This is a genomic window from Polynucleobacter sp. KF022 (assembly GCF_027924105.1).
Classification (GTDB): Bacteria; Pseudomonadota; Gammaproteobacteria; order Burkholderiales; family Burkholderiaceae; genus Polynucleobacter.
The window spans coordinates 1,196,031-1,253,701 of sequence record NZ_AP026972.1 but is presented as its reverse complement, the minus strand read 5'-3'; the positions used below and the strand labels follow the sequence as shown (position 1 = coordinate 1,253,701).

Here is a 57,671-nt window from a genome sequence, read left to right as displayed (position 1 = left end):
GGCGAGTTTGATTTACCTGCAGCTAGTGTTCTCCATTCGTCCTCAATCATCGACTTTATATAGAGCTTGGCATTTGTAGAGAGCTCGCTATCTTTAAGGTATGGTACGGAGTTAGCTAGGCTGATAACAGTCAGAATGCTTTGACTCTCATTTTTAATCGCTCTAGTAGCAACGCTATAGTTGTCCCAGACAGACGTAGCAAGCAGGGCGGCGGTTAAAGAAAATAGGACTGCGGGAAGGCTAAAAAAAGGGGCAACAACGCCTTCATATCTCTCAAGCAGGGGTCTGGTTTTTGGGCTCACAAAGAGCCATGCAATGATGATTGAGAGACCTATGAACCCAATACAAAGGGCTAAGATTAAGCTAAGCTCAGTTTTAAAAAATAAGTTTTGCAATCTCTACCTTTCTAAATCATTCTGCTTAAATCAGTATTTACTTTCGCTAAATGCAGAACAGCATGGCTCACTAGGCCTTAAGGATTAAATCTCTAAGTTATCAATTAAGCGCGTTTTACCAAGCTTGGCTGCTGTCAAGATGACGAGCGGCTCACCAGCTTGTAACTGCTCATTGGTAGCAGGGGCTAAATCGCTTTGTTGGCGAATGGCGATGTAATCAGGTTGCCAGCCACGACCTGCCAAAGATGCAACTGCTATTTTTTCAATTTCAGAAAGAGATTTGGCATCGCGGACATTTAAATCGAGGACTCGTTGACGCACCTCTTTTAATGCCTTCATGAGCTCAGGCGCTTCAGCGCGCTCTTCGGTAGAAAGATAGCCGTTGCGAGAGGAGAGCGCCAGGCCGTCGTCTGCACGAATCGTTTCGCCGGGAATAATCTCCACTGGTAAGGCAAATTGCTTTGCCATCTGGCGAATAATCATCAGTTGCTGATAATCTTTTTTACCAAATACGGCAACCTTGGGTTGTACGCAAGAGAAGAGCTTAAGCACTACCGTGCAAACGCCTTTAAAGAAGCCTGGGCGGAACTCGCCTTCAAGAATGTCACCTAGTTGCTGTGGTGGATCAACTCGATATTCTTGAGGTTGTGGGTAGAGATCTCTCTCGGTAGGTGCAAACAGGATGTAGACACCTTCTTTTTCAAGCTTGTCGATGTCTGCCTGCATGGTGCGAGGGTAGCTATCAAAATCTTCATTAGGACCAAACTGCAGGCGGTTCACAAAGATGCTCGCCACTACAGGATCACCATGCTGTCTTGCTAAGCGCATGAGCGAAAGGTGACCCTCATGGAGGTTGCCCATAGTTGGTACAAATGCGGCGCGGTTTTGACCTCTTAAATGGTCACGTAATTCTTGTATGTCGCTGATGATTTTCATGCAACAGGGGTATAGGCAAGACGCACATAAATTGGCGCATATGGCTCAGCTTGAGTAATTTCTACCAAAGCTTCGCGTGAGAGCTCAAGCATCGCAATGAAGTTCACAATCACTACGGGAATGCCTTTGCCAGACTTAATAGCATCTTCAAAGAGCTCGCCGAACTCCACGAATTTAGTGCTTTGTAAGCGGCGCAAGATGCGTGTCATAAAGTCGCGAACTGATAACTCTTCGCGAGTAATGGTGTGGTGCTGCGTCAGTTTGGCGCGATGCAGAACATCACGCCACGCCATTTGCAAGTCTTCCACATTGACATCAGGCCAAGCAATGGCAATGGTGGTATCGACGTAGCCATGCGCCACTTGGAAGTCGCGGCCTTGTTGCGGAATTTGATCGAGTTCTTGGGCAGCAAGCTTCATACGCTCGTACTCTAAGAGGCGGCGAACTAATTCTGCGCGCGGATCTTCGACTTCTTCTTCGCTGTCTGCCTTCTTCATTGGTAAAAGCATGCGAGATTTAATTTCAATCAACATAGCAGCCATGAGTAAGTACTCGGCTGCTAGTTCAAGATTGTGATGGCGAATTTGATCGATATAGCTTAGGTATTGTTGAGTAACCTGCGCCATCGGAATATCCAGAACATTGAAATTCTGTTTACGAATCAGATATAGCAATAGATCTAAGGGGCCTTCAAATGCCTCTAGAAAAACTTCAAGCGCATCTGGTGGAATGTAGAGATCGGTAGGGAGCTTAAAAAGGGGTTCGCCGTAGAGCTTGGCGAACGCTTCCGACATGCCATCGGTAACCGATGGAGTGCTATCTAGTAAATCCGATATTGGCTGAGCCATAGGCTCATTGCCTGACGAACCACCTGAGTTAGTCATTCGAATACACGTAGGCGCGTTGCTTGAGCTTTGCAGCTTTTGCACGGCGTTGGTCTTCAACACTCAATGGCTCTTTGTCCCACAGGAGGGCGCGACCAGCTTGCTGTTCAGCCTCGAGGTTTGGATTCTCGGATTTCAGCTCATTTAAGAACTGGGTGAATTCAGATTGATACCTTGCCATGACATTTCCTAAAATACTCATTAAAATCAATAACTTATGAAATTAATACGAAAAGTTATCTGGGGACTACAACCGCCATTATAGGTGCTTTTTAGGGGGCTTTTTACAAGTTTGCAGCCAGCAAAGCCTCAATTTGAGGTGCTTCCACACGCGTTATCAGGTGCTTGTAAGCATTGATGGGGTTCTTGCTGGAAAGGGGGGTATGGATATCACTCCAACTTAAGGGCGCTAGCGATAAAAACTCTTCAACGCCAGAAGCTACCTGAGGGATAACCGGCTTCAGGTAAAGACTCAGCATTCTGAACGCCTCCAAAGTAATGCTGCAAACGCGCTGCAAATCGGCTTCACGCTCAGGATCTTTGGCGATTTCCCATGGCTTATTCTCATCGACAAAACCATTTACCTTGTCTGCAAGTTCCATCACGGTACGTAGTGCTTTTGCGTACTCGCGTCCCTCATAGAGTTCGGCAATTTTTTCGCTCGATGACGCGATGTCTTTCAGAAGGGGGTTATTCATTGCTTCGTCGGAAACGATGCCGCCAAAACGCTTCACCAAGAAGCCTGCACTTCGGCTGGCAATATTGATGTACTTACCTAATAAGTCGCTGTTAACGCGCGCAACGAAATCTTGAAGATTTAAATCTAAATCTTCCATGCTGTCATTCAGTTTGGTTGCAAAGTAATAACGGAACCATTCTGGATTAAATCCACACTCAATGACACTATTTGCCGAAATGAGTGTGCCACGTGATTTGCTCATCTTTTCACCATCAACCGTTAAGAAGCCGTGGGCAAATACATTGGTTGGTGTGCGATAACCTGCAAATTGCAAAGTGGCTGGCCAAAACAAGGTATGAAAATACAAGATGTCTTTGCCGATGAAGTGGTATTGCTCTGTAGTGGTATCCGGCTTAACCCACTCATCAAAATTGAGGCCTTTAGCCTGGCAATAGTTGAGGAAGCTGGCGTAATAACCAATTGGGGCATCAAGCCAAACATAGAAGTACTTGCCGGGGGCATCAGGGATTTCAAAGCCAAAATACGGGGCATCCCGGGAGATATCCCAATCACCAAGCTTGCTTTCTCCTGGCTGACCAACCCATTCTTTCATCTTATTGCGAGCCTCAGGCTGCAGCGGAGTTTTGACTTGAGTCCAATCGCGCAAAAATTCCTCGCAGCGTGGATCAGAGAGCTTAAAGAAGTAGTGATCAGAAATCTTTTTGATCGGTGTTGCGCCACTCACTACTGAGAATGGATTCTTTAAATCGGTGGGTGAATAGGTCGCACCACATTTTTCACAGTTATCACCATATTGATCTTTGGCGCCACACTTGGGACATTCGCCTTTGATAAAACGATCAGGCAAAAACATTTCTTTTACTGGATCGTAGGCTTGCTCGATGGCACGTTTTTCAATTAATCCTGCATCACGTAGTTTGAGATAAATACTTTGCGCCAGCTTTTCATTCTCAGGGCTATCAGTGGTGTAGTAGTTATCAAATGAAATCAGGAAGTTGTCAAAGTCGCGCTTATGTTCTTTCCAAACATTAGCGATGAGTTCTTTTGGTGTAAGACCTTCTTTTTCGGCGCGCAACATGATGGGCGTGCCGTGAGTATCATCTGCGCCGACATAGTGAACCTCATGACCACGCATTCTTTGAAAACGCACCCAAATGTCGGTTTGTACATACTCCACCAAATGGCCAATATGGATCTGACCATTGGCATACGGTAAGGCGGAGGTAACAAGAAGGCGGCGTTGGGAACTGCTCATGTAATACGGACTTAAATAAGAAGGTTAAAAAGTTAACTAGGGCGTAGCACTCAATTATGCTGGCTTATGCAGTGATTTTAGTCTGCGGTTAAAGTAAAGCACCGTGAAGTCTTGATAAATCCCGATAAACTTCCATTTAGCCCGACCCCGAGAGAGTATTTATGGCAGCAAAACCTAATATTCAGATGTCCTGCGCCTCCGTGCCCGTTGTGCACGAGGTTGAGGTTATGGATGAAATGGGGCGTCTTAAAAAGACCCACATTCCGGGTGAGCGCCCCTTAACCATCTACTTGGATAAACGTGAAGTCGTGACTCTCATGACCTTGGGTAGCGCTCCCGAAGCCCTGGTATTGGGCTATTTGCGTAATCAGCGCCTGGTTGAATCTCCCGATGACATTGAGAGCATTCAGGTTGATTGGGAAACTGACTCTGCTGCCGTTAAAACCCGTCGAAGCACGGTGGATATTGATGCTCTGACTAGTAAGCGGGTAGTCACCACCGGTTGTGGTCAAGGCACGATGTTTGGGGGTCTCATTGAGGAGATGGATGAGATTCAGTTGCCTGAAGGGCCGACATTGTCCCAAGAGGCAATTGTTGCCTTAATTGACTCCATCCGAATCCATGACACGATTTACAAGAAATCCGGTTCGGTCCATGCCTGTGCAGTTTTTGAGCGCGATGGTAGTGAGGGTGTCCGCCTTTTGCATTTCATTGAGGATGTTGGTCGCCATAACGCGGTTGACTCGATTTCTGGGTTGATGTGGCTGGCCAATAAGCCCGGTAGAGACCTCATTTTCTTTACCACTGGACGCCTGACCTCAGAGATGGTCATCAAGGGTGCTCAGATGGGCATTCCCTTCCTCTTGACCCGCTCAGGGGTAACTTTGATGGGCTTGGAGCTGGCCCGCAAAACCAATCTCACTATTCTCTCCCGTTGTTCGGGCAAACACTTCGAGATCTATAACGCCCCGGAGAGGGTCGTTTTTAGCCAAAAACCCCAATAAATTCGTGGGCAGGTAGGGGCGAAGGTTTTACAATTCGCCCATGACTATTAAATCTGACCACTGGATCCGCCGCATGGGCGAGCAAGGCATGATCAGCCCATTTGAACCTGGGCAAGTTCGCCAAGACGCCGCCGGCAACAAAATCGTAAGTTATGGCACTTCAAGCTATGGCTATGACATTCGTTGCGCAGACGAATTCAAAATCTTTACCAACATCAATAGCACCATCGTTGACCCGAAAAATTTTGATGAACAATCCTTCGTCGATTTCAAAGGCGATGTTTGCATCATTCCACCGAATTCATTTGCGCTAGCAAGAACGGTTGAGTACTTCAAGATTCCTCGTAGCGTATTAACTGTTTGCGTTGGTAAGAGTACATATGCGCGTTGCGGCATTATTGTGAACGTCACACCATTCGAGCCTGAGTGGGAAGGATATGTCACTTTAGAGTTTTCAAATACCACTCCATTGCCTGCCAAGATTTATGCGGGCGAAGGTTGCGCACAAGTACTCTTCTTTGAGAGTGATGAAGTATGTGGCACATCGTATAAAGATCGCGGTGGTAAGTATCAAGGTCAGCGGGGCGTTACCCTGCCTAAGACCTAAGCCATTACGGCAGTGCGTAAATTATTTCCGTTTAATCGCCGTCCTGCGCGGATTAACTTAGATGAATATCGCGCCACACTCTCGCGTACTGAAATTGCGCGTCCAGAAAATAATTTTTATCACTGGCTATTAGGTACCAGCTGGGGCAGCTTTATGCTGCTGGTTGTCTTCGTTTATCTTGGAGCCAATCTCTTATTTGCGTTTGCCTATTTAGCTTGTGGTGATGGCGCGATTACCCATGCTCAGCCTGGCTCTTTGCTGGATGTCTTTTTCTTTAGCGTGCAAACCATGGCCACCATTGGTTATGGTCGTATGACACCAATCGGTCATTGGGCAAATGCCATAGTGACATTTGAAGCCTTCTTTGGGATTGTGTATTCCGCATTAACCACTGGTTTGGCGTTTGCGCGTTTTACGAGGCCAACTGCTGGAGTACGCTTCTCTAAAGTGGCAGTGATAGGCAGCCATGATGGCGTACAAACGTTTAAGTTTCGCGTAGCCAATGATCGCAGTTCTCATATTGTTGAGGCGCAGTTAAGACTTTGGTTGATTGCGGAGAGTATGACGGCTGAAGGTGAGCGCTATCGTCGTTCAGTCGAGTTACCGTTACATCGTTCAGAGAGTCCTGTGTTCTCATTGACCTGGACAGCGATGCACAGTATTGATGAAACAAGCGCCCTAAAGGATTACTTGGGTAAGGCCGCCATTGAACGTCAGTGGCATCTTCTCATTACCTTTACCGGCTATCACGAGAGCTTAGCCAATCAAGTCTATGCTCGACATGTTTACTTGCCTAAAGATGTGCAGCAAAATGCGACATTCGTCGATATAGTCACAGCATTACCAGACGGCGATCGAGTCATTGATCTAACCAATTTTGATAAGTGGGTTCCGAATACATCGGACAAGTTAGCAGGGGAGTATTTATGAAATTTCGTTTCCCAATCATCATTATTGATGAGGACTTCCGCTCGGAGAATATTTCGGGTTCAGGAATTCGTGACCTCGCTGAGGCGATTGAGAATGAAGGTATGGAAGTTATTGGCTTAACCAGCTATGGCGACCTAACTTCTTTTGCCCAGCAGGCATCACGCGCCTCCACTTTCATTGTCTCGATTGATGATGAGGAGTTTGATTCCGATTCTGAAGACCATGATCTTCCTGCTTTAAATAACCTCCGTGCATTTATTACTGAGGTTCGTAAGCGTAATGAAGATATTCCAATCTTCTTATATGGCGAAACCCGTACGTCACGTCATATGCCGAATGACATCCTACGTGAGTTGCATGGTTTCATTCATATGAATGAAGACACCCCTGAATTTGTAGCGCGTCACATTATTCGTGAAGCTAAAGTGTATTTGGATTCTTTGGCGCCACCATTTTTCCGCGCACTCACTAATTACGCCTCTGAAGGCTCCTATTCATGGCATTGTCCAGGTCACTCAGGCGGTGTTGCCTTTTTAAAGAGTCCGGTAGGTCGCATGTTCCATCAATTCTTTGGTGAAAACATGCTGCGCGCAGACGTTTGTAATGCTGTTGAGGAATTGGGCCAACTCTTAGACCATACCGGTCCTGTATTGCAGAGCGAGCGCAATGCCGCCCGCATCTTTAATGCAGACCATTTATTCTTTGTCACCAACGGCACATCTACTTCCAACAAGATTGTTTGGCATTCCACCGTTGCTCCTGGCGACGTTGTTCTGGTAGACCGCAATTGCCATAAATCAGTTATTCATTCCATCACCATGATGGGCGCGATTCCTATCTTCTTAATGCCTACCCGTAATCACTTGGGTATCATTGGTCCGATTCCTAAAGAAGAGTTTGAGTGGAAAAACATCAAGAAGAAAATTGATGCCAATCCATTCATTAAGGACAAGAACGTCGTACCTCGTGTCATGACGTTGACGCAAAGTACCTATGACGGCATCGTCTATAACGTTGAGATGATTAAAGAGATGCTCGATGGCAAAGTCGACTCTTTGCATTTTGACGAAGCTTGGTTACCGCATGCTGCCTTCCACCCTTTTTATAAGGATATGCATGCCATTGGCTCAGACCGCAAGCGTACCAAGAAGAGTTTGATGTTTGCTACCCAATCAACTCACAAGTTGTTGGCCGGCTTATCCCAAGCATCACAAGTTTTGGTGCAAGATGCCGAGGACACCAAGCTAGATCGTGATTGCTTCAATGAGGCTTATCTGATGCACACGTCAACTAGCCCACAGTACGCGATTATTGCTTCATGCGACGTCTCTGCCGCCATGATGGAATCTCCTGGAGGCACAACTCTAGTTGAGGAATCTATTGCTGAAGCAATGGACTTCCGTCGTGCAATGCGTGAAGTGGACGATAAGTTTGGAGCCGATTGGTGGTTTAAGGTCTGGGGCCCAGATCATTTGGCTGAAGAGGGGATTGGCGAGCGTTCAGATTGGGTCTTGGAGCCCTCCGCAGCTTGGCATGACTTTGGTAAGTTAGCCAAAGACTTCAACATGCTCGATCCTATTAAAGCAACAGTGGTAACGCCTGGCTTAGATATTGAGGGTAACTTTGGCTCTATGGGCATCCCGGCTAGCATCGTTACTAAATACCTTGCTGAACACGGTGTGATCGTAGAGAAGTGCGGTTTGTATTCCTTCTTCATCATGTTCACGATCGGCATTACCAAGGGGCGTTGGAATACTCTCGTAACAGAGTTGCAACAGTTCAAAGACCATTTTGATAAAAATGCGCCTTTGTGGAAGGTATTGCCTGAGTTTGTAGCAAAGCACCCACGTTATGAACGTGTTGGCTTAAAGGATATCTGCCAACAAATTCATGAGTTCTATAAGAGTCGTGATGTAGCGCGCATGACTACGGAGATGTACACCTCTGACATGGTTCCTGCCATAATGCCTTCAGAAGCATGGGCAAAGATGGCGCACAAACAAGTCGATCGTGTTCCGCTAGATCAACTAGAGGGGCGCGTGACAGCCATGTTAGTAACGCCATATCCTCCCGGCATTCCATTGCTCATTCCAGGCGAGCGTTTTAATAAGCGCATTGTTGACTATCTCTACTTTGCTAGAGACTTCAACGAGCAGTTCCCTGGATTTGAAACGGATATCCACGGTTTAGTGAAAACTAGCGTTGATGGAAAGAGTGAGTACTACGTGGATTGCGTCAGACAAGAGCGCGACATTACTCTTTAATTCAGGCTTCAAGTTGCAATACGATGCCCCGCATTCGCGGGGCATTTTTTATTTGACTGGCTTATCTAGCTGAAAGGTCACAGGAGCGTCCTCATCCACTTTCGCTGATGGTGTGTCTGGTTTATTGTCTTCGCTCGTGAAGTTGAAGTCTTGGCTCTCTAAGACTGCAGCAGGCTTGTCCAAGAAGGTGGTCACCAAGGCTGGGAAAGCGATCACTACTGCCACCATCACAAGTTGTAAGCCTACCCAAGGTAGGGCACCCCAGTAGATGTCGCTACTCTTGACTTCTTTAGGGGTTACACCTCTTAGGTAGAAGAGGGCAAAGCCAAATGGAGGATGCATAAAGGAGGTTTGCATGTTGACGCAAAGCATGACTCCAAACCACACTAGCGCAGCACTAGCCGCGGCTTGTGGATTGCCATTCATGGATGCCAAAAGTACTGGGGCTAATAGTTTGACGGCTACTGGTGCCAGCATTGGTACAACGATGAATGCAATCTCAAAAAAATCTAAGAAGAAGGCTAAGAAGAAAACAAATAAATTCACAACAACCAAAAAACCAACCCATCCACCGGGAAGATTGGAAAATAATTCTTCAACCCAAAATCCGCCATCCACCCCCTGAAATACTACTGAGAAGCAGGTGGAGCCAATCAGAATGAAAACCACCATAGCGGTAATGCGCATCGTGTTTTGATACGCCTCTTGAATCAGCCCCTTTAGATTTGGAATCTTTGATCTTCGAATCCAAGCTAACAGTAGTGCGCCCATAGCGCCCATGGCCCCAGACTCAGTTGGCGTTGCAATGCCGGTCATGATGGTGCCTAGTACTAAGAAAATAAGAACAGCCGATGGAATGATTCCCATCAGACACTTTTTCCAAAGGGCCCAGCCTCTCAGGGTGAGTTCGCTTTCCGGAACTGGTGGCAAATAGTCAGGACGGATGCGACTTAAGAAGAAGGTGTAAAGCGCAAAGAGGGCGATCTGCAGAAGTGATGGCCCCCAAGCGCCCAAATACATACTGCCCACATCGGCGCTGCCGCTTTGTGTTTTGAGTTGATCTGCCAATACAATCAATACTAAAGATGGGGGTACTAGCTGGGTAATAGTTCCGGATGCCGCTAAAACACCCGTAGCGTAGCGCATGTTGTAACCATAGCGCATCATTACAGGCAACGAGATCATCGCCATAGCGATCACCTGAGCCGCTACTGTGCCGGTAATTGCCCCCAAAATAAATCCAACGATGATGACCGAGTAGCCTAGGCCGCCACGTACGCGCCCAAATAGCTGCCCCATAGAATCCAGCATTTCTTCTGCAAGGCCACAGCGCTCTAGGATGGCGCCCATGAAGGTAAAGAAGGGGATGGCTAGCAACAGATCATTAGCGAGCACGCTGCCAAAGATACGTTGAGGAATGGCCTGCAGAAACGCCATTCCAAAAAAGCCTTCACCAATAGCAATGAGGGAGAAGAATAAGCCTGCCGCCATTAAAGAAAATGCCACTGGAAAGCCGATCAACATAAAGACGATCAGTCCAGCAAACATCAAGGGCGGCATCCACTCCAATGGAATCATTGCATGGGCTTTTCGTAACGAAGATCTTCGGCGGGCAAAGTCATTTCACCTTTGAGGGCACCAATACGTTTGATGATTTCTGAAAGGCCTTGCAAGCTGAGCATGAAAAACCCAAATGGCACTACAAACTTAATGGGGTAGCGCGCTAATCCACCGGAGTTCAATGAATGCTCCATCACTAGCCAGGATGGATAGAAAAGAGTGGTCCATGAGAGCCAGGCAAACAAAATACAGGCGGGCATTAAAAAGAAGATCAAGCCAAAGAGATCAATCCATAAACGGCCACGATCAGAGAGCTGAGAGTAAATTAAATCTACTCGGACATGCTCATTGCGTTTAAGGGTGTAGGATGCGCCGAGCATGACGGCTGCGGCAAACAAATACCATTGAAGTTCAAGGGGCCAGTTATTACTAACATCTAGGCCATAGCGCAGCAGAGCATTTGTTGCCGATACTACGCAAGACAGCAAAATCATGATGCTGGCTGCCTTACCCAGAAGCTGGTTTATACGATCAATGCCTGCAGAAAGTTTGGACCAAAACCCCATGTACTTTAGAGGTCTGCACGACCCCGTTTAATAGCAGCGAGTACTTGTGCAGGAGCGGTGCCACCAGCATGTTGACGTGATTGAACGGAGCCATCTACTGTCAGCAAAGCAAATACATCATCACTCATTAACTCAGGGCGATTATCTAGGCCGCAAGCAAAGCGCAGTTCAGAGAGGCTAAGGTCGGTCAACATGCAGTTTCTGCCAACGCATGCCTTAACAGCATGTGCTACAGATTCATGTGCATCACGGAAAGCCAAACCTTTTTTCACCAAGTAGTCAGCCAGGTCGGTTGCTGTTGCAAAACCTTCTTCAGCAGCTTTCTTCATCACTTCGGCCTTGACTTCAATATGCGGAACCATGTCAGCAAAGATACGCAAAGTATCTTGCACGGTATCAACCGCATCAAATAAAGGCTCTTTATCTTCTTGGTTATCTTTGTTGTAGGCGAGGGGCTGACCTTTCATCAAGGTCAATAAAGAAATCAAATCGCCATAAACGCGACCAGTCTTGCCACGAGCTAGTTCTGGTACGTCAGGATTTTTCTTCTGCGGCATGATCGAGCTGCCAGTGCAAAAACGATCAGGCAAATCAATAAAGCCAAAGCGTGGGCTCAGCCACAGGATGAGCTCTTCGGATAGGCGTGATACGTGCATCATCAAGATCGAAGCAAAGGCGCAAAACTCAATCGCAAAATCACGATCGGATACGGCGTCTAAGGAGTTATTGCAAATGCCATCAAATCCAAGGGCCTTAGCAACTTGTTCGCGATCGATTGGATAAGTGGTTCCGGCCAAGGCGGCAGCGCCTAATGGCAAACGATTAAAGCGAGCACGCAAGTCAGCTAAGCGACTTGCATCACGGCTAAACATTTCAAAGTAGGCCATAAGGTGATGACCAAAAGTAATAGGCTGGGCTACTTGTAAATGCGTGTGACCAGGCATGATGGTCGAAGCATGTTTCTCTGCCAAATCTAAAAGCGCAACACGTAAAGATTTCAGAGTGAGGGAGATATCATCAACACTGCCACGCAACCACAGACGAAGATCGGTTGCGACTTGGTCATTTCGTGAGCGACCAGTATGCAAACGTTTGCCAGCATCGCCAACCAATGCGGTTAAGCGTGCTTCGATATTGAGGTGAACATCCTCAAGAGCAAGTTGCCAATTAAATTGGCCAGACTCGATCTCACTCTTAATTTGGGCCATTCCCTTTTGAATATCTGCCAAATCCTGGGCGCTAATGATTTTTTGGGCAGCCAGCATCTCAGCATGGGCTAGGGATCCAGCTATATCGACCATGGCAAAGCGTTGATCAAAGCCAATAGAAGCGGTATAACGCTGAACAAGTTCGTCAACGGGTTCGGCAAAACGGGCCGACCAAGCTTGGGCTTTGTTGTCTAAGGAATTATTTGATGAGCTCATAAACACAGTATATTGGTGTAGGTCTTTGATTATTTTAAATGTTATGTCCCAAACCCTGAATTCTTCCCCTATAGCCGCTCCAAAGAGCCTTGTTATCGCCTCCCGTGAAAGTCGCCTGGCCATGTGGCAGGCTGAGCATGTCCGGGATTGCCTTAAAAAGCTCTATCCGGAGTGTGATGTCCAGATTTTGGGCATGACAACCCGTGGTGACCAGATTTTGGACAAAGCCCTCTCTAAAGTGGGTGGTAAAGGTCTTTTTGTAAAAGAGCTGGAAACTGCCCTTGAGGATGGTCGGGCTGACTTAGCAGTGCATTCATTAAAAGATGTCCCCATGGTGATGCCTGAGGGTTTTGATCTTGCTTGCGTTATGGCTAGAGAAGATGCAAGAGATGCTTTTGTTTCCAATGATTACGCCAGTCTTGAAGATCTTCCTGTGGGCGCCATCGTTGGCACGTCAAGTCTGCGTCGCGAATCCGTGTTGCGTGCAAGGTTTCCTCATCTGGTGATTCAGCCATTACGCGGTAATTTAGATACGCGTATGGGTAAATTAGATCGCGGTGAATATCAGGCAATTATTTTGGCTGCTGCTGGTCTTAAGCGTTTAGGTTTAGAGTCGCGCATCCGTGCATTCTTGCCATACGATCCTTACACGCCTGCTGCAGGCCAGGGCGCTCTTGGTATTGAAACCTTAAGTAAGCACCCCAACATCAAACAATGGCTTGCTCCATTAAACGACACGCCTACCTTGTTTGCAGTTTCAGCTGAGCGTATGGTGTCTCGTCAATTGGGTGGATCATGCGAGGTGCCCTTAGCTGCGCACGCAGTCTGGGATCAAAATCAAATGCAAATTCGCTCCTTTGTGGCGAGTACGGATGGTAAAGCGATTTGCCTGGCAAATGGCAGTGCGCAAGTGAAGTCAGTGGCAGACGCAGAGGCTTTGGGGCTCGCAGTCGCACAAGACTTGCTCTCACAAGGCGCGGCAGATTTAATTCCAAAATTTTCTAAATAAACATAACCGTAGTGATGAGCACTAAAACTATCATCGTCACAAGACCAAGTGGGCAAGCTCGTCAGCTGATTGAAGTACTCACTCGCGCAATCGAAGCGAGCGGAGTAGGAAAACGTAGTCTCCCTGAAATATTGTCCTTACCATTACTCACCATTGTTCCAAAGTCTGATGAGCATTTGGCTGACCACATTGCTACTGTCTTGAGTGATGCCGACCTAGCCATCTTTGTGAGTCCCAATGCTATTGAGAGCGTGATGCGATTACTAGAGCGAGACTGGCAAGACTTCTCTAAAAAAGTTATTCCGATAGGTGTGATGGGGGGCAGTAGCAATCTAGCTTTAAAAAACCATGGCATTGGTTTAGAAGCAATACCGACGCCTATCATCATCCCTAAAAATAATGAAAACTGGGACTCTGAGGGTCTTTGGCAGGAACTTCAATCTCTGCAATCTAGTTGGCAGAACAAAAAAGTAGTGATCTTTAAAGGTGAGGGTGGTCGTGATTGGCTGGCTGACACATTAACAAAAGCTGGCGCTACTGTAGAAGCAATTTCTACCTACAGCCGCGTGCCTTTAGATCTGGATAACCCTGCATGGCATCTAGTGCGAGAAATGGATTTAAGTAAATCTCTTTGGTTGCTCACTTCCTCTGAGGCAGTCCGCTATCTAGGTGAGGTGATGAACGGTCAATTTACCCAAAGCCTTAGTGCAGCTAGCGCTCTTTGCCCGCATCACAATATTGCTGATGCCGCTGAGTTAATTGGATTTGGTGAAGTTTTTACCAGTGAGCCTGGTGATGAAGCCTTAATTAAATCTACTTTAGCTTGGCTAACAATCTAAAAGTAACAGTGAAGAGCTAATTCTTCGTAGCATCCAATAAAGCAGGCAAGAAAATTTCATTTACTAATAGTGGGTGACCCTTTAAGCGATAAAGAGTACGTCGTGCCCATAAGGGCGAACTCAAACCAGAAAAATGCTTAAAGCACTTTTTCCATAATTCACTACCTTTATCTAAGCGTGCAATATCACGCGGAGGTTTTGCTTGCGAGTGTTTACGTGTCTTGGCAAAAAGGACGGCCCCCAGAGGCTTTGCGCCTAGGCGCAGAACGGCATGATTGCTGCCACTAGAGCTTAAAGTGGGTATGACGCTATGTGCCATCACTAAAGGAATTCCGTTGGAGCACAGCAGCACTTCACGGACTCGGCAACGTCTGACTTTGAAATGAAAATAGCGACTTTCGTCGCTATTGAGTGATTGAGGGCAGTCACGCAAAACCTGTACTTCTAGTTTTTGCCCAATTGCTTTCTCAATCTTTTGGGTGAGAGACCCGGTATCGCTTAGCCAAGGTTGCCACTTTCGGGGCGCCCGATGGATTTCACCGGAACCGACTCGATTCCATGCAGAACGGAGACGATTTCGGTGAATCATTTTTAGCTACCGCTAAAGTTGCGACGTTGACCGCCGGACTTTGGTTTAGCGAAACGTGGACCACCTGCTGGACGTGAATCACCTGAGCGTGCTGGACGTGAGTCTGCGGAGCGCGCAGGACGGGAGTCAGTAGAGCGTGCTGGACGTGAATCACCTGAGCGACTGCCACCAGCATTACCACCAGAACCGCCGCCACCAAAGCGAGACTCTGAGCGTGCGCCAGAGCCATAACGACCGCCACCGCCACCTGAGCGATTGCCACCAAAGCCACCGCCTGAGCGACCGCCACCAGGACGACCGCCACCACCACCAAAGCTTGGCTTGGCTTGTGGCTCAAGACCAGCGATAACTGAGGCAACGATATCTTGCTGTGTGAAGCGTTCGATATTACGGATCTTGGCGCGATCACGATGTTCAACCAAAGTGATAGCTACGCCATTGCGACCTGCACGACCAGTACGACCGATGCGATGCGTATAGTCTTCTGGTTTCATTGGTAAGCCAAAGTTAATCACGTGGCTAATACGTGGCACATCAATACCGCGAGCCGCTACGTCAGTCGCAACCAAAATCTTGGTGTGACCTTTGCGTAAAGACTCGAGACGACGCATGCGCACAGCTTGAGGCATAGCACCATGAAGTGCAGTTGCTTCGTAGCCATTAGCACGCAATGTGTCAGCAATTTTTTCGCTCTCAACTTGAGTGCTTGCAAACACAACTGCTTGATCTAAATCGGCGTCAGCCAAAATGTGCTCAAGCAATTTATGCTTGTGTGACATGCTATCGGCCCAATGCAACTTCTGTTCAATGTTGGCGTGCTTTTCACCGGCGTGAGCAAGTTCAATACGCTTGGCATCTGTGGTCAACTCATTTGCTAAAGACATAATCTTTGGCGCAAAAGTTGCAGAGAACATCAAAGTTTGGTTACGGCCTGCGCAACGTTTATCAATAGCCTCGAGATCATCAGCAAATCCCATGTCGAGCATGCGATCAGCTTCGTCGATAACGAGTTGTTTTACATCATCTAAGCGAATTGCTTTGCTGTCGCACAAGTCGAGTAAGCGACCCGGAGTTGCAACAACCAACAATGCACCTTTCAACGCTTGGATTTGCTTGCCATAAGGCATGCCGCCCATTACGGTTGCGATGCGGATACCTTTCATGCCACGAACTAAGTTCACTGCATCAGCGGCAACCTGTTGAGCCAATTCGCGAGTAGGGCAGAGTACTAACACTTTAGGTTGTGCGCGACCTGGTACAGGTGAGTTGTTCGGGTTGTCTTCGATGAGTTGATTAATCAAAGGCAATAAAAAGGCTGCGGTTTTGCCGCTACCAGTTTGGCTGCTGACCAATAAGTCACCACCGGCTAAGGCTGCAGGAATAACCTGAGCTTGCACAGAAGTGGCTTGGGTAAAACCCAGTTCAGCAACGTTTTTAAGAAGTGATGCCGCTAGGGCGAAATTCTGGAATTCATTTCCAGTGCTCTTTGAGTCTTTCGGCTCGTGTTTAGTTTCTTTAGAAAAAGTCATGCTATTACACATCCCCTTTAAGGGATGTCTCCGTATGTTGCACCCATAGTTTTTAAAGGGTGCGATGGTCAAAGGCATCGACCATCAGACAAGCGGCAGCGCGTTTTGTGACTTCTGTGTTTATGACTTCTAAACGGTACGCTGAAATAGAGCTGGGGGGCGATGAATCAAATTGCTTAAAAAAGCCTCCCATTATGACAGTTTGATCGCCCGATTACAAGGGTTTTCCCGAATTAATTATGATATCGAGATGGAATGGCTCTCTTACAGTCTCTTATCGCCAGCGAATGCCGGCATTGTTGATTTCTCAGGCTACTTGCTTGGGACTTTGCTCATTATTTTGTTACCAGGCCCTAATTCACTTTATGTTTTGACGATAGCTGCGCAAAAGGGTTGGCGCGCTGGCACCTGGGGTGCGCTCGGAATATTTGTTGGGGACTCGATACTGATGATTGGTGTGGCATTAGGTGCTGCATCCATCTTGACGACTTCCCCGATTGTCTTCGCTCTGGTGCGTATTGCGGGTGCGCTGTATTTGGCTTGGATGGGGTATGGTTTATTGCGAAGTGGTGTGCAGCGTTGGTCTGTAGGTCAGCGTGCGAAGACTTATGAAATTCAAGTGAGACTCATGCAACTGCATCCTATGTTGGCGGCATTAACTTTGTCGTTAACCAATCCAAAGGCAATTTTTTTCTTCATCGCCTTCTTCTCGCAATTTATCCGTCCAGATGCTTCTCATCCAGCTCATACCATTTTGTATCTAGCGACAGTCTTGCAGCTTATGAGCATGACCTATTTAGGCTGCCTGATTTGTGCAGGTCAATTTTTCTCAAAGTACTTTGAGAGTCATCCTCGCTCTGCCGCCGTGCTGTGGATCACAGCCGGCTTCCTATTTATTGGATTCGCAGCGCGATTGATTTACATCTAAATTTTTTATCTAAGACGCTTGAGTAGTCTCTCGGCGCTCTTGCCGTAAGGAGGGCGAGCGGGTTTAGTGCCCTTGAGAAGATTCGTACCTAGTAGGCCGCGCACCTCAAGAATAGGTTTTTGATGGCTAAAGGTATCAAAGCCTGCTTTGCCGTGATGGGAACCGATACCGCTAGCACCAACACCGCCAAATGGAAGTGACTCTACCGTTGCATGCAATAGGACGTCATTGATGGTCACGCCACCAGAACGCGTCTCTTCTAAAACGCGCTGCATATTCTTTTTATCTTTACCAAACCAGTAAAGAGCTAAAGGACTCGGTTTGTTATTGATGTAATGAATGGCTTCAACAATATTGTTAGCTGTCAATATTGGCAAAATTGGACCAAAAATTTCTTCATGCAATACTCGTGCCTCAGGCGGAACATCGACTAGTGCGACCGGTTCAAATCTTCTGGCGCCTGCGGACGGGTTGTTTAACAAGGGGACTGCTTTTGCGCCACGATCGAGCGCATCAGCCAGCAAATGTTGCCAGTATTGCAATTGTTCATCATCAATCGGTCCAGTGAGCTCTTCTGGGTTACTAAATTGCACTTGTGCCGCCGTCTGTAGCTCTTGGATGAACCCATCGCGATTGGCTTGGTCGATCAATACATAGTCAGGCGCAATACAGGTTTGTCCACTATTCAGTAGTTTTCCATAAACAATCGCTGCGGCCGCTTCCTTGAGTTTTGCTGATGCATCAATGATGGCTGGGGTTTTGCCACCCAACTCCAAAGTAACGGGAGTAAGATTTTCTGCGGCAGCACGCATCACTTTTTTGCCAACGGATTCTGATCCTGTAAAAAAGAGATGAGCAAAAGGTAGAGCCGCAAATTGTTCGGCCACATCAACGCCACCGGTACTCACGCAAAATTCACTTGGGTGAAAGTATTCCTGAATCAAGCTTGCTAAAAATCCTGAGGTACGGGAGCTACGTTCGGATGGTTTAAGCCAAACGCGATTACCGGCAGCAAAAGCGGCAATCGCTGGAATAAGCGCTAGCTGAACTGGATAATTCCATGGACTCATAATGCCAACTACGCCCAATGACTGACTTTCAATCCAAGCCTCTGAGGATCCCATAAAAGAGGGCGTTTCCATTTGCACAGGCTTCATCCATTCCTTTAGATGCTTACGCGTATATTTGCAGGCTTGGTAAACCATCTGAAATTCAGTAAGGCGAGATTCAATGGAGTGACGCACACCAAAATCTGCAGCTAGGGCTTTACAGATTTTTTCTTCGTTTGCTTCGATCATCTTTTCAATTCGACCAATGCGCTCCAATCGGACTTCAAGTGACGGATTGGGTTCTGTGGCGTAGGCTGCTTTAATTTCGTCGAGTTGTATGGTGAAGCGGTTCATGGTGTATTAATAGTTGGCAAGCATTGAAATAAGGCATTAGGATAAAGCCATGGAACAGACTATGAATAAAAAAGACCCAGATCTAGAGCGCGCCACCTTGGGTGGAGGCTGTTTTTGGTGTCTTGAGGCGGTTTATCAGCAAATTAGTGGGGTGAAATCGGTGGTTTCTGGTTACGCTGGCGGCGCAAGACCTAATCCAAGCTATGAGGCAGTTTGCACCGGCGTATCGGGCCACGCTGAAATCGTTGACATCCTATTTGATCCACAAGTGGTTTCATTCCGAGATTTGCTGGAGATTTTCTTTGTGATTCATGATCCCACTACCTTGAACTATCAGGGTAATGATCATGGAACGCAATATCGCTCTGTGATTTTTACGCACAGTCAAACCCAATCTAAGATTGCCCATGAAGTAGTGAAGGAGTTGGAGGATGCAAAAATCTACTCTAATCCTGTGGTGACCCAGATTGATTCTGCACCAATCATTTATCCAGCAGAAGACTATCACCAGAATTATTTTCAGCAACACCCCAACCAAGGGTATTGCATGGCCGTAGTAGCTCCTAAGCTTGCTAAATTCAGAGCGAAATTTAAATCGCTGATTTCGCCCCAGTATTCCTAGGTCAAATTACTAAGGAGCTAGGCGATTTACGTGCCACTGATTTCCATCTAGCTTGTAGTGCATGCGGTCATGCAATCGAGAAGGGCGACCTTGCCAGAATTCAATTTCAGTTGGACGTAGGCGATATCCACCCCAATGCTCTGGACGAGGTGGTTTATCACCAAATTCCGCTTTGAAGCGTTTTTCTGCTTCTTCTAAAAATTCACGGTTAGGTATTGCAGTACTTTGAGGCGAAGCCCATGCACCGATTCTGGAGGCGGGAGGGCGCGAGTGGAAGTACTCATCACTCTCTGCGGCGCTGACCTTCTCAACAATGCCCTGAATACGGACTTGACGCTCTAATTCGTGCCAATGAAACAGCAGGGCGGCCTGAGGGCGAATAGCTAAATCCCGACCTTTTTGACTTTCATAATTGGTAAAGAAGGTAAAGCCATTTTCGTCAGCGCCTTTTAGTAAGACAATACGAGCTGATGGATTTCCGGCTTGATCAGCAGTTGCTAGCGTCATGGAATTGGGTTCTGGGCACTCTGCCTTGATTGCTTGCTCAAACCAGAGCTTAAAAAGCTCTAAAGGGTCTCGAGGAACCTCGGTCTCTAAAAGCTGGCCAAAGGTGTAGTTTTTGCGGAGTTGAGCAATGGAGTCCATTTATTCAGTATAAAGAGAAGCTATGGCAGAAGACAAGGTAGAAGGCAGCTTAGAAAATCGTCGTTTTGGCGGGGTCTCCAGACTCTACGGGCCAGAGCTGCGTGAGCGCTTTCTAAAGGCAACCGTAGTAGTGGCTGGCTTAGGAGGGGTTGGCTCCTGGGCCGCTGAGGCATTAGCACGCACCGGTATCGGACATTTGGTTTTAATTGACTTTGACCACATTGCTGAGAGCAATACCAACCGACAGTTGCACGCCATAGAAGGGCAGTACGGTAAGGCAAAAGTTGAGGCAATGACACAGCGTATTCTACAAATTAATCCTGAAATCAAACTCACTTCTTGCGATGATTTTTTGGAGCCTGAAAATTTAGATCGGCTCATTCCAGAAAATGCCTTGGTATTAGATGCCACTGATTCTGTGCAAACCAAAATTGCTTTATCTGTTTGGGCCGTGAAAAATCAGCGCGCTTTAGTCATGTGTGGTGCCGCAGGTGGAAAGTCAGATCCTACTTCAGTACGCTGTGATGATCTATCGCGCACAGAACAAGATGCGCTTTTGGCAAAAGTGCGCCAAGGTCTTAGACAGGATCATGGTTTCTCCAGAAATCTTAAGAAAAAAATTGGCATTCGTGCTATCTACTCACACGAACCGCGGGCTGGCGCCTCTAGCGGCGGCCTTGCCTGCTCTGGCTACGGCTCCACTGTGATGGTTACTGCTGCTTGTGGCTTGGCTGCAGCAGCAGAAATCCTCAATCTCATCGCGGCAAGCTAATTTTTTCAAAACGCGTCATCAATCCTTAAGGGGATTCCCTGTAGGAAGTTACTGATTCTTTTGCAGTCACTAATTATTTATTGCAAAGCCGCCCATTGATTTGAAAGACATTTTTATTTCTGTCTGCGTAGATTTATTCAATTAATCACTTTAGTAATTTTTATCCCCTAGTGCTGGGCACCACTCCTCCCTAGACTTTGCTTCGTTGGTAAGTCGCCAATGACAATTCGAAAGGAGGTCTCTCTTGCAGACTGAACAAACTGGTTTAAAGCGCCATCTCAAAGTACGACATATTCGTTTAATGGCTTTGGGCTCAACGATAGGCGTTGGATTATTTCTTGGATCGGCAAGCGCAATTCAAATTGCTGGACCATCCATTCTGTTAGGTTATTTATTGGCAGGTATCGTCGCCTTTATTGTTCTGCGCACACTTGGTGAGATGGCAGTGCACGAGCCTGTAGCCGGTTCTTTTGCGGCTTATGCCAATACCTATGTTGGCCCATTAGCTGGATATATGGTGGGCTGGGGGTATTGGACCTACTGGATTGTGGTCGGTATCGCTGAAGTCACAGCAGTGGGAATCTATATGGGAATATGGTTTCCAGAAACGCCGCAGTGGGTCTGGGCGCTTTCTTCAATTGTGATGATGGGCCTAATCAATCTCATCGCAGTAAAAGTGTTTGGTGAGTTTGAGTTTTGGTTTGCATTGATCAAGGTAGTGGCTATTGTTGCGATGATTGCTCTTGGTGGCTCAGTCATCTTGTTCGGCTTTACCAACGATTGGCAGCCTATAGGCTTAAGTAACCTATGGCAACACGGCGGCTTCTTTCCAAATGGTATTAGCGGTATGTTGCTGTCCTTGCAAATGGTTTTGTTTGCCTATGTCGGTATTGAGATGATTGGCCTATCTGCAGGTGAGGCCGAGAATCCACAAAAAACAATTCCCATGGCAATTGATTCCTTAGCATGGCGCATCTTGATTTTTTATATGGGCGCCATTCTGGTGATTTTGGCCATTTTCCCCTGGAATCAAGTGGGTCATCAAGGTAGCCCATTTGTAGTGATGTTTGAGAGATTAGGCTTGCGTGAGGCTGCGGGCTTAATCAATTTCGTCGTGATTACTGCCGCACTTTCTTCTTGTAATGCCGGCATCTTTAGTGGCGGACGTCTGCTGTACTCCTTATCGTCCAATGGTTATGCCCCTAAACCTTTCTCAAAACTTTCAAAGCAGGGCGTGCCACATCGTGCGGTGATGTCTACGGTTGCAGTTTGTATGACAGGCGTGGTGCTGAATTACTTCGTGCCTGATAAAGCCTTTCAATACATGATGGCTGCGGTGACTTTTATTGGCTTGATGGTCTGGATTGCAATCCTGATTACGCAAATTCAATTTCGTCGCTCCTTATCAAAATCCCAAGTAGCTGAGCTCGCCTATCGCGCTCCTTGGTGGCCTTATTCCTCGTGGTTTGCTCTGGCATTTATTGGCTTAGTGGTAGTGCTTATGGGCTTTCATGAGGATGCGCGGATCGCACTCATAGTGGGGCCGTGTTTATTGGGGGTGTACCTCGTGATGTTTTATATCGTAGGGCTACATCGAAAAACAGCAAGTAAGCGTGACTTTAAATAATAGGAGATCAGAATGATTATTGGCGTACCTCAAGAGGTAAAAAATAATGAGTTTCGGGTGGGCTTAACACCGGGTAACGTAAGTGGGCTTTGCAAGCAAGGACATTCTGTCCTAGTGCAGCGAGGAGCAGGGGAGCAGATTGGCTTGAGTGATGAGGCTTATCGGCTTGCTGGCGCTAGCTTAATCAATAGCGCGGCAGAAGTATTCCATAAGGCGGAGATGATTGTGAAAGTGAAAGAGCCTCAGGCGCAAGAGTGCGCCATGTTGCGCGAAGATCAAATTCTGTTCACGTATTTACATCTGGCGCCAGACCCTAAACAAACGAAAGCTTTGTTGCAGTCGGGTGCAACTTGTATAGCCTATGAAACGGTTACTTCAATGAATGGTGCTCTGCCTTTATTGGCCCCTATGAGTGAAGTAGCTGGTCGAATGTCCATTCAAGCGGCTGCAACGCACTTAGAGAAAACCAATGGTGGTCTGGGTGTATTGATGGCGGGGGTGCCTGGCGTCTCGCCAGCCAAAATTGTGATTCTGGGCGGCGGAGTAGTGGGTCGTAACGCATTGCAAATAGCAGTGGGGATGGGTGCCGATGTTTGTATCTTTGATCGTGATATCGAACGCCTGCGTCAAATCGATATGTTTTATGGCAATCGAGTGCGAACCTTTTACTCAGATAGCTTGCTTATTGAGCAGGAAGTTTGTGAGGCTGATGTCGTGATTGGCGCAGTATTGCTTCCTGGTGGCGCAGCACCGAAGTTGGTAACGCATGACATGATCAAAAAAATGAAGCCCGGATCGGTGGTGGTTGATGTAGCCATTGATCAAGGTGGTTGTTTTGAAACCTCCAAACCCACTACTCACGCAGATCCTACATTTGTAGTGGATGGAGTAATTCACTACTGTGTAGCCAACATGCCAGGTGCGGTCGCCAGAACATCTACCTTTGCACTAACCAATGCGACCTATCCCTTTGTGGAGGCTTTGGCTAATCGTGGGGTGATGAAAGCGCTTTCTATTGATCATCATCTGCGTAATGGCCTGAGTGTTCACAAGGGTGTATTGACTTCAAAGCCAGTCGCGCTAGCCCAAGGGCTGGATTGCGCATTGGCTGAGGAATTATTTGTGGCATAGCGCATTTGTAGGAATAAGCAGGTCCAGTGGGTCAGGGATTTAAACTATCCCTAATGCACTAAACATTACAAAACTTACTGGACCTACTGAATACATGGATTTTTCAGCATTAGCGCTCTCTACCGGGGTGGTAGCCTTGGCGGAGATGGGCGATAAAACTCAATTACTTTCTTTGATGCTTGCTGCCCGCTATCCAAAGCAAGCATTAGCGATCATCGCCGGAATCTTTATCGCTACGATTGCTAACCATGCGTGTGCTGCTTTGCTAGGCCATTGGTTAACGACCCTAGTATCGCCTGATGTCATGCGCTGGATTTTAGGTTTAAGTTTCTTGGGTATTGGTTTATGGTTATTAGTACCAGATCACATTGACGATGCATCTGGGTCTAAAGTCGCCGACAAAGCCCTACAAGTATTTTTGCTAACCACAGGTTTGTTCTTTTTAGCCGAGATGGGCGATAAGACGCAAATTGCGACGATCGCCTTAGGTGCCCGTTATGAAGATGTAGTCTCGGTAACCATTGGCACCACATTGGGGATGATGTTGGCAAACGCGCCTGCGGTCTGGATTGGCCAAAAATTCACTAAGCGCATGCCTATCAAGTGGGTGCATGCGGTAGCTGCCATTACCTTTATTGCCATTGGGATTGCCACCTTAATCTGGGCTTGATTTAGTCGGTATACCCGTCTGTCATCGTAGACTTAAAATAGGCTGATGAAAACTGATCTCTCACAGAGCTTTCGTCGGCTCGAATATCGCCCACCTGTTTACAACTTCGATCAGGTCGAGCTCGATATTGCCTTAGACCCATCTAGAACGATTGTTAAAAGTCGAATTGAAGTGTTGCCAGGTAAAAGTTTTGAACCAGGGGCGCCCCTCGTCTTAATGGGGCATGAACTTGAATTTGTCAGCTTGCGGATTAACGGCGAAGCTCATCGTCATTTTGAATTAACCCCAGAAACACTCACTATTCATTCTTTACCAAATGAAGGTCAAGAAAAATTTGTTGTTGAAATTATTTGCGTTTGTGTACCCGAGAAAAATACCACCTTGATGGGTTTGTACGTTTCTAATGGCAACTTCTTTACGCAGTGTGAGGCAGAGGGTTTTAGAAAGATTACTTATTTCCTAGATCGTCCAGACGTCATGGCACGATTTAAAGTAACGCTACGTGCTCGTGAAGCAGAGTGCCCGGTCTTGTTATCTAACGGTAACTTGATTAATACAGAAAAACTTCCAAATGGCTGGCACAGCGCTACCTGGGAAGACCCGTTTCCTAAACCTTCGTACTTGTTTGCCTTGGTGGCAGGCAAGTTGGAGTGTATTGAAGAGACTATTACGACCAGCAGTGGTGCTAAGAAGCTCTTGCAGATTTGGGTTGAGCCGCATGATTTGAAGAAAACCCGTCATGCCATGGACTCTTTGATTGCTTCAATCCACTGGGATGAGAAGCGCTTTGGTTTGGAATTGGATTTAGAGCGCTTCATGATTGTGGCTGTTAGTGATTTCAATATGGGCGCAATGGAAAACAAGGGTTTGAACATATTCAACACCAAGTTTGTCCTTGCACAACCAGAAACTGCTACTGATGCTGACTTTGCCAATATTGAAAGCGTTGTTGCACATGAATACTTCCACAACTGGACTGGTAATCGCGTCACTTGTCAGGATTGGTTTCAGTTATCGCTGAAGGAAGGTTTAACGGTATTTAGGGACCAAGAGTTTTCCGCAGACCAAATGGGCAGCGAATCCGGTAGGGCAGTTAAACGCATTGAAGATGTTCGATTGCTACGTCAGCTCCAATTCCCAGAGGATGCGGGTCCGATGGCGCATCCGATTCGTCCTGATGAATACCAAGAGATTAATAACTTCTATACCGTTACCGTGTATGAGAAGGGCTCTGAGGTAGTTCGGATGTACCAAACCCTGCTTGGTAGGGATGGTTTCCGTAAGGGCATGGATTTGTATTTCAAGCGCCATGACGGTCAAGCAGTGACCTGCGATGATTTCTTGATGGCGATGGCCGATGCCAATGGCAAAGACCTCACTCAATTCAAGAATTGGTATAGCCAAGCAGGGACTCCACGAGTGAAGGTGCAAGAGCATTACGATGCCGCCAAAAAACAGTACCAACTCACGTTGACGCAAAGTTGTGCACCCAGTCCCGGTCAGCCAGAGAAGAAGCCTTTTCATATTCCGCTCAAGATGCGCTTAATTACTAAAGCTAATGATCAGACGGAACAGTTATTAGAGTTGACGCAAGATAGTCAGACATGGACCTTTGACAATATTACAGAGCGACCAGTGCTCTCGATGAATCGCAATTTCTCAGCCCCAATCAACTTGGACTTTGAGCAGTCTGAGGCCGATCTTCTGACGCTATTCTCTAGCGATGACGATGCATTTAATCGCTGGGAGGCAGGCCAAAAATTGGCAATGCAAATGATTCTGAACAATCGCTTGCCAGATGCCCAACTCATTGAGGCCTATCGCAATATCCTGCTTGATCCTAGCTTGGATTCAGCCTTTAAAGATCTAGCCCTGACGCTACCTGCGGAGTCCTATTTGTATGAGCAATGTACGAGCGTGGATCCGCAGAAGATATTTAGTGCACGCCGTGCCTTCCGCAGAGAAATTGCTAAGCAACTCCAGTTAGAGTGGGCTGCGCTGTATCAGCAGATGCAAACACCCGGACCATTTAAGTCAGATGGAGTCGATTCTGGAAAGCGCGCACTCAAGAACTTGTCTTTAAGTATGTTGCTTGAAGCGGCGCCTGGAGTGTGGGCGCCAATGGCCGCTAATCAGTATCAAATTGCTGACAATATGACGGATCGTTACGCTGCTTTAGCTGCGTTGGTGGTGCATGGCGCAAAACCAGCCAAAGATTGTTTAATTGATTTCTACAACCGATTCGCCAATGATGCTTTAGTAATTGATAAGTGGTTTGGCTTGCAATCAAGCCGTCCGCCAGTTGATGGTCTTGACTCTACGCTGGAAGAAGTGAAGAAGCTGCGCGAACATCCTGCGTTTAAGTTAAATAATCCCAACCGAGTACGCAGCGTCATTCATGCCTTCTGTGCAAATAACCCGGCAAGTTTTCATCAGGCTGACGGCAGTGGCTATGAGTTCTGGGCTGATAGTGTCTTAGCGCTTGATCCCATCAATCCTCAGGTAGCGGCTCGTCTTGCTAGAGCTCTGGATCGCTGGCGCTTATTTGCTCAACCCTATCAAGATTGCATGAAAGCGGCTCTGGAGCGGGTTTCGGCGTGCCAGACGCTCTCTCCAGATGTGAGAGAGGTGATAGGAAAGGCGCTAGGTAACTAGCCCCCTAAATAACAAGGCAAAATAGAGTCCAATAAACCACTTTGGCAAAAAACTGGAGAAATATCTTTGTCCTCAAGTACCCATATTAATTTCAAGCAGTATTTAACATCTGCAAAACCTGCGGGCGCAGCTATTCCTGCTGGATTGCAAGATTTGCTGACGGCAGTAGTCAATACCTGTTCAACACTGAGTCATGAAGTGGCTCAGGGCGCATTGATTGGTTTGCTCGGCTCTGCAGGTACCGGCAACGTACAAGGCGAAGTCCAACAAAAACTCGACATCATTGCAAATGATTTGCTGATTGATGGAGTGAAGGGCTGCAAATCACTTGCTGGTTTGGCTTCTGAAGAGATGGAGTTGCCAGTACCAGTAAACGGTACGGGCGATTACTTGCTGCTGTTCGATCCATTGGATGGCTCATCCAATATTGATGTGAACGTTTCTATCGGGACCATTTTTTCTGTGCTGAAGAAGCAAGATCCTAATGCGCCATTACAGACTTCTGATTTCTTATTGTCAGGTCGCCATCAGGTTGCTGCTGGTTATGTTGTGTATGGTCCGCAAACCACCATGGCATTGACCTTGGGCGACGGTGTAGTAATGTTTACGCTCAATAAAGTTACTGGTGAGTTTTTATTGATCAAGGATTCGGTAACAATTTCCCACTCCACTAAAGAGTTTGCAATCAACATGTCCAACATGCGTCACTGGGCTGACCCAGTACGCCGTTATGTTGAAGAGTGCCTTGCTGGCGTGAGTGGTGCGCGCGATAAGGATTTCAATATGCGTTGGATCGCCTCCATGGTGGCTGATGTGCATCGCGTCCTATCCCGTGGCGGAGTATTTATGTATCCATGGGACCAACGTGAACCACATAAGCCTGGCAAGTTACGCTTGATGTATGAAGCCAACCCTATGAGTTTCTTGGTGGAGCAGGCGGGCGGTGCTTCTACCAATGGTACAGATCTCATTATGGATTTACAGCCAACCGATTTACATGAGCGCGTTTCTGTGATGTTGGGTTCGAAAGAAGAGATCGATCGTATTCAGCACTATCACTCATAAGTAGATCAACTTCTCCAAGTAAAAACCCCAATCAACTGATTGGGGTTTTTACTTGGAATTAATTTGAGAGAGCAAATGCCTTTAAGGCTTTACCTTTTCTTTGAGGTAGGCAAGCGATTCTTCTACTTGATCAATGAGGATGAGGCAGATATCGCCAGCAGATAGATCTTCTAGAGCGGTATCAATGGCTTTAAATTCACCATGAATTTCCTTGATTTGCTTTGCCTTAGTAGCTCCAACTAGACCTTCTTGCAGTAGCTTTAATACTTCGCCATCTTCACGCCCACGCTGGCAGGCATCTTGATAGAGGATGACGTTATCAAAAGCATTGCCTAGGATGCGAGTGAGGTCACGAATATCTTCATCGCGACGATCGCCTGCACCGCTAATCACCACATGACTCTTATTCGGCTTCATCGCTTCAATAGCGCTGGTTAAAGCACGCATTGCATCAGGATTGTGACCATAGTCAGCAATGACGGTTGCGCCATTGTGTTGGAATTGGTTAAAGCGTCCTGGCACAGAATTGGCATTGCTCTCAAAGCTATGCAGCCCTCGAGCAATCTTTTCCGCATCCAAGTCTAGAGCCCAGGCGGCACCAATAGAGGCCATCACATTTTCTACCTGGAAACCAAGAACACCATTTTGAGTCAATGGAATCTCGCTGACAGGGAAGCGGAACATCACGCGTGAACCCTTAGAGGCAACTATATAAGTACCATCAAAGTAAATTACTTTTTTATTCTTAGCGCGATGCGCTGCAATGACCGGATGATGCTGGTTTTGGGCAAAGAAAATAACTCGCCCAGCACATTTGTCACCCATCTTTGCAACCATTGGATCAGCAGCATTGAGAACTGCAGCACCAGTAGGGGCAACGTTTTGAACAATGACTCGCTTGAGAATGGCTAAATCTTCCACACTGGTAATGTAATTGAGGCCTAGGTGATCACCTTCGCCAATATTGGTGACAACCGCAACTTCGCAGCGATCAAAACCAAGACCCTCACGAAGCATACCGCCACGTGCAGTCTCCAATACTGCTGCATCCACATCGGGATGCATTAGGACGTTACGGGCGCTCTTCGGACCGCTGCAATCACCGGTGTCGATTAAGCGATGGTTGATATAAACACCATCTGTACCAGTCATACCAACGCGTAACCCAGTTTCATTTAATAAATGAGAGATTAGGCGAACGGTAGTGGTTTTACCATTAGTGCCAGTAACTGCAACTACGGGAATGCGTCCATCTTCACCTGGAGGGAACATCATATTGACGATGTCTTCGCCAACAGGACGACCTTTGCCATAGGATGGTTTGAGGTGCATACGCAAACCAGGTGCAGCGTTCACTTCCACAATGCCACCACCTTGCTGTTCCAGCGGTTTATAGATGGACTCACAAAGAATGTCTACGCCAGCAATATCAAGCCCAATCATTTGAGCAGCTGCAACAGCGCTTGCAGCAACATCAGGATGAACATCGTCAGTCACATCCGTTGCGGTGCCGCCGGTACTCAGGTTGGCGTTGTTGCGCAGTAAAACTCGCTCACCAGTTTTGGGAACATGTTGTGGGGTAAGGCCAGAGCTTGCTAAATGGGCTAGGGCAATGTCATCAAAACGAATCTTTGTCAGAGCGGTAGCATGACCATCACCGCGCAATGGATTTTTGTTTTCTATTTCAACTAATTCGGCAACGGTATGCGTGCCGTCACCAACCACCTGGGCGGGTTCGCGGCGTGCAGCAGCAGAAAGACGATTGCCTACTACTAGCAAGCGGTAGTCTGCGCCTGGCAGATAGCGTTCAACAATGGTTTCACGACCAAAGGCTTGGGTCACGATAAAGCCAGCGCGCACTTCTTCTTCAGTCTGAATGTTGGCAACGACACCTTTACCTTGATTGCCATCTTTTGGTTTTAAAACAATGGCGCCACCAATTTTTTGAGCGGCACGCCAAGCATCATCCGCAGTTGTTACTACCTCACCAATAGGTACTGATACGCCAGCAGCGGCGAGTAAATTCTTAGTGAGCTCTTTGTCTTGTGCAATAGCTTCTGCAATTGCACTGGTATCGCTGGTTTCTGCAGCTTGAATACGTTTTTGTTTGCTGCCCCAACCAAATTGCACCATGCTGCCTTCGGTCATACGGCGATAGGGGATATTGCGCTGTACGGCAGCATCGACGATGGATCCAGTGCTGGGCCCCAAACGGACGTCTTCATAAAGTGCTTCTAATTCGGAGAGGGCTGCAGCTAGATCAAAGGGTGCGTCGTTCAGTGTTGCTTGAATTAAAGCAAAGCCAAAGTCGAAAGCCATTCGACCAACGACTTCTTCTATGTATTCAACCACCACTTGATAGACGCCAACATCGATCGTTTGTACTGTGCGACTAAAGGTAACTGGACAACCTGCTTGAGCTTGAAGGCCAAGAGCAGCGTGCTCAAGAGCATGCGCAAGGGATAGCACTTCATTGTGGCCACCACGACGCATACTACCGAGCTGTGGAAAGCGTTCACGAATCTTAGTTTCAAACTGGGGAATAGAATCTATAGACCGCTCAGATGCATCACAAGAAACAATGGCTTCTAAAGCAGTGTGGCGACTCCATAAATTTGGGCCGCGCAACATGCGAATACGGGTAATTTCCAATTAAGCCCCTGTAGCAGTAGTAGCGTCAGGTACAAAAGTTTCTGCACCTGCTTCGATAACGTTAAACGGAATATCTAAAGCCCAGGCAGCCGCAATCGCTGCGCCCAAGTTCATAGTCTTCCAAGGAGTAGAGTTGTTTGCTTCTGAGTGACGCGGTACAGGGATTGATTTTTGATCCAACTTAGCGGATTTCAGGGTAATTTGCTGTTTGCCAATCGTTACTGCACGTCCGCCATTCAGTAAATGATTTTTGATAATCTCAGAGTCTGGATTTTCACTAAAGAAGATGACATCACCATCGCAAAGCTCTGCCATTTGCACGCACATTACATCATCTGCATTTAGCACCGCTGTACCATTGGGTAGCACTACATCAACCTGTGTGCGAACGATGCTAAAGACTTGATCCTCGTCGTAAATCGCATACTGCGGGAAGTTAGCTTTCGGATCTACATTGAGTACCACGCCAACTTGGCAGCGATCGTAGGCTAAGCCTTCGATCAGCATTGATAAGTGATTGTTCTCAATAACCACCGCTTCTACTGCCCGATTCAGAAGTGTGCGACGGGCATTCTCCCAATTGGATGCGTTGGAATTCGGTATGGCGCGATTGCCAAAAAATAATCCCTTGCTGCAAGATAGGCCAACATAGACATTGGTTAGGCGCAAGAAGTGCGCAATCATTTCAGCGACAGGCGTTTTGCCGCGCTCGCCACAAACACCTACTACTGGGATGCGGAAGTCGGTGCCAGGAGGAAAGAGGTGATCCGCAATCTCTTTGCCAACTGGTTGAGGTTTGCCGCTAGCAGGTTTTAAGTGCATCAGCAGGCCAGGGCCAGCATTGACTTCAACAATAGCAGCATTTTGGTCGGCCAATGGCTTGCTAATGTCTTGTGCAACCAAATCAACGCCTGCGATTTCTAGACCAACGACACGAGCGGCTAAAGCTACTTGGCTAGCAACATCGGGGTGGATTAAGTCTGTGACATCAAATGCAACATTACCGTTACTTTGAATCAATACTTTTTGATCAATAGCGGGAACGCTGTCGCCAGTTAGTTGTTGGCGTACCAGTTCAAGCTCTACTGCAGAGTCAATTCGAACAGGATTCAAAGGATGCTCTTCAGCAGTGCCGCGACGTGGATCAGAGTTAATCTGAATTTGAATGAGCTCATAAACAGTATGCTTACCATCGCCAGTAACCCAAACTGTCTCGCCTTTTGCAGCAGCAACTACTTTATTGCCAACCACGAGTAGGCGATGTTCATCACCAACAATATGGCGCTCAACTAAAACTTCACTACCTTCATCAATCGCAACCGCGTAGGCTGCTTCAATTTCTTGTTGGGTATAAAGATTAATAAATACACCGCGACCATGATTGCCGTCGATTGGTTTCACCACCACCGGTAAGCCAATATCTTGAGCAGCTTCCCAGGCGTCGTCAGGACTAGTAACGGTTCTGCCTTCAGGGGTTGGTACACCAGCACTGCGCAGCAAGCTCTTGGTTAAATCTTTATCGCGAGAGATAGTTTCTGCAATCGCACTTGTTTGATCAGTCTCAGCAGTCCAGATACGACGTTGTTTGGCGCCATAGCCCAATTGAACTAAGTTGCCTTCAGATAAACGAATCGATGGAATGCCACGCTCTTCTGCTGCATTCACAATGCAAGCGGTACTAGGACCTAGTAAAAGATCGTCCCCAAGATCGCGTAAATTTTCGATGATGGTTTGCACTAGAGCAGCACAATCGATGTTGTCTTGTGCCAAAGCCAGATAGAGGTCACGTGCATATTTGAGAGCAGTGAGGGTCACCTCTTCATTGATTGCACTCACCATCACTTTATAAACACCGCGACGATCTCCATCACGTGCTTTGCCAAAACCGCCAGGAATGCCGGCTAAATTTTGTAACTCAAGCGTCAGGTGCTCCATGATGTGAGCAGGCCAAGTGCCTTCTTCAACGCGCTTTAAGAATCCGCCAGTTTCACCATAGCTGCAACGATGTTCAACCAGGCTTGGCATTGCTTTAACAAGTCGGTCATAAAAGCCAGGAATGAGATTAGAGGGGTAGTCCTCTAAATCGCCAATATCGACCCATACCTCTATAACGGGATGGTAGGTCCACATATTGGGGCCACGGAGATGCTTAACGCTCAGAATCTCGATGGATTTATCTAGTAATTGGGGCATATGCAGTGTTGCGATGGACGTCGCCAGGGGTTTTGGCGTTGACGCGTCAGACAGTCTCTCTGTTTCTAGTAGTTATTGAAAAACTCACAAAATTAGCAAAAATACATAAAAAGGCCTATTTAGATAATTTAACGGCTTTTGACCCCCTAAAGTTGACAGGAGCAATAAATCTAAATAATTCAGCTCCACTATACTTTTAAGGTCAATGAAGCCACAAATCTTACCTTTTGCCCCCGTGCTGCCAAGCCCCTGGGAGGCTGTTTTAGCGAATCAACAATCCCCGGTGAAGAGTCCCGATGCCCTACTGGCATGGGTTGAGCTCGATCTCGATGCGGATTTGCGCTTTGAAAAAAGCCTACTTTTGCTGAGCGATCAGGGGCTGTTTTGGACGGATGGCAGGGTATTTGAGTCTTGGCAATTGGGTGAAGGCGCCCATTTAGTCCATGGTGATCATGCAGGAGTAGGGCATCTAAGGCTAGAAACTGCCGATAAGTTACTCAAGTCTTGGAATTTCACCTTAGCTGTGAATCCCCAAGTCCTTCGCTTGCAATCCAGTTTTAGGCAGCTCAATCGTGGCGAAGAAATTAGCAATGGCGAGGTGAGTGAGTACGACAAACAGGTCTGCCCGGTTTGCTTAAGTCCTAAACCAGCAAACTCTGAGAGTTGCCCAACGTGCGATCCGGAAGATGATGCTCCGCCATCCACTTGGACTTTATTTAAGCTCTGGCGTTTTGCGCGTCCCTATAAAAAACAATTGCTTCTCGGCTTTGTGCTGACTCTACTGTCGACAGGCGCAACATTAATCCCACCTTATCTCACGATGCCGTTAATGGATCACGTGTTGATCCCATATGAGAAGGGCAACCCGATCGATTTTCATTTGGCCAGTATGTATCTCTTGGCTTTGTTTGGCGCTGCGATCGTTGCATGGGGATTGGGTTGGTGGAAAACGTATTTACTTGCTTTAGTGAGTGAGCGTATTGGCGCTGACTTAAGAAATACTACTTTTGAGCATTTACTTAAACTCTCATTGGAATATTTTGGCGGCAAACGTACAGGTGATTTGATTGCACGTATTGGCGCCGAGACCGATCGCATCTGTGTGTTCCTATCCCTATATGCGCTCGATTTTGCAACCGATGTGTTGATGATCACCATGACGGCAGCGATCTTGGTATCGATTGATCCTTTGTTGGCCTTAGTTACTTTGGCGCCATTGCCATTTATCGTTTGGATGATTCATGTAGTGCGTGATCGTTTGCGTTTTGGCTTTGAAAAGATTGATCGCATCTGGTCTGAAGTGACTAACATTCTTGCTGACACGATTCCAGGTATTCGTGTTGTGAAAGCGTTTGCGCAAGAGGATCGTGAACTTAAACGCTTTGTAGATTCCAATAAACATAATCTGCAAATTAACGATCGCGTGAATCGCGTCTGGGGCTTGTTCTCTCCCACGGTGACACTACTAACGGAAACGGGTTTGTTGGTGGTGTGGGGCTTTGGTATTTGGCAAGTAGCGCATCAGAAGGTAACAGTTGGTGTTTTGATTGCATTCTTGGCATACATCGGACGTTTTTATATTCGTCTCGATTCGATGAGCCGCATTGTTTCGCACACACAAAAAGCAGCTGCGGGCGCAAAGCGTATTTTTGACATTCTCGATCACGTCTCTAGTGTTCCGGAGCCTATCAACCCGGCTCCTTTGGGTGAAGTCAAGGGCCGTATCTCGATGCGTGGTGTGGGTTTCCGCTACGGCAATCGTGCCGTCACTAAAGGTATTGACTTGGATATTGCCCCCGGTGAAATGATCGGCTTAGTAGGGCACAGCGGCTCAGGCAAAAGTACATTAGTGAACTTGATTTGTCGCTTCTATGATGTGAGCTCCGGCTCTGTTTCATTGGATGGGCGCGATATTCGCAGCATCGCCATTGCCGACTATCGCAAACGTATTGGTTTGGTATTACAAGAGCCATTTTTATTCTTTGGCACGATTGCCGAGAATATTGCCTACGGTAAACCAGATGCCACTCGTGAAGAAATTATTGAAGCAGCACGCGCAGCGCACGCCCATGAATTTATTCTGCGTCTGCCATTAGGCTATGACTCCCTGGTTGGTGAGCGTGGCCAGTCTTTATCTGGCGGTGAACGTCAGCGTATTTCAATCGCACGTGCTTTGTTAATTAATCCAAGTATTTTGATTTTGGATGAGGCGACATCATCTGTAGATACCACCACTGAAAAAGAAATTCAGCGCGCATTAGATAATTTGGTCAAAGGTCGCACCACGATTGCGATTGCACACCGTCTCTCCACCTTGAGAAAGGCAGATCGCTTAGTCGTTTTAGATAAAGGCGAGATTGTTGAAATTGGTTCTCACGAGCAGTTAATGGAAGCGCAGGGCGCTTATTACACTTTGTACCAAGCTCAGCTACGCCATGCAGCAGAGTTGGTTGAAGGCGGCGCTATTGGTGAAAGCTTGGAAGAAGAACAAGCAGAGCAGCAAGAAGAGAAGCTAGAAGAAATGGCTAAGAAAATTGGGGGTGGGGTATGACCCAAATCAATCAATCCACTCATCAACTAGAGCGTGATGCGCTAGGTCGCCTGGTCTTTATTGATAACAAAGGTGAGCGTCATATTGACGTCCATCCTGTCAGAGCCTTTCCAATAACCGCGCCTGGTGCTGGCATCGCCATCATGAATCAATCTGGTAAAGAGCTTTGTTGGTTTCCAAACATGGCTGCCATTTCTGAAGCGGAGCTCGGATTAATCGAAGAAGAGTTGGCTGAGCGTGAGTTCATGCCCGTTATTGAAAAAATTACCAAGGTCTCCACCTTTGCTACACCAAGCATTTGGGATATCGAAACTGATCGCGGTCCAACGCGAATCCGTCTCAAAGGTGAAGAGGACATTCGCAGGATTGCTGGCAATACATTGCTCATCGCCGACTCCAATGGCTTGCAGTTCCTCATCAAAGACTCCACACAGCTGGATAAAGTCAGTAAAAAACTGCTAGATCGCTTCCGTTAAGCAGCAGCATTCTGCGGTCATAATTAAGGGAAAACCCTTAACAATAATTTGCATCAAAGACCTTTTAAAAATGTGCATTTTTCGTGCATTAAATGCAGTTTTTTATCCCTGATGTAAGTACACTGTCTACGGTCTTTGGCTTGAGTTATCAGGGTTTCTACTAGATTTCAGAAGCCCATGTGAATCGTTTGCGAAATTATTGATGGCAGTCAAGTTTTACTGGCACATCTTGTTTAAAAATCATTCACACAACAAATAAGCCAAATTTAATTGGTTAACCATTTTTTTGGAGACATATCTTATGAAGATGAAGTTAAAAGGTGCTTTGATTTCTACAGCATTAGCCCTTGGTGTTGCAGGCATATCTCCTGCATTCGCTGCATGGGAGCCAACCAAGCCTGTTGAGTTCATTATTCCAGCTGGTCCTGGCGGTGGCGCTGACCAAATGGCTCGCATGATCCAAGGCATCATTACTAAAAACAACTTGATGAAGCAGGCTGTTATTCCTGTGAACAAGGGTGCAGGTGCTGGTGCTGAAGGTTTCTTGGCAATGAAAGAAGCGAAGGGCGATCCAAATAAGATCGTGATTACGCTCTCCAACTTGTTTACTACTCCTTTGGCTACTGGTGTTCCATTCAATTGGCAAGACATCACGCCAGTAGCGATGTTGGCACTTGACCAATTTGTTTTGTGGGACAACGCTGACAAGCCATACAAGACTGCCAAAGAGTATATCGATGCTGCTAAAGCAGCGGGTGGCAAGTTCAAAATGGGTGGCACTGGTTCTAAGTCTGAAGACCAGATCATTACTGTAGCGATTGAAAAAGCAACTGGCGCTAAGTTCACTTACATCCCATTCAAAGGGGGTGGCGACGTTGCGGTTCAGTTGGTTGGTAACCACATTGATTCTTCTGTGAACAATCCAATTGAAGCAGTTGCTCAATGGCGTGCAAATAAATTACGTGCATTGTGCGTATTTGATGACACACGTATGCCATACAAAGAGAAGGTTACTGATACTCAATCATGGTACGACGTACCAACTTGTAAAGAAGCAGGCGTTCCAACTGACTATGTCATGTTGCGTGGCATCTTTATGGCTCCTGGTGTAACTCAAGATCAAGTGGATTTCTACATCGACTTGTTCAAGAAAGTTCGCGCTACACCAGAGTGGAAGAAGTTCATGGCTGATGGTGCATTCAATCAAACATTCATGACCGGTAAAGAATTTAGAAACTGGCTCACATTGAATGAAGCTTTGCATAAGCAATTGATGTCCGAAGCAGGATTCTTAGCTAAGTAATTTTGTTAGAACAAGATGGGACCTCCAGTAGGGGGTCCCATTTTTTAAGTAAGTGCGTTAATCAACTTTATTAAAAATATAAAAATGTCTGAACATACAAATAATTCAAATCAAGAATCAGCGATCAGCGTAAGAGCGATGGATATCATCACTGCGCTCGTATTCCTTGCGATTGGCCTGACAGTAATGGTCGGTAGTTTGAAATTGGGTGCTAGCTGGGGTGCGGATGGTCCAGAAGCGGGATATTTCCCTTTCTACATTAGCTTGATTATTTTGCTTTCAAGCACAGTCACTCTTTACCAAGCTGCGATTGTTAACAAGAAAAAGAAAACAGAGTCATTTGTCGATAGCGAGCCATTAAAGCAAGTTATGGCCGTGCTTCTGCCAGCGACTGTGTTTGTATTGGGCGTGCAACTGATTGGTATTTATGTTTCTGCTGCTCTCTACATCGCCATCTTTATGGTGTGGTTAGGCAAGTATCCAATTTGGAAGGCTGTTGCTGTGTCTGTTGGCGTGAGCGCTGCCCTCTACCTCATGTTTGAGTACTGGTTCCAAGTTCCATTGCCACATGGCTCCTGGTTCAACCCTCTCGAGTTCTTGGGTGTGCAATAAAAAAGAATAACTATTAAAAAAGATTAAATAAGGAGTTCAAGTTGGAAGAAATTAGCGCTCTATTCAACGGCTTTGCCGTTGCAATGACACCCTTTAACTTGCTGTTAATGTTGGTTGGTGTAACGCTCGGTGTGATCATCGGTGTGTTGCCAGGTTTAGGTGGTGCAAACGGTATTGCGATTCTGTTGCCGTTGACATTCACAATGCCACCAACATCCGCGATCATCATGCTCTCTTGTATTTACTGGGGCGCGTTATTCGGCGGAGCGATTACATCGGTGCTCTTTAATATTCCTGGTGAGCCGTGGTCCGTTGCGACAACCTTTGACGGTTATCCAATGGCCCGTAATGGTAAAGCTGGTGAAGCATTGACTGCAGCCTTCACATCTTCATTCGTAGGCGCTTTCTTTGCGATTGTGATGATTACCTTCTTGGCACCATTGGTTGCGAAGTTTGCACTCCAATTCGGTCCGCCAGAATTCTTCTCGGTCTACCTGCTCACCTTCTGTAGTTTCGTCGGTATGAACAAAGGATCGCCATTTAAGACCATTTCAGCAATGATGTTAGGTTTTGCTTTGGCTACCGTTGGTATGGATACCGTTACAGGCCAATTGCGCTTGACATTCGGTAACCCAGAATTGATGCGCGGCTTTGACTTCTTGATCGCTGTGATCGGTTTGTTCGGTATCGGTGAGATTCTCTTGTCAATGGAAGAAGGCTTAGCATTCCAGGGTGCGGCAGCGAAGATTCGCGGCAAAGTGGTTTGGGAAACTTGGAAGCAATTGCCTAAGTACTGGGCTACTTCATTACGCAGCTGCTTAATTGGATGCTGGATGGGTATTACTCCAGGCGGTGCAACACCTGCATCCTTCATGGCTTACGGCGTTGCTAAGCGTGTATCTAAAGAAGGTGATAAGTTCGGTACCGGCAAGATGGAAGGTATTGTTGCTCCAGAAACTGCAGCTCACGCTGCTGGTACTGCAGCACTTCTCCCAATGTTGTCACTCGGTATTCCAGGTTCACCAACAGCAGCGGTATTGCTCGGTGGCTTGTTGATCTGGGGCTTGCAACCTGGTCCTTTGCTTTTCGTAGAGAAGCCAGACTTTGTTTGGGGCTTGATCGCTAGTATGTATTTAGGTAACTTGGCTGGCTTGTTTGTTGTATTAACTTGCGTGCCACTGTTTGCCTCTATCTTGAGAATTCCGTTCTCAATCATTGCACCAGTCATTATTGTGATTTGTGCGGTGGGTGCATACACGGTTCACAACGCCATGTTTGACGTTTGGTTGATGATGGGCTTCGGTGTTCTCGGTTATGTCTTTAAGAAGCTGGACTACCCAATGGCGCCAATGGTCTTGGCCTTGGTATTGGGTGACCGTGCAGAAGACTCCTTCCGTCAGTCCATGCTGTTCTCACAGGGTAGCTTAGATATTTTCTTCTCTAACCCATTGGTTGGCGGTATTACATCTTTGGCTTTATTGCTCCTCTTCTGGCCATTGATTGGCAAGTTTGTAGGCAAGAAAAAGGCTGCTGCAGTTTAAGAAAATCCGCTAGCAATAGCGATTTCAAAGGGAAAAGGGGCGTCAGCCCCTTTTTTCATGCCAAAGTGAAAATTCCGATAAAATTCTCCCATCATGAATTTCCATAAAAATCGCCTCATTCACTGGATTGCTGCTTTTGCAATCGCAATGAGTGCGCTTGCGCCAGCAGTATCACAAGCAGTCTCGCTTGCGAAACATGGTCAAGGTTTTGCGATGGAGATTTGTTCGATTGATGGCAGCAAGCTGCAAATCAATGTGCAGGGTGATGAGCAAGAGGTAGCGGAGCAAGCTCAGCCATGTCCATATTGCGTAGCTCAAAATAGCATTACACCAGCCTTTAATACCAATCTCACATTCCAAGCGCCGCAAACTTTAGCGTTGCTGCCACAGCTTTTCTATCAATCACCTAAACCACTCGCAGTTTGGGTAACGCCTCCTTCAGCAGCTCCACCAGTAAACGCCTAATTAAATATTAGGGCATAGCCTAGCTATGCAGTTGGCAACGATTCATTCAATACGTTGCAGCATTATCAAGTGGAGTAGTACATGTTGTTCAAGCAGAAAAAAATTAGTGCATGCGTATGCATGTTGTTTGGGTCAGTATTTATTTCCATCGGTGCCCAGGCGCAAATTGCACCACCACCTGATTACGATCAAAAGTTAAAGAGTGTCACTGTAACGGCGACTCGCTCTGGTACGCCGTTGGATGAAATTCCTTTGAACACAACAGTTCTGACTAAGGAAGCCTTAGAAGTTGCGCCGGATCAGACGATTGATCAGATTCTGAAGAATGTTCCAGGCGTGATTTTGAATGATCAGCCTTATTACCAAAAGGATCCAACAGGTCAAAGCATTAACGTGCGCGGTCTCGGGAACGCCAGAACTTTGGTGTTAGTTGATGGGTTACCTGCTAATGATGCTTTCTATGGAACAGTACAGTGGAATTTGGTGCCGATGTCCTCAATTGACTCTGTTGAGTTTATCCGCGGTGGCGTATCTAGCCTGTGGGGTAACTATGGCATGGGTGGTGTGATCAACATTAAGACGAAAACCCCGATGAATAGTCAGCAAGAAGTTTCTGCAAGTATTGGTACTTTTGGTACTGGCAATGTGGCTGCATCCAAAGATTTAATGGCTTCAGAAGCCTTGCAATTGCGATTCTCAGCCGACTATTTTGGTACCGATGGCTATCAAAATATTGCAACCATTGCTCCGGCATCTCCAAACAATATTAAAAATGGCCAGAGCAATGCTTCCTCTCATAACTCTAACGTCAGGTTGCAGGGCTACTTTAAGCCGACGCAGGATACCAATGGTTTCTTTAGACTTGGTTATCACACTATGTCTGACCTATCTTCGGGCTATGCCTTTGCAACCAATTTAACGCAAGAAACTGACGTAGCTGGAGGAGTAACTACTCGCCTTGACGACAGGTCTAAAGTGGATGCGAACTTTTTCTATGAGAATACAAATTTCAATAAGCAAAACGGATCTACAACCAGCCTTCGAGGTACAAGGGGTGCAACGGCTCCTTATAACTACCCATATATCAATGCAAACTACAAGGATCCATACAGTACTGTAGGTGCTTCGGCACAATTTACCAAAGAGGTGACAGGTTTAATTGATCAATATGTAGTGGGTGTTGATGCTCGCAATATTGCCGGCTCCAATCAAACAAATAACTTGAGTACTACTGGCGCTGTTCAAGCCGTTAACTATGGCCAAGGTCAGCAGAATTTCTATGGCTTGATGGGGCAATTGAAATCTAAAGCAGAATCATTTCCGCTCGAAACAACTCTAGCCGCTCGCGTGGATCAATGGAATAGCCAAACTCCAACCAACTACAACGCAGGCTCAAATGGTGCAAACCCTTCATATCAAAATGTACCCAACCAAAGCAAGACGCAATTGAGTCCTACCTTGGGCTTGTTATATAAGATGAGCAACAATTGGGATTTACGTTCTGCTGCCTATCAGGCATTTCATGCGCCTGGTATGAATAATACGTTGCGTTCTTATGGCTCATCTAGCGGTTATAGCTTTGCTAATCCCAATCTAACTCCAGAAACTATGACGGGTTACGAGGTCGGCACCGACTATCGCTGGAGTGGTGGCTTTGCGCAATTAACGGGATTTAATAATTACATTCAAAATGCTGTAGCAACTTATAGTCTCTCCTCAAAAAGCGCATCTGATGTTGCTTTAGCTAAGAGTCTTTGTGGCGCTACAACCGGTAATCCACTAGTTGGTGGGTCGGGCGTTGGTATTTGTAATTCAACGAATATTAGTTATTACACCAACAACCAAAATTTGCTGAGTCAGGGTATTGAATTCCAGTTTCATCATGACATTAACTCTAAGTGGACAACAGATGCTAATTACGCATTTACTAGCACTAAGTTAACAAACAGTGCTACAAGTGACCCAACAGGCAAACAGGTTGGTGGGGTTCCGCAGAACATTCTTGGCGGTGGCTTAACCTATTACCCTCTGCCACAGGCTAGTTTGACTGCTACAGTCCGTTATGTGGGTAGTTCTTGGTTGAATACCTCAAATACTCTACCGGTCGCCTCTTATACGGTAGTGGGGTTACGTGCTAACTATGAGGTGACAAAAAACGCAACTATCTATGCTTCTGCTGTGAACTTATTTAATCGCCAATACATCACATTTGGTACTGGAGGCAGCAGTACATCCTACACGCAGGGTATGCCACAGTCTATTTCTGTCGGTGGACGTATCATCTTTTAATCATGATGCAAATACATTCCCCATTTAGACGCCTAGCACTACTTTGTACACTTTTTTTGAGTGGGCTAGGTGCCGTAGGGTATGTGCAGGCGCAGATGGATCATTCCTCTGGCATGACAAGCTCTACAAAAAAGGATATGACCTGCCAGGGTAGTAGTTTGGAGTGCGCAAATGCAGCTACCCCATTTTTTGCTGCTGATGGGAAGTTGTTATTGGCATGGACTGCTAACGGAGTTGTGTCCGTTGCTCAATCCAATGATTTGGGTAAAACATTCTCAACACCTGTCAGTATTGCTGAGCATGGCAAGTCATTGGATACAGGTAGTGATGCTCGGCCACAAATTGTTGTGGATAGAGAAAACAATGTCTTTTTGGCTTACAGCTTTTTTAAAGACTCCCATTGGAATGCGCAAATCAATACTGCCAGATCTCTGGATGGTGGCAACACATTTACACAGCCTACATCTTTGGTAAGTGACAGTTCAAGCCAGCGTTTCCCATCGGTGCTCATAAAGCCTAATGGCAATATTTTTATCTCTTGGATTGATAAACGCCTTGTCGCTGCAGCTAAGCAGGGTGGTGAGAGGCGTCTAGGCGGATCGATAGCCTATTCCTTCTCTCAAGACGGTGGAAAGACATTTCAGGCTGAGCGTTTTGCAAACGAGAGTGCTTGTGAGTGCTGCCGAATTGGGGGAGCCTTAGACACTCAAAGTCAGCCAGCTATCGTCTATCGAGCTATCTTCTCTGGCGGCATAAGAGATCAGGCCTCCCAAGTCATTTTAGACAGTGGAGCAGGCCCCGTCCGGAGAGTTGCCGATGATGATTGGAAAACAGACGCTTGTCCACATCATGGTCCTTCCATTGCTATTTCGGGATCCGGAAAATTCCATGTGGCTTGGTATACCCAGGGTAGTAAGCGTGTTGGTGTCTTTTATGCCAACTCTAGTAATCAAGGTGCCACTTACTCAAAGCCTAGTCGTATCGGTGCTGAAGGTGCGAATGTTGCAAGACCATATTTGCTCGCTATGGGCCAACATGTGTGGATCGTATGGAAAGAATTCGATGGCAAGAAGTCGTCTGTGTACTTAAAAGAGTCTACTGATGATGGCAGTACTTGGGGCTCACCTAAAATACTGGCAAGCACAGCAGGATATAGCGATCATCCGCTATTGTTAGCGCGAGGTAATGAAGTTTTTCTATCCTGGTTAACGCGTGATGACGGTTATCAATTAATGAATATTGGGCGTAATTAATGAAAAAGTTTTGGATCACCTGGGTATTAAGTTTATTAATGACCAATATAGTGCTGGCAGATACTGGCACACTCAAGCCATATCAGGCTGGAGATTGGAATGCATTGGTGAAGACCACTAATGGCGCGCCTTTGGCAATTCATTTTTGGGGTGTGACTTGTCCAGCCTGCGTAAAGGAGATGCCGCAGTGGGGGAGCTTTGTAAAAAACAATCCTACTGCTAGGGTAATTTTTATTCAGGTGGATGATGTATCGGTTGACTCAATCAAGAGGATGTTGAATAAAGCGGGATTAGAAAAAGCTAATAACTTTTATGTGGCCGCTCCATTTGATGAGCGCCTGCGTTACGAGATTGACTCTAAATGGCATGGTGAGACCCCTACAACTATCGTCATCGATAAAAGTGGCAAGGCTAGTCGTAAAACAGGATTAATTGATTTTCAAAAGTTGCAAAATGCTTTGATAGTAAGACCCTAATTCAGTTTGTTATTTGTAAATTACCAGGAGAATAGAAATGAAATCAAAACGATTAATTAGTTTATGTGCTTTTGCTGGAATAGCCTTAGGCTTGAGTTTTTCAGCTCACGCCCAAAACGCTAAAGTCGGTAGCGTACAAATCGAGAACGCTTATACCCGCGCTACTGTTCCAGGGCAGCAGGCTGCTGGCGGATTTATGAAGATTGAAAACAAAGGCGCTGCTGATCAACTCGTTTCTGCAAGCTCACCAGTTGCTGGTGAAGTGCAATTGCACGAAATGGCGATGGATGGCAACGTCATGAAAATGCGTCAGGTAAAAGATATCGCTGTACCTGCTGGCGGCGCTGTGGAGTTGAAGCCAGGTGGCTTGCACCTTATGTTTATGAACATTAAGGCACCATTGACTGCTGGTGAAACTGTTCCGGTCAAACTCAAATTTGCTAAAGCTGGCGAAGTTGAAGTAAAAATGCCTGTAAATGCGATGGGTAATCCAGGTGCAATGAAGCATTAAGATCCAGCAGTATTGCTGAAGTAATAAAAAAGCCCCTAGTTTTACTTAGGGGCTTTTTCTTTGGCTAAACAACTTATATTTTTAAGTCCAAATCCGTTACCGCACCTTTGCTAGCACTACTTGCAAGACTTGCGTATTTTGCGAGCAGACCGCGGGTGTAACGTGGTTTAGGTTGCTTCCACGCTGCACGACGCTTGGCGATCTCAGCCTCATCTACATTGAGTTGAATGAGTAGTTTGTGGGCATCAATAGTGACGGAGTCGCCTTCATTGATAAGGGCGATTGTGCCGCCGACATACGCTTCAGGCGCTACGTGGCCAACTACCATGCCCCATGTACCACCAGAGAAGCGACCATCGGTAATGAGGCCAACTGACTCGCCTAAGCCTTGGCCAACCAGGGCGGAGGTAGGGGCAAGCATTTCACGCATACCAGGCCCACCTTTAGGGCCCTCATAACGAATCACCACCACATCACCATCTTTAATCTTTTGGGCCATGATGGCTGCCATCGCGTCATCTTCAGAATCAAAGACACGTGCTGGACCGGTAATAGATGGATTCTTCAAGCCAGTAATCTTCGCAACGCAACCCTCAGGAGAGATGTTACCTTTGAGAATGGCCAAGTGACCTTGCTTGTACAAAGGATTGTCTAAAGTACGAATCACTTTCTGATCGGCGCGTGGCACGGAAGGAACATCTTTCAGTACTTCAGCAATTGTCTTACCAGTGATGGTCATGCAATCACCGTGGAGTAATCCACCGTCGAGCAAAATCTTCATCACTTGTGGAATGCCGCCGGCTTGATGTAAATCGGTTGCTAGGTAAGTGCCAGATGGTTTCATATCCACAATTACAGGAACGCGCTTGCGAATACGTTCGAAGTCATCAATAGTCCAGTCGATCTCAGCTGCACTAGTAATGGCCAAGAAATGCAATACCGCATTCGTAGAACCACCAACAGCCATGATGACGCTCACAGCGTTCTCAATAGATTTCTTAGTGATGATGTCGCGTGGACGCAGGTTATTTTTAACCGCTTCAACTAAGACACGCGCTGATTCAGCTGCGCTTGTAACCTTCTCGGCATCAACGTTAGCCATCGTGGAGGAGTAGGGCAGGCTCATACCCAAAGCTTCAAAGGAAGAGCTCATGGTGTTCGCTGTATACATGCCGCCACATGATCCGCTGCCTGGACAAGCATGCTGCTCAACGCCTTTTAAATCTTCTTCGCTGAGTCGACCAGAAGTAAATTCACCCACCGCTTCAAATGCAGAAACAATATTGAGCTCTTTGCCCTTGTAATGACCTGGCTTGATGGTGCCGCCATAAACATAAATGCCGGGAACGTTAGTGCGAGCCAAAGCCATCATGCCGCCTGGCATATTTTTATCGCAACCACCGATAACAACTACACCATCTTGCCAAAGACCATTGACACAAACTTCAATACTGTCAGCAATTACCTCGCGTGAGACGAGAGAGTATTTCATACCCTCAGTGCCCATACCAATACCATCAGAAACTGTTGGAGTACCGAATACTTGTGCTTTTGCGCCTGCTGCTTCGAGAGCTTCAACTGCTGCATCGGCTAATTTTTGCAAGCCACTATTACAAGGAGTAATCGTGGAGTGACCATTCGCAACGCCAACCATTGGCTTTACGAAATCCTTTTCTTCGTAACCCATTGCGTAATACATCGAACGGTTAGGTGCTCGAGCGACCCCTTCGGTGACCATGCGCGAGCGTTCATTTAGGCGTTTCATGCTTATTACTCCAGAAAAGGTTTGTGTCTAAAGGCTCTATTGTGCCGTGAGATCGATTAGCCAGCCGTCAAACGTATCAGTGGGCAATTGACGCTCACGAATGTAATTGTTGCGATGCAATATTAAATGAGCTTTATTGACACAGAAAGTCTATGTTTATTAATGACTTACAAATGTAATTGATTGGGGTAATATGGAATCGTACACAATCATAAGATACCTGACTTGGCACATCTACCAACAAAACTTCCAGAAATTCGCGGAGAAGCATTTACTAGAGCAAGAGAAGGTCTAGGCTTAAGCACGAAGGATTTATCGGGAATGTCCTGCTTCTCGGTTCGCCAAATTGAGCAAATCGAAAATGGCGAGATAACTAGTTTTTATGGGCTACAAAACAAAATCACGGCAGCAAAAAAAGTTGCTGTTTTATTAAAGCTCACTCCAGAAGAGGCATTTGATTTTTCTGGAGTAGCGCAACCCGTTAAGCCAGCTGAAGTAGAAGAAAAATTGCAGGAGGAGACAAAAACCTCTGTGCCAGAGCAAAAAGCAATGACGGCAAAAGAAAAAGAAGTTACGCCCACAACTCAAGCAATAGTTGAGGATTCAAAAACTCAAAAAGTCAGTGCTATCAATATTTCACAAAGCGCCTTTGATTACAGCGTCAAATCAAAAGTGCCAGTGAGCTCAAAAAAGAAGATCATCCTGTTATTAGCAATTGCTGCGGCATTGATTTTTTCTGTGGTGAACTTACGTCCGCTATTCTTCCCTGAGCCAGTTAAAGAAGAAGTGGTCATCATTCAAGAAGTTGCGCCAGAGACGCCGCCAGCAAGCGCGCCTACTGAGCCTGCACCAGCTGCCCAGCCCGCAACCGCTGTTCCTGCTCCGGCTACTCAGCCTGTAGCGGCAGCCGTTTCAGCTGAGTGCCCACCTGCCGATGCTTCTGCTCTCAATTACAAACCAGACGCACCTAAAAAAGCGGGCGATATGGTGTATTTGCAATCCAAGACTGCACAAACGGTTTGTGTGGTGGATGCTACCGGTAAAACTCAAAACAAAATGCTTGAGCCTGGTGTTGGAGCCAGCGTGTATGGCAAGCCACCGTTTAAAGTCTTAACTGGTGGATTAAATCAAGTAGATTTGTATTACCAAGGCGCGAAGGTGCGCACTGGCAATACAAGTAGCAAGACCATTATTTTGGAGTCCGCTGAAATTGTTCAGTCTGTAGCTCCATCTACCACTACAGACTCTCAATTCCGTTAATCCAAATAAAAACAGCGGCTAATGAAGCCGCTGGTTTGGATAATGCATTTAGTCGAGCGTTAAACAGCTGCGTTATCGGTCTCGCCAGTGCGAATACGAATCACTTGCTCAACTGCAGTAACGAAAATCTTTCCGTCACCAATCTTGCCAGTGCGCGCCGCTTTAGTAATGGCTTCGATAGCAGCCTCTACGCGGTCATCAGCAACTACAGCTTCTACTTTTACCTTAGGCAAAAAGTCGACTACATATTCAGCACCACGATAGAGTTCGGTATGACCTTTTTGACGGCCAAAACCTTTAACTTCAGTCACGGTCAGACCGGTAACGCCTACTTCAGCCAAGGATTCACGGACTTCATCGAGTTTGAACGGCTTAATGATGGATGTAATTAATTTCATTTATTCCCCCTAATGCAGTAATCATACCTAGAACTTCAATAGCTTGCCAAAATTGGGCTGTTTTTGGGCTCTAGGCTCTAAATTGCGATGTGATTGGGTAACGCCAATCCCGGCCAAAAGCACGGGTTGTTACGCGGACCCCTGGGGGTGCTTGGCGACGTTTGTATTCATTGAGCTTAATAAGGCGCGTAACCTTTTCGACACTCTCCGCATCAAAGCCTGCGGCAATAATCTGGGCGATGGATTGGTTTTGCTCCATGTAGCGTTCAACGATGCCATCTAATACTTCATAGGAAGGCAGGCTATCTTGATCTTTTTGGTCAGGGCGTAATTCTGCTGAAGGGGCGCGAGTCAAAATACGCTCCGGAATGATGGGCTTAATACTATTGCGATAGGCGCATAAGCGATACACCAAAGTCTTGGCAATGTCTTTAATGACTGCAAAGCCACCAGCCATATCTCCGTAGAGCGTGCAGTACCCAACTGCCATTTCACTTTTGTTACCAGTGGTTAAAACGAGTCGACCGGTTTTATTAGACAGCGCCATGAGCAGTGTGCCGCGCACACGTGCCTGAATGTTCTCTTCAGTAGCGTCTACTTTTAAACCTTTAAATTGTTCGGCTAGAGAAGTCTCTAAAGCATCAACCGGTCCGCTGATTGGAATCTCATCGTATTGCACGCCTAGGTTCTGTGCCATCTCCCGCGCATCGATCCAGGAAATGTCCGCGGTATAGCGTGAGGCCATCATGACGGTGCGCACTTTGTCGGCACCTAAAGCGTCTACAGCAATTGCTAGAACTAATGCTGAGTCCACGCCGCCAGATAGGCCAATAATCACGCCAGGGAAGCGATTTTTAGTGACGTAGTCACGAACACCCAAGACCAGTGCTTGATAGGCCTGCGCCTCAACAGACTGGGGTGGGGTAATTAACCCCTTTTCTAATTCACCGGATGCGGTGGTTGCAACAATGCCTAAGCCAGTTTCAAACTGGGGCATAGCCATCACAACTTCACCTTGGTTATTTAAAGCAAATGAGCCACCATCAAAAACCAATTCATCTTGTCCGCCAACGGCATTGACATAGACCAGCGGCATTTTGGTTTGGGCAATATGGCCGCGCAATACATCAATACGTAGCGCTTCTTTTTTCAAGTGATACGGAGATGCATTCGGCACGAGTAGTACTTGTGCTCCAGCAGCATGCGCTTGCTTAGCCGGACCAGCATGCCAGGCATCCTCACACAGAATTAATCCGTAACGAATGCCTTCGCATTCAAATACACAAGCTTGATTGCCAGGAACGAAGTAACGCACTTCGTCAAAGACTTCATGGTTAGGCAATTCTTGTTTCGCATAGCCTGCAATCACTTTGCCGTCTTGTAAAACGGACGCATAGTTTTGCAAGCCAGCGGATGTCTTTTTGGGGTGACCCACGATAACGGTCAGACCAGAGTGCTGAGCAAGCTCTTTCATTAAGATTTCAAGCTGCTCCTGCGCTGCTTCAATAAAAGCAGGGCGGAGTAATAGGTCTTCTGGGGGATAGCCGGTGAGCGAAAGCTCGGGGGTTACTACGAGTTTGGCGCCTTGAGAATAGGCTTCAAGAGCGGCCTTGTGAATTAGCTGCGCGTTGCCAGCCAAATCACCCAGTAATGGGTTGATTTGGGCCAAAGCAATTTTCTGTGCGCTCACTCCGATTCACAAAGCCTATCAATAATTTAAAAAATTACTTGTTCTCTTTGTTATAGCGTTCGATGCCCTCAAGAATTTCTTGATGAGCTTCTGCAATACCACCCCAACCCTTCACTTTTACCCACTTACCTGGCTCGAGATCTTTGTAGTGCTCGAAGAAGTGTTGAATTTGGTTTAAGCGCAAAGGATTGATATCCTCTGGTTTTTGCCAGTGAGTGTAGATAGGCAAAATTTTGTCTTCTGGAACAGCCAACAATTTCGCGTCTTGACCGCCTTCATCTTCCATTTGTAAAACACCAATTGCGCGGCAGCTAACAACCACACCTGGGATCAATGGGAAAGGAGTAATCACGAGAACGTCAACAGGGTCGCCATCACCAGCGATGGTTTTATTGATGTAACCATAGTTACATGGGTAGTGCATTGCAGTGCCCATAAAACGGTCAACGAAAATTGCGCCACTCTCTTTATCTACTTCATATTTGATTGGATCCGCGTTCATTGGGATTTCAATAATGACGTTAAAGCTTTCAGGGATCTTTTTACCTGGCTTGACGTTGTCGAGACTCATAAATACTCCGAATAGTGATTAGTAAATACCCTGATCCTATAGAGGGGGCGCAGGGGTGATTCTGTTACATACTGGTAATACTTAAAGACCATAGTTTAAAGCTTTCGGGAACCAGGTCTACCTAAGTGCAGGATATGCAAATCAATAAAGATTAACAAATGATTAACTTTAGGGAGTTCAAGCATGAGTAATGTCACTTTAGGCTTGTATTTTGCCTTGGCGTGCGGTGTCCTAGCCGTAATTTACGGATTTGTGATGCGCGGCTGGATCTTGAAGCAAAGTACGGGTAATGCCAAGATGCAAGAAATTGCGGAGGCGATTCAGCAGGGTGCGGCGGCCTATTTGTCACGTCAATATAAGACGATCGCCATTGTTGGGGTGGTTCTTACTATCCTCATGGCGCTCTTTCTGGATTTTGCAACTGCCATAGGCTTTGTGATTGGTGCTGTTCTCTCTGGTGCCTGTGGCTTTATCGGTATGAATGTCTCGGTACGAGCAAACGTTCGCACTGCAGAAGCTGCTACCAAGGGAATGAACGAAGCGCTTAATGTGGCATTTAAAGGTGGTGCCATTACCGGCATGTTGGTGGTGGGTCTTGGCCTCTTGGGCGTCGGCTTGTTCTTTATGTTCCTGGTATCGATTGGCGCAGGACAAGACCTCTCTTCGGTATTACATCCGTTGATTGGTTTGGCATTCGGCTCATCATTAATTTCCATCTTTGCACGTTTAGGTGGTGGCATCTTTACTAAAGGTGCTGACGTTGGCGCTGATTTAGTAGGTAAGGTGGAAGCAGGTATTCCAGAGGATGATCCACGCAATCCTGCAGTGATTGCTGACAACGTAGGCGATAACGTGGGTGACTGCGCAGGTATGGCAGCAGACTTATTTGAAACGTATGCCGTAACTTTAATTGCAACCATGGTTTTAGGTTCGCTCATGGTTGCTGGTGCACCAGTTGCTGCGATTGTTTATCCGCTACTACTTGGCGGCGTTTCAATCATTGCCTCCATCATCGGTTGCTCATTTGTAAAAGCAACGCCAGGCATGAAGAATGTCATGCCAGCCTTATATAAAGGCTTGATCATTGCTGGCGGCTTGTCATTGATTGCCTTCTACTTTGTAACTAACTTCATCATGCCGGATGATGCCTTAGGAATTCCGGGCAGCCAATGGCGCTTGTTTGGCTCAACAGTGGTGGGCTTGTTGTTAACAGCAGGTTTGGTATGGATTACTGAGTACTACACTGGCACCCAGTTCAAACCAGTACAACATATTGCTGAAGCGTCTACTAAGGGTCATGGTACTAACATCATTGCTGGTTTAGGCATTTCCATGAAGTCGACTGCTTATCCAGTGCTATTTGTATGCGCTGCGATTTTTGCAGCGTATTGGTTAGCTGGTTTGTACGGCATTGCGATTGCGGCAACTGCGATGTTGTCGATGGCAGGTATTGTGGTTGCACTGGATGCCTACGGCCCAATTACCGATAACGCTGGTGGTATTGCAGAGATGGCAGGTTTACCTCAATCGGTACGTGACATTACCGATCCATTGGATGCGGTTGGCAACACTACTAAAGCAGTTACCAAAGGTTATGCGATTGGTTCGGCGGGTCTAGCATCACTCGTGCTGTTTGCTGACTACACCCATGCCTTAGAGGGTATTGGTCAGCAAGTGTCATTTGATCTGTCAAACCACATGGTGATCATTGGTCTCTTTATCGGCGGCATGATTCCTTACTTGTTTGGTGCGATGGCCATGGAAGCGGTTGGTCGTTGCGCTGGTGCAGTGGTCGAGGAAGTGCGTCGTCAGTTCCGAGACATCCCTGGAATCATGGAAGGTACTGCTAAGCCAGAGTACGGCAAAGCTGTAGATATGCTCACCTCAGCAGCAATTAAAGAGATGATCATTCCTTCACTCTTGCCAGTGGTTGCCCCAATCGTAGTGGGTCTCTTGCTAGGACCTGCTGCATTGGGCGGCTTACTCATGGGTACGATCGTGACTGGCTTATTTGTAGCAATCTCGATGTGTACCGGTGGTGGCGCTTGGGACAATGCGAAGAAATACATTGAAGAAGGAAACTTTGGTGGCAAAGGTTCTGAGGCTCACAAAGCCGCAGTAACTGGCGACACCGTAGGTGACCCTTACAAAGATACTGCGGGTCCTGCTGTTAATCCGCTGATTAAGATCATCAACATCGTGGCATTGCTCATCGTGCCATTGTTGCCAGTGGTCTCACGTTAAGCAATCAGGCTGCAATAAACAAAAACGCCTAGCAATGCTAGGCGTTTTTTATTGGTATCGCCATTTTGATATTGCGGTCATTGCTTTAATTATTATTTAACGCATGCAAAAAATTCAATTAATTAAAGTACGCGTAGATGTTACAAATCCCAAAACCTTTCCAAAGGGTTTTGTTGATGGTGAGGCATTAAATCTCGTTACAGAGATGCAAATCATGGCGCATGAAAGTGAAGATGACCTGGAGTGGGAGATGCTAAATGGAGGCTCTCCGAAGCTCCGTATAGACAAGGTTTCCTCTTAAGGGGTTGAAATTATGCTAAGTGCAATATACAATTGCTATATACAGATGGAGGGTGAAATTTTGGCTATTTCAACAGTGTTTACCAACAACCGTACTCAGGCGGTGAGATTGCCTGCAGAAATGCGGCTGCCAGAAAATGTTCGAAAGGTTAATGTTCGCGCAAAGGGTCGGGAGAGAATAATTGCCCCAATTGAAAACATGTGGGACAACTACTTTTTGGGCGATGCCCGTGTAAGTGATGATTTTATGAATGAAAGAGGCTCTCAAGAGCAAAGAGATAGAGAGCCTCTCTAATGCTTAAGTACTTGCTAGATACCAATCTTGTTATTTATGTAATGAAGGGAAAGCCGCTGGAAGTGCTTAAGATCTTCAATAAAAATGCAAACCGAATGGCAATATCAACAATTACGTTGGCGGAGTTGATGTATGGCGCAGAAAAGAGTCAACAGGTTGAAAGTAATCTTAATAACATTGAAGACTTTGTAAGTCATTTGGAAGTTTTACCTTATGACATAAATGCAACTCAGCATTATGGTCAAATTAAGGCATTCTTGGAGAGCAAGGGTAAGCCTATTGGAGTAAATGATATTCATATTGCGGCTCATGCTAGAAGTCATGGTTTAACCCTGGTAACAAATAATCTATCCGAATTTAAAAGAGTCCCTAACCTTGCCCTTGAAAATTGGGTTTAGAAAAAATATCCTAATAAAAATGCCTAGCATTGCTAGGCATTTTTATTATTAAAAGTTTAGAGACTTATTCCAATGTTTCTAAGTAACGCTGCGCATCAAGTGCAGCCATACAACCTGTACCAGCACTAGTAATTGCTTGACGGTAGATGTGATCTTGTACATCGCCAGCCGCAAACACGCCAGGGATATTGGTGGCAGTAGCATTGCCTTCAAGTCCTGATTGGGTCTTGAGGTAGCCATTGTTCATATCGAGCTGACCAACAAAAAGTTCAGTGTTTGGCTTGTGACCAATGGCGATAAAGGCGCCAGTCACAGCAATCTCTTCAGTGCTGCCATCTTGTTTCTTAATGCGCACACCAGTAACACCTTTTTCATCGCCAAGCACTTCATCAAGAGTGGCGTTCAATTTGAGCTCTACTTTGCCTTCAGCAACTTTCGCCATTAAGCGATCGTTCAAGATTGGCTCAGCGCGGAATTTATCGCGACGATGAATCACAGTTACTTTTTTGGCAATACCTGTGAGATAGAGCGCTTCTTCAACAGCAGTGTTACCACCACCCACTACGCAAACATCTTGATTGCGGTAGAAGAAACCATCACAAGTTGCGCAACCAGAAACACCGCGACCCATGAATGCTTCTTCACTTGGTAGGCCGATGTATTGAGCAGAAGCGCCTGTGCAAATGATTAAGGCATCGCAGGTGTAAGTTCCAGAATCGCCAACCAGGCGAATCGGTTTCTCTTTAAGGGCTGCTGTATGGATGTGATCAAAAATGATTTCAGTATTAAAGCGCTCAGCATGCTTTAAAAAGCGATCCATGAGCTCCGGGCCTTGAACGCCATCGGCATCCGCAGGCCAGTTTTCCACGTCGGTTGTGGTCATTAATTGACCGCCTTGAGCCAGCCCAGTAATGAGGGTGGGGTTCAAATTGGCTCGGGCTGCGTAGACAGCGGCTGTGTAGCCAGCAGGGCCTGATCCAAGGATGAGAACTTTAGAGTGTTTTGGGGTATTTGTAGTCATATTCAAATTATAGATTTGCTTGATTACAATCGGTAGAACATGGCAAGAACCGCATATCCGAAGTCCAAGACTCCATTGAGTCCCGAGCCCCCTAATACTGGCGGGCAGGGCAGGATGCCCCGCCTTTTATTGGAGGCCCGCTGGTTCATCTCCCTAGGCCTTTGCTTGGGCTTATTTGCCATTTTGCTGACCTATTCCAAGGCTGACCCAGCCTGGTCCCACGCCAGTTTCGAGGATCCTAAGAACCTAGGCGGTCGTTTTGGGGCTTATTTAGCCGATTTAATGCTCTATGTCTTTGGTATTTCTGCCTTTTGGTGGGTGGCTTTATTTGGGCGCCGTGTCCTTAATGGCTGGCGTGAGCTTTGGAGCATCCCCTTGCCACCGGATCCAGAGGCTAAACCAGATTCCTTGTTAATGCGCTGGTTGGGCTTTGGCCTGACCTTAGCCTGCAGTATGGGTCTTGAGTCTATTCGGATGCATTCGCTGTCCTGGCAGCTTCCTAGGCCGCCTGGAGGCATTTTGGGTGAGCTGATCGGTGACCCATTGCAAATGTCCCTTGGTTTTACTGGCGCCACCTTGGTTTTGCTCTTTGGGTTGTGTGCCGGCCTCTCCCTATTTCTGCATTTCTCCTGGTTGGACGTTGCTGAAAAAGTAGGACGTTTCCTGGAGGTATCTTTTCACCGTATTCGTGAACGTCGCGATAGCGAAGAAGATCGCAAGTTAGGCGAAGTTGCGGCAGAAGAGCGCGAAGAATTTGTAGAAGAATTCCGCGGTCGTGTTGAAGTAGCTGCGCCAGTACAGATTGTGCGTGCACCGGTAGAGATTCCAAAGAGTGCTCGAGTTGAGCGCGAGAAACAACAACCTCTGTTTGTGGATATTCCAGATTCAGAGTTACCACCACTCGCTTTGCTTGATCCGGTACCAGAAGCAAAAGAAACTATCTCTGCTGAAGTATTGGAATTTACCTCTCGTTTAATCGAACGTAAGTTAGCTGAATTTAATGTACAGGTAACCGTCATTGCTGCATACCCCGGCCCAGTGGTAACACGCTACGAGATTGATCCAGCAGTGGGCGTGAAGGGTAGTCAGATTGTGAACCTCTCACGTGACTTGGCCCGCTCATTGGGCGTAGTGAGTATGCGTGTAGTAGAAACTATTCCGGGTAAGACCTGTATGGCATTGGAATTACCAAATCCAACACGTCAGTCTGTGTACTTGTCAGAGATTCTGACCTCACAGGTATACAACGACAACCATTCATTGCTGACCCTAGCCTTAGGTAAAGATATTTCCGGTAGCCCAATGGTGGCTGACTTGGCGAAGATGCCGCATTGCCTAGTTGCAGGTACTACCGGTGCCGGTAAGTCTGTTGGTATCAATGCCATGATTTTGTCGCTACTTTTTAAGGCTAAGCCTGATGAAGTACGTTTGATCATGATTGATCCGAAGATGCTAGAGATGGCAATCTACGACAAGATTCCACATTTGTTATGCCCAGTCGTCACGGATATGAAGCAGGCGTATAACGCGCTCAATTGGGCTGTGAACGAGATGGAGCGCCGCTACAAACTGATGAGTAAGTTTGGCGTACGTAACTTAGCTGGCTTTAACAAGAAGATTTTGGAAGCAGAAGAAAAAGGTGAGAAGCTCACCAATCCATTTAGCTTGACGCCGGATGATCCAGAGCCAATTTATAAAGCACCAGTCATCGTCATTGTGATCGATGAGTTGGCTGACTTGATGATGGTCTCTGGTAAGAAGATTGAAGAGTTGATTGCGCGTATTGCACAAAAGGCACGTGCTGCTGGCATTCATTTGGTTCTAGCAACACAACGTCCAAGCGTTGACGTTATTACTGGTTTGATTAAAGCTAACGTTCCTACCCGTATTTCATTCCAGGTGAGCTCGAAGATCGACAGCCGTACGATTTTGGATCAGCAGGGCGCGGAGGCATTGCTTGGTATGGGTGACATGCTTTACATGGCACCAGGCACCGGCTTACCAGTGCGTGTACACGGCGCCTTTGTGTCTGACGATGAAGTTCATCGTGTGGTGGAATGGCTCAAAGAGAAGGGCGAAGCGAATTATATTGATGGCGTCCTCGAAGGCGCGGATGAATCTAATGTTGATGCATTGACCGGTGAGAGCGGTGGCGAAGCCGACCCGCTCTACGATCAAGCTGTAGCTATCGTTCTCGAAAATAAACGCCCATCTATCTCATTAGTACAACGTCATCTGCGTATTGGTTATAACCGAGCTGCACGCCTCCTAGAGGATATGGAAAAAGCCGGCCTCGTATCAAAGATGGGTAACGGTGGTAATCGCGAGATTTTGCACCGTCCTTCAGAGTAAGAATCCATGTCAAGATTTCTAATTTCAGCAATTCTTGGAATTGCAAGCATTCTGTTTGCAGGCACAGCGTTCTCACAATCTGAGAGTGGTGCTGAGCAATTACGTCAATTTGTGCGTAACTCCAAAACTGCCGAAGGTGATTTTGTGCAACAGCAGTTGCGTGCGCCTAAGGCGAATGAGCCGCAAGACAAGGGCTTGAAAGTTCTACGTCAAACGCAAGGACATTTTGTATTTCAGCGTCCAGGCCGTTTTATCTGGGATACCCAAAAACCTTACGAGCAAAAGTTGATTGCTGATGGCAAGCAGTTGATTCTGTGGGACAAGGATTTAAATCAGGCAACCTTTCGTCCGGCAGGCCAGGCTTTGGCATCCACTCCAGCAGCAATCTTGTTTGGTGAAACATCTCTTGAGCAGCACTTTGACTTGATTGAAGGCGAAGAGCGCTTGGGCATGAAGTGGGTTTCTCTAACGCCTAAAAAGGACTCCAACGCAAAGAATAAAAATGATCTTCCTTATACGAAGATCTCTATTGGCATGGCCAATAACTTGCCTAGGGCTCTTGAATTAACTGATGGGCTTGGAAGTGTGGTTTTGGTAACCCTGGATAAGATCCAATTGAACATCAATTTGCCTGCTAATCGCTTCACTTTTATTCCGCCAGCAGGCGCTGAAGTCTTGCGCTTAAACTAGAGCCACAATATTCACTAAGTACTAAAACAGAACAAACCAAACCAGAGCAACATATGATTGATCCGCAATTACTCCGTAAAGATATCGCCGCAGTTGCTGCACGTTTAGCTGCTCGTAAGTTCCAGTTGGATGTTGATAAATTCAATGCCCTAGAATCGGAGCGCAAATCTTTACAAACCCGTACCGAAGAATTGCAAGCTAAGCGCAATCAATTGTCTAAAGCGATTGGTATGAAAAAAGGTAAGGGTGAGGACGCTTCTGCTGAGATGGCGGAAGTTGCACAAGTAAACACCGACATGGAATCTGGTTCTGCCCGCTTAGTAGTGCTTCAGGCAGAAATTTCTGATTTCTTAATG

The 57,671-nt window shown here is 46.7% G+C and carries 51 protein-coding genes (2 of these 51 cut by a window edge); 32 read left to right on the top strand and 19 right to left on the bottom strand.

Annotation, left to right across the window (positions count from 1 at the left end; genetic code table 11):
• The 5 genes from PKF022_RS06495 to metG all read right to left on the bottom strand — a co-directional run.
• On the bottom strand, positions 1-302 hold the beginning of the coding sequence (locus PKF022_RS06495) for a DUF4239 domain-containing protein (protein ID WP_281776282.1). Its footprint begins 373 nt before the window's first position; 302 of the gene's 675 nt are visible here — the first part of the coding sequence; the start codon lies at positions 300-302; the stop codon falls past the left edge of the window.
• Between the two features lie 177 nt (positions 303-479).
• Entirely contained in the window at positions 480-1,331 is an 852-nt protein-coding gene (gene panC, locus PKF022_RS06490) for a pantoate--beta-alanine ligase (protein ID WP_281776281.1), read from the bottom strand.
• Positions 1,328-2,179, bottom strand: coding sequence for a ScpA family protein (locus PKF022_RS06485; protein ID WP_281776280.1), 852 nt, complete (start codon positions 2,177-2,179; stop codon positions 1,328-1,330). The genes panC and PKF022_RS06485 overlap by 4 nt, the downstream gene beginning before the upstream one ends.
• A 28-nt stretch (positions 2,180-2,207) precedes the next feature.
• Entirely contained in the window at positions 2,208-2,396 is a 189-nt protein-coding gene (locus tag PKF022_RS06480; protein WP_216230550.1) for a DUF3460 family protein, read from the bottom strand.
• Positions 2,397-2,499: 103 nt separating this feature from the next.
• Positions 2,500-4,170, bottom strand: a complete 1,671-nt coding sequence (gene metG, locus PKF022_RS06475) for a methionine--tRNA ligase (protein ID WP_348773165.1) — start codon at positions 4,168-4,170, stop codon at positions 2,500-2,502.
• Between the two features lie 161 nt (positions 4,171-4,331).
• Here metG and PKF022_RS06470 point away from each other — a divergent pair, with 161 nt between their 5' ends.
• Genes PKF022_RS06470 through PKF022_RS06455 form a run of 4 tightly spaced genes read left to right on the top strand, consistent with a single transcriptional unit; the run spans position 4,332 to position 8,975 of the window.
• Positions 4,332-5,174: a formate dehydrogenase accessory sulfurtransferase FdhD gene (locus PKF022_RS06470; RefSeq protein WP_216230548.1), complete on the top strand. Its 843-nt coding sequence runs from the start codon at positions 4,332-4,334 to the stop codon at positions 5,172-5,174.
• 40 nt (positions 5,175-5,214) lie between these two features.
• Positions 5,215-5,781 (top strand): dCTP deaminase, encoded by a 567-nt coding sequence (dcd, locus tag PKF022_RS06465; RefSeq protein WP_071464932.1) that lies wholly within the window; start codon positions 5,215-5,217, stop codon positions 5,779-5,781.
• A gap of 12 nt (positions 5,782-5,793) precedes the next feature.
• The gene (locus PKF022_RS06460; RefSeq protein ID WP_281776279.1) at positions 5,794-6,711 is read left to right on the top strand and encodes an ion channel; all 918 of its coding nucleotides are present in this window, start codon (positions 5,794-5,796) and stop codon (positions 6,709-6,711) included.
• A complete protein-coding gene (locus PKF022_RS06455) occupies positions 6,708-8,975 on the top strand; it encodes an arginine/lysine/ornithine decarboxylase (RefSeq protein ID WP_281776278.1) in 2,268 nt (755 codons plus the stop codon). Before PKF022_RS06460 ends, PKF022_RS06455 begins: the two co-directional genes overlap by 4 nt.
• Before the next feature lie 48 nt (positions 8,976-9,023).
• Here PKF022_RS06455 and PKF022_RS06450 read toward each other — a convergent pair whose 3' ends face one another.
• From PKF022_RS06450 to argH, 3 genes are read right to left on the bottom strand one after another with little or no spacing between them, the layout of a single operon-like run.
• Positions 9,024-10,553, bottom strand: coding sequence for a TRAP transporter large permease subunit (locus PKF022_RS06450; RefSeq protein WP_281776277.1), 1,530 nt, complete (start codon positions 10,551-10,553; stop codon positions 9,024-9,026).
• Positions 10,550-11,101 carry a TRAP transporter small permease subunit gene (locus PKF022_RS06445; protein ID WP_281776276.1) on the bottom strand — a complete coding sequence of 184 codons (552 nt, stop codon included), beginning with the start codon at positions 11,099-11,101 and terminating at the stop codon, positions 10,550-10,552. The genes PKF022_RS06450 and PKF022_RS06445 overlap by 4 nt, the downstream gene beginning before the upstream one ends.
• A gap of 5 nt (positions 11,102-11,106) precedes the next feature.
• Positions 11,107-12,525, bottom strand: a complete 1,419-nt coding sequence (gene argH, locus PKF022_RS06440) for an argininosuccinate lyase (RefSeq protein WP_281776275.1) — start codon at positions 12,523-12,525, stop codon at positions 11,107-11,109.
• Positions 12,526-12,568: 43 nt separating this feature from the next.
• Between argH and hemC the strand changes: the two genes are divergently transcribed.
• On the top strand, positions 12,569-13,534 hold the full coding sequence (gene hemC, locus PKF022_RS06435) for a hydroxymethylbilane synthase (RefSeq protein WP_281776274.1): 966 nt from the start codon (positions 12,569-12,571) through the stop codon (positions 13,532-13,534).
• Between the two features lie 14 nt (positions 13,535-13,548).
• The gene (locus PKF022_RS06430; protein ID WP_281776273.1) at positions 13,549-14,373 is read left to right on the top strand and encodes a uroporphyrinogen-III synthase; all 825 of its coding nucleotides are present in this window, start codon (positions 13,549-13,551) and stop codon (positions 14,371-14,373) included.
• A gap of 16 nt (positions 14,374-14,389) precedes the next feature.
• Here PKF022_RS06430 and PKF022_RS06425 read toward each other — a convergent pair whose 3' ends face one another.
• Positions 14,390-14,962, bottom strand: coding sequence for a chorismate lyase (locus PKF022_RS06425; protein ID WP_281776272.1), 573 nt, complete (start codon positions 14,960-14,962; stop codon positions 14,390-14,392).
• Positions 14,963-14,964: 2 nt separating this feature from the next.
• Positions 14,965-16,491 carry a DEAD/DEAH box helicase gene (locus PKF022_RS06420; protein ID WP_281776271.1) on the bottom strand — a complete coding sequence of 509 codons (1,527 nt, stop codon included), beginning with the start codon at positions 16,489-16,491 and terminating at the stop codon, positions 14,965-14,967.
• A 250-nt stretch (positions 16,492-16,741) separates the two neighbouring features.
• Here PKF022_RS06420 and leuE point away from each other — a divergent pair, with 250 nt between their 5' ends.
• Positions 16,742-17,419 carry a leucine efflux protein LeuE gene (gene leuE, locus PKF022_RS06415; protein WP_281776270.1) on the top strand — a complete coding sequence of 226 codons (678 nt, stop codon included), beginning with the start codon at positions 16,742-16,744 and terminating at the stop codon, positions 17,417-17,419.
• A gap of 5 nt (positions 17,420-17,424) precedes the next feature.
• Here leuE and PKF022_RS06410 read toward each other — a convergent pair whose 3' ends face one another.
• Entirely contained in the window at positions 17,425-18,822 is a 1,398-nt protein-coding gene (locus PKF022_RS06410) for a coniferyl aldehyde dehydrogenase (protein WP_281776269.1), read from the bottom strand.
• A gap of 61 nt (positions 18,823-18,883) precedes the next feature.
• Here PKF022_RS06410 and msrA point away from each other — a divergent pair, with 61 nt between their 5' ends.
• Positions 18,884-19,444: a peptide-methionine (S)-S-oxide reductase MsrA gene (gene msrA, locus PKF022_RS06405; RefSeq protein WP_281776268.1), complete on the top strand. Its 561-nt coding sequence runs from the start codon at positions 18,884-18,886 to the stop codon at positions 19,442-19,444.
• A gap of 9 nt (positions 19,445-19,453) precedes the next feature.
• On the opposite strand, the gene pdxH is transcribed toward msrA, so the two are convergent.
• Positions 19,454-20,089, bottom strand: a complete 636-nt coding sequence (pdxH, locus tag PKF022_RS06400) for a pyridoxamine 5'-phosphate oxidase (RefSeq protein ID WP_216230535.1) — start codon at positions 20,087-20,089, stop codon at positions 19,454-19,456.
• Positions 20,090-20,111: 22 nt separating this feature from the next.
• Between pdxH and PKF022_RS06395 the strand changes: the two genes are divergently transcribed.
• The 6 genes from PKF022_RS06395 (at position 20,112) to PKF022_RS06370 (ending at position 28,009) form a co-directional block, all read left to right on the top strand.
• Positions 20,112-20,861, top strand: a complete 750-nt coding sequence (locus tag PKF022_RS06395; protein WP_281776267.1) for a tRNA threonylcarbamoyladenosine dehydratase — start codon at positions 20,112-20,114, stop codon at positions 20,859-20,861.
• A gap of 301 nt (positions 20,862-21,162) precedes the next feature.
• The gene (locus PKF022_RS06390) at positions 21,163-22,488 is read left to right on the top strand and encodes an amino acid permease (protein WP_281777481.1); all 1,326 of its coding nucleotides are present in this window, start codon (positions 21,163-21,165) and stop codon (positions 22,486-22,488) included.
• Between the two features lie 12 nt (positions 22,489-22,500).
• Positions 22,501-23,619, top strand: a complete 1,119-nt coding sequence (gene ald / locus PKF022_RS06385) for an alanine dehydrogenase (protein WP_216230532.1) — start codon at positions 22,501-22,503, stop codon at positions 23,617-23,619.
• A gap of 94 nt (positions 23,620-23,713) precedes the next feature.
• Positions 23,714-24,289, top strand: coding sequence for a TMEM165/GDT1 family protein (locus tag PKF022_RS06380; protein ID WP_216230531.1), 576 nt, complete (start codon positions 23,714-23,716; stop codon positions 24,287-24,289).
• 45 nt (positions 24,290-24,334) lie between these two features.
• Entirely contained in the window at positions 24,335-26,944 is a 2,610-nt protein-coding gene (gene pepN, locus PKF022_RS06375; protein WP_281776266.1) for an aminopeptidase N, read from the top strand.
• An 84-nt stretch (positions 26,945-27,028) separates the two neighbouring features.
• On the top strand, positions 27,029-28,009 hold the full coding sequence (locus PKF022_RS06370) for a class 1 fructose-bisphosphatase (RefSeq protein WP_281777480.1): 981 nt from the start codon (positions 27,029-27,031) through the stop codon (positions 28,007-28,009).
• An 81-nt stretch (positions 28,010-28,090) separates the two neighbouring features.
• Here the strand turns inward: PKF022_RS06370 and cphA (PKF022_RS06365) are convergent, their stop codons facing one another.
• Both cphA (PKF022_RS06365) and cphA (PKF022_RS06360) read right to left on the bottom strand, forming a co-directional pair.
• On the bottom strand, positions 28,091-30,661 hold the full coding sequence (gene cphA, locus PKF022_RS06365) for a cyanophycin synthetase (protein ID WP_281776265.1): 2,571 nt from the start codon (positions 30,659-30,661) through the stop codon (positions 28,091-28,093).
• Positions 30,662-32,854 carry a cyanophycin synthetase gene (cphA, locus tag PKF022_RS06360; RefSeq protein ID WP_281776264.1) on the bottom strand — a complete coding sequence of 731 codons (2,193 nt, stop codon included), beginning with the start codon at positions 32,852-32,854 and terminating at the stop codon, positions 30,662-30,664. It lies immediately after the preceding gene.
• Positions 32,855-33,059: 205 nt separating this feature from the next.
• On the opposite strand from cphA (PKF022_RS06360), the gene PKF022_RS06355 reads away from it, so the two are divergent.
• From PKF022_RS06355 to PKF022_RS06310, 10 genes are all read left to right on the top strand, one after another.
• The gene (locus tag PKF022_RS06355; RefSeq protein WP_281776263.1) at positions 33,060-35,405 is read left to right on the top strand and encodes an ABC transporter ATP-binding protein; all 2,346 of its coding nucleotides are present in this window, start codon (positions 33,060-33,062) and stop codon (positions 35,403-35,405) included.
• The gene (locus PKF022_RS06350; RefSeq protein ID WP_281776262.1) at positions 35,402-35,881 is read left to right on the top strand and encodes a DUF1854 domain-containing protein; all 480 of its coding nucleotides are present in this window, start codon (positions 35,402-35,404) and stop codon (positions 35,879-35,881) included. The genes PKF022_RS06355 and PKF022_RS06350 overlap by 4 nt, the downstream gene beginning before the upstream one ends.
• Positions 35,882-36,188: 307 nt before the next feature.
• Positions 36,189-37,184, top strand: a complete 996-nt coding sequence (locus tag PKF022_RS06345; RefSeq protein WP_281777479.1) for a tripartite tricarboxylate transporter substrate-binding protein — start codon at positions 36,189-36,191, stop codon at positions 37,182-37,184.
• An 84-nt stretch (positions 37,185-37,268) separates the two neighbouring features.
• Positions 37,269-37,796 carry a tripartite tricarboxylate transporter TctB family protein gene (locus tag PKF022_RS06340; protein ID WP_216230525.1) on the top strand — a complete coding sequence of 176 codons (528 nt, stop codon included), beginning with the start codon at positions 37,269-37,271 and terminating at the stop codon, positions 37,794-37,796.
• Between the two features lie 41 nt (positions 37,797-37,837).
• Positions 37,838-39,337 (top strand): tripartite tricarboxylate transporter permease, encoded by a 1,500-nt coding sequence (locus PKF022_RS06335; RefSeq protein ID WP_281776261.1) that lies wholly within the window; start codon positions 37,838-37,840, stop codon positions 39,335-39,337.
• A 93-nt stretch (positions 39,338-39,430) separates the two neighbouring features.
• Positions 39,431-39,802 carry a DUF2946 domain-containing protein gene (locus PKF022_RS06330; protein ID WP_281776260.1) on the top strand — a complete coding sequence of 124 codons (372 nt, stop codon included), beginning with the start codon at positions 39,431-39,433 and terminating at the stop codon, positions 39,800-39,802.
• A gap of 81 nt (positions 39,803-39,883) precedes the next feature.
• Complete coding sequence (locus tag PKF022_RS06325) at positions 39,884-42,091, top strand: TonB-dependent receptor (RefSeq protein WP_281776259.1); 2,208 nt, start codon at positions 39,884-39,886, stop codon at positions 42,089-42,091.
• A 113-nt stretch (positions 42,092-42,204) separates the two neighbouring features.
• Complete coding sequence (locus tag PKF022_RS06320; RefSeq protein WP_281776258.1) at positions 42,205-43,344, top strand: sialidase family protein; 1,140 nt, start codon at positions 42,205-42,207, stop codon at positions 43,342-43,344.
• Positions 43,344-43,820 carry a hypothetical protein gene (locus PKF022_RS06315; RefSeq protein ID WP_281776257.1) on the top strand — a complete coding sequence of 159 codons (477 nt, stop codon included), beginning with the start codon at positions 43,344-43,346 and terminating at the stop codon, positions 43,818-43,820. Before PKF022_RS06320 ends, PKF022_RS06315 begins: the two co-directional genes overlap by 1 nt.
• A 37-nt stretch (positions 43,821-43,857) precedes the next feature.
• Entirely contained in the window at positions 43,858-44,331 is a 474-nt protein-coding gene (locus PKF022_RS06310) for a copper chaperone PCu(A)C (protein ID WP_281776256.1), read from the top strand.
• A gap of 73 nt (positions 44,332-44,404) precedes the next feature.
• Here PKF022_RS06310 and ilvD read toward each other — a convergent pair whose 3' ends face one another.
• Positions 44,405-46,096, bottom strand: coding sequence for a dihydroxy-acid dehydratase (gene ilvD / locus PKF022_RS06305; RefSeq protein WP_281776255.1), 1,692 nt, complete (start codon positions 46,094-46,096; stop codon positions 44,405-44,407).
• Between the two features lie 225 nt (positions 46,097-46,321).
• Here ilvD and PKF022_RS06300 point away from each other — a divergent pair, with 225 nt between their 5' ends.
• Positions 46,322-47,356 carry a hypothetical protein gene (locus PKF022_RS06300; RefSeq protein ID WP_281776254.1) on the top strand — a complete coding sequence of 345 codons (1,035 nt, stop codon included), beginning with the start codon at positions 46,322-46,324 and terminating at the stop codon, positions 47,354-47,356.
• Between the two features lie 59 nt (positions 47,357-47,415).
• Here the strand turns inward: PKF022_RS06300 and glnK are convergent, their stop codons facing one another.
• The 3 genes from glnK to ppa all read right to left on the bottom strand — a co-directional run bounded on the left by glnK (position 47,416) and on the right by ppa (position 50,015).
• Positions 47,416-47,754 carry a P-II family nitrogen regulator gene (gene glnK, locus PKF022_RS06295; protein ID WP_068323619.1) on the bottom strand — a complete coding sequence of 113 codons (339 nt, stop codon included), beginning with the start codon at positions 47,752-47,754 and terminating at the stop codon, positions 47,416-47,418.
• Between the two features lie 70 nt (positions 47,755-47,824).
• A complete protein-coding gene (locus PKF022_RS06290; RefSeq protein WP_281776253.1) occupies positions 47,825-49,444 on the bottom strand; it encodes an NAD+ synthase in 1,620 nt (539 codons plus the stop codon).
• Between the two features lie 34 nt (positions 49,445-49,478).
• Positions 49,479-50,015 carry an inorganic diphosphatase gene (gene ppa / locus PKF022_RS06285; RefSeq protein ID WP_281776252.1) on the bottom strand — a complete coding sequence of 179 codons (537 nt, stop codon included), beginning with the start codon at positions 50,013-50,015 and terminating at the stop codon, positions 49,479-49,481.
• A 183-nt stretch (positions 50,016-50,198) separates the two neighbouring features.
• On the opposite strand from ppa, the gene PKF022_RS06280 reads away from it, so the two are divergent.
• The 4 genes from PKF022_RS06280 (at position 50,199) to PKF022_RS06265 (ending at position 53,252) form a co-directional block, all read left to right on the top strand.
• Positions 50,199-52,259, top strand: a complete 2,061-nt coding sequence (locus PKF022_RS06280) for a sodium-translocating pyrophosphatase (protein WP_281776251.1) — start codon at positions 50,199-50,201, stop codon at positions 52,257-52,259.
• A gap of 103 nt (positions 52,260-52,362) precedes the next feature.
• Positions 52,363-52,560, top strand: a complete 198-nt coding sequence (locus PKF022_RS06275; protein ID WP_281776250.1) for a hypothetical protein — start codon at positions 52,363-52,365, stop codon at positions 52,558-52,560.
• 60 nt (positions 52,561-52,620) lie between these two features.
• Entirely contained in the window at positions 52,621-52,854 is a 234-nt protein-coding gene (gene vapB / locus PKF022_RS06270) for a type II toxin-antitoxin system VapB family antitoxin (RefSeq protein WP_281776249.1), read from the top strand.
• Positions 52,854-53,252 carry a type II toxin-antitoxin system VapC family toxin gene (locus tag PKF022_RS06265; RefSeq protein ID WP_281776248.1) on the top strand — a complete coding sequence of 133 codons (399 nt, stop codon included), beginning with the start codon at positions 52,854-52,856 and terminating at the stop codon, positions 53,250-53,252. The genes vapB and PKF022_RS06265 overlap by 1 nt, the downstream gene beginning before the upstream one ends.
• Positions 53,253-53,316: 64 nt before the next feature.
• On the opposite strand, the gene trxB is transcribed toward PKF022_RS06265, so the two are convergent.
• Positions 53,317-54,273, bottom strand: a complete 957-nt coding sequence (gene trxB / locus PKF022_RS06260) for a thioredoxin-disulfide reductase (protein ID WP_281776247.1) — start codon at positions 54,271-54,273, stop codon at positions 53,317-53,319.
• A 39-nt stretch (positions 54,274-54,312) separates the two neighbouring features.
• On the opposite strand from trxB, the gene PKF022_RS06255 reads away from it, so the two are divergent.
• The 3 genes in view from PKF022_RS06255 to serS are tightly spaced (at most 53 nt apart) and all read left to right on the top strand, a layout consistent with a single transcriptional unit that may run on beyond the window.
• Positions 54,313-56,625, top strand: a complete 2,313-nt coding sequence (locus PKF022_RS06255) for a DNA translocase FtsK (protein ID WP_281776246.1) — start codon at positions 54,313-54,315, stop codon at positions 56,623-56,625.
• Positions 56,626-56,631: 6 nt separating this feature from the next.
• Positions 56,632-57,315, top strand: a complete 684-nt coding sequence (locus PKF022_RS06250; RefSeq protein ID WP_281776245.1) for an outer membrane lipoprotein carrier protein LolA — start codon at positions 56,632-56,634, stop codon at positions 57,313-57,315.
• Positions 57,316-57,368: 53 nt separating this feature from the next.
• Positions 57,369-57,671 carry the start of a serine--tRNA ligase gene (gene serS, locus PKF022_RS06245; RefSeq protein WP_281776244.1) on the top strand. Its footprint extends 1,008 nt past the window's final position, so only the first 303 of its 1,311 coding nucleotides appear in the window; its start codon is at positions 57,369-57,371; its stop codon lies off the right edge, out of view.

What these genes read in the sequence shown, in the direction of transcription:
- panC (WP_281776281.1), bottom strand. Translation starts at nt 1,331, where the DNA reads ATGAAAATCATCAGCGACATACAAGAATTACGTGACCATTTAAGAGGT.
- PKF022_RS06485 (WP_281776280.1), bottom strand. Translation starts at nt 2,179, where the DNA reads ATGGCTCAGCCAATATCGGATTTACTAGATAGCACTCCATCGGTTACC.
- PKF022_RS06480 (WP_216230550.1), bottom strand. Translation starts at nt 2,396, where the DNA reads ATGGCAAGGTATCAATCTGAATTCACCCAGTTCTTAAATGAGCTGAAA.
- metG (WP_348773165.1), bottom strand. Translation starts at nt 4,170, where the DNA reads ATGAGCAGTTCCCAACGCCGCCTTCTTGTTACCTCCGCCTTACCGTAT.
- PKF022_RS06470 (WP_216230548.1), top strand. Translation starts at nt 4,332, where the DNA reads ATGGCAGCAAAACCTAATATTCAGATGTCCTGCGCCTCCGTGCCCGTT.
- dcd (WP_071464932.1), top strand. Translation starts at nt 5,215, where the DNA reads ATGACTATTAAATCTGACCACTGGATCCGCCGCATGGGCGAGCAAGGC.
- PKF022_RS06455 (WP_281776278.1), top strand. Translation starts at nt 6,708, where the DNA reads ATGAAATTTCGTTTCCCAATCATCATTATTGATGAGGACTTCCGCTCG.
- PKF022_RS06450 (WP_281776277.1), bottom strand. Translation starts at nt 10,553, where the DNA reads ATGATTCCATTGGAGTGGATGCCGCCCTTGATGTTTGCTGGACTGATC.
- PKF022_RS06445 (WP_281776276.1), bottom strand. Translation starts at nt 11,101, where the DNA reads ATGGGGTTTTGGTCCAAACTTTCTGCAGGCATTGATCGTATAAACCAG.
- argH (WP_281776275.1), bottom strand. Translation starts at nt 12,525, where the DNA reads ATGAGCTCATCAAATAATTCCTTAGACAACAAAGCCCAAGCTTGGTCG.
- hemC (WP_281776274.1), top strand. Translation starts at nt 12,569, where the DNA reads ATGTCCCAAACCCTGAATTCTTCCCCTATAGCCGCTCCAAAGAGCCTT.
- PKF022_RS06430 (WP_281776273.1), top strand. Translation starts at nt 13,549, where the DNA reads ATGAGCACTAAAACTATCATCGTCACAAGACCAAGTGGGCAAGCTCGT.
- PKF022_RS06425 (WP_281776272.1), bottom strand. Translation starts at nt 14,962, where the DNA reads ATGATTCACCGAAATCGTCTCCGTTCTGCATGGAATCGAGTCGGTTCC.
- PKF022_RS06420 (WP_281776271.1), bottom strand. Translation starts at nt 16,491, where the DNA reads ATGACTTTTTCTAAAGAAACTAAACACGAGCCGAAAGACTCAAAGAGC.
- leuE (WP_281776270.1), top strand. Translation starts at nt 16,742, where the DNA reads ATGGAATGGCTCTCTTACAGTCTCTTATCGCCAGCGAATGCCGGCATT.
- PKF022_RS06410 (WP_281776269.1), bottom strand. Translation starts at nt 18,822, where the DNA reads ATGAACCGCTTCACCATACAACTCGACGAAATTAAAGCAGCCTACGCC.
- msrA (WP_281776268.1), top strand. Translation starts at nt 18,884, where the DNA reads ATGAATAAAAAAGACCCAGATCTAGAGCGCGCCACCTTGGGTGGAGGC.
- pdxH (WP_216230535.1), bottom strand. Translation starts at nt 20,089, where the DNA reads ATGGACTCCATTGCTCAACTCCGCAAAAACTACACCTTTGGCCAGCTT.
- PKF022_RS06395 (WP_281776267.1), top strand. Translation starts at nt 20,112, where the DNA reads ATGGCAGAAGACAAGGTAGAAGGCAGCTTAGAAAATCGTCGTTTTGGC.
- PKF022_RS06390 (WP_281777481.1), top strand. Translation starts at nt 21,163, where the DNA reads ATGGCTTTGGGCTCAACGATAGGCGTTGGATTATTTCTTGGATCGGCA.
- ald (WP_216230532.1), top strand. Translation starts at nt 22,501, where the DNA reads ATGATTATTGGCGTACCTCAAGAGGTAAAAAATAATGAGTTTCGGGTG.
- PKF022_RS06380 (WP_216230531.1), top strand. Translation starts at nt 23,714, where the DNA reads ATGGATTTTTCAGCATTAGCGCTCTCTACCGGGGTGGTAGCCTTGGCG.
- pepN (WP_281776266.1), top strand. Translation starts at nt 24,335, where the DNA reads ATGAAAACTGATCTCTCACAGAGCTTTCGTCGGCTCGAATATCGCCCA.
- cphA (WP_281776264.1), bottom strand. Translation starts at nt 32,854, where the DNA reads ATGCCCCAATTACTAGATAAATCCATCGAGATTCTGAGCGTTAAGCAT.
- PKF022_RS06355 (WP_281776263.1), top strand. Translation starts at nt 33,060, where the DNA reads ATGAAGCCACAAATCTTACCTTTTGCCCCCGTGCTGCCAAGCCCCTGG.
- PKF022_RS06350 (WP_281776262.1), top strand. Translation starts at nt 35,402, where the DNA reads ATGACCCAAATCAATCAATCCACTCATCAACTAGAGCGTGATGCGCTA.
- PKF022_RS06345 (WP_281777479.1), top strand. Translation starts at nt 36,189, where the DNA reads ATGAAGTTAAAAGGTGCTTTGATTTCTACAGCATTAGCCCTTGGTGTT.
- PKF022_RS06340 (WP_216230525.1), top strand. Translation starts at nt 37,269, where the DNA reads ATGTCTGAACATACAAATAATTCAAATCAAGAATCAGCGATCAGCGTA.
- PKF022_RS06330 (WP_281776260.1), top strand. Translation starts at nt 39,431, where the DNA reads ATGAATTTCCATAAAAATCGCCTCATTCACTGGATTGCTGCTTTTGCA.
- PKF022_RS06325 (WP_281776259.1), top strand. Translation starts at nt 39,884, where the DNA reads ATGTTGTTCAAGCAGAAAAAAATTAGTGCATGCGTATGCATGTTGTTT.
- PKF022_RS06320 (WP_281776258.1), top strand. Translation starts at nt 42,205, where the DNA reads ATGACAAGCTCTACAAAAAAGGATATGACCTGCCAGGGTAGTAGTTTG.
- PKF022_RS06315 (WP_281776257.1), top strand. Translation starts at nt 43,344, where the DNA reads ATGAAAAAGTTTTGGATCACCTGGGTATTAAGTTTATTAATGACCAAT.
- PKF022_RS06310 (WP_281776256.1), top strand. Translation starts at nt 43,858, where the DNA reads ATGAAATCAAAACGATTAATTAGTTTATGTGCTTTTGCTGGAATAGCC.
- ilvD (WP_281776255.1), bottom strand. Translation starts at nt 46,096, where the DNA reads ATGAAACGCCTAAATGAACGCTCGCGCATGGTCACCGAAGGGGTCGCT.
- glnK (WP_068323619.1), bottom strand. Translation starts at nt 47,754, where the DNA reads ATGAAATTAATTACATCCATCATTAAGCCGTTCAAACTCGATGAAGTC.
- ppa (WP_281776252.1), bottom strand. Translation starts at nt 50,015, where the DNA reads ATGAGTCTCGACAACGTCAAGCCAGGTAAAAAGATCCCTGAAAGCTTT.
- PKF022_RS06280 (WP_281776251.1), top strand. Translation starts at nt 50,199, where the DNA reads ATGAGTAATGTCACTTTAGGCTTGTATTTTGCCTTGGCGTGCGGTGTC.
- PKF022_RS06275 (WP_281776250.1), top strand. Translation starts at nt 52,363, where the DNA reads ATGCAAAAAATTCAATTAATTAAAGTACGCGTAGATGTTACAAATCCC.
- PKF022_RS06265 (WP_281776248.1), top strand. Translation starts at nt 52,854, where the DNA reads ATGCTTAAGTACTTGCTAGATACCAATCTTGTTATTTATGTAATGAAG.
- trxB (WP_281776247.1), bottom strand. Translation starts at nt 54,273, where the DNA reads ATGACTACAAATACCCCAAAACACTCTAAAGTTCTCATCCTTGGATCA.
- PKF022_RS06255 (WP_281776246.1), top strand. Translation starts at nt 54,313, where the DNA reads ATGGCAAGAACCGCATATCCGAAGTCCAAGACTCCATTGAGTCCCGAG.
- PKF022_RS06250 (WP_281776245.1), top strand. Translation starts at nt 56,632, where the DNA reads ATGTCAAGATTTCTAATTTCAGCAATTCTTGGAATTGCAAGCATTCTG.